Consider the following 53,273-nt stretch of genomic DNA (forward strand, 5'->3'; position numbering starts at 1 on the left):
TCAAGATAAGTTAAACTTACTTAAGGGCTACATTAGTATATAGGAACTTCTTAAATGCTTTCCTAACCCCTTTATTTTCTCCTGAAAGGACTTCGGTCAGCATCTTAATTAACTTCGATCATACCACCACTTATTCGCTTATATCCCCTCAATTTAGACAGATCTTCCATTAATTGCAATAAAGCTAAATCCTTTTTTTTCGATTCAATCATTATATCGATATCATTTCCAATTGATCTAACAATGTCAAAAAAGGGCTTAATAAAATCAAGGTCAATTAAATCTGAATGCGCTCTAAACTCTTTATCAGATTTCGGGGATGAAATATGAATTTTAGGTTTCAAATTTGTATGTTCCCAAGTAGAGAATATAAGGGGTAATAATTTCTCTAACGGCTCTTCACATAAGTTTGCCATATGATGATGATAGTCAAATACGAGTGGAATTCCTTCGTTTTTACAAACCATAAGTGTCTCACTGGTATTATACGTTTTATCGTCATTTTCTAGGGTCATTTGTTTTTTTACATGAGTAGGGAGTTTCTTTATATTTTCATAAAAACGTTGAATTGCAAGCTCTTTATTTCCATACGCTCCTCCAATATGTATATTAATGACGCTTTGTTCTGAAATACCCATCGCTTCTAGAACGTTATAATGATACTCCATATCAATAACAGCATTATCAGTTATATGAGGTTTATCACTTGTAAAAAGCGTGAACTGGTTAGGATGAAAGCTAACTCTTAATTCATGCTTCTTAATAAAATCACCTAGTTCTTTAAATTGTTTTTGAAAAATATTAATATAATCAAATTCTACATCTGGATGAGTTGCCAAAGGTACCATTGATGAAGACATTCTATATAAGGGAATTTGTTGCCCTACATTATAATGAAGGGCCCTATATGTATTTTCAATATTTTGCGATGTAACATAAACTAATTTCTCTAAACGTTCGTCACGGTCAAGGGCTTTATAACGTGTAAAAGTAAGAGTTTTTGCAGGTGAACAATTATATAATGATAATGCATGAGATACATATCCAAATCGAATAATCATCGTTTGTTCACCTCTACATCGGTTTTTGTATTGTACAAAATATTACATTAATGGAGAAAGAAGCTTAGATAAAAGCTTGCGACATTTCCATAGGAATGTTGTATTTTTATAATGTCCAATAGGATATGATTTAGAGCATTCTAAGTCCTTTACGAAAATCTCTTTGATCTTCATTATGAAAGACTCATTTGAAAAAATACAACTCCATTCATCATTTATGCATAGACTTCTACGATCAAAGTTAACGGATCCTACATCACAGCAACAATCATCGATGAGTAATACTTTGGCATGAAAGAATCCTTTTTGATAATGAAAAACTTCTCCACCACCTTCTAAAATTAAAAGGAGATGTGGGAAACTTGCCTCTTTAACTAGTCTGTGATCTTCTTTTTCCGGGATCATTACGCATATGTGGACCCCTCGATTAAGAGCGGCAAGAAGTGCGTTCATCAGTTTTTTTGTTGGAATAAAATAAGGTGTACCAATATAAATATGTTTTTTCGCTTGATCTATTAGATCTTTATATAGGTTTTCGATACGTACAAAGTCCGACGAATAGAAGTGATGCTCGATTTTACCTTTTGTTAATTCATTATCTTCAATAAGTGTAAAGGATTCGCCGCCACTTCTAACCCAGTCGATTAAAAATTGAACGTGTAAATCCTTTACACCTTCACCAGTCATTCGGATATGATAATCTCTCCAATAACCTAATTCTTCATCAAAACCGATGTATTCTTTGCCAATGTTAAAACCACCAAAATAGCCGATTTTTTGATCTATTACTGTAATCTTACGATGGTTACGGTGTTGAAATCGATAAATAGTATATGGAAATCCAGTCCGACGATTAAAAAATACTTCCACGCCATTTTCTTTTAGTTTTTTTATTCTTTTACGCTTAAGTCTAAAACTTCCGATCCAATCAACAAGCAAACGTACTTGTAATCCTTGTTGTGCTTTTCTTTCGAGTAGTGATAAAAATTTTTCGGATGTTTCATCGTTTCGGACAATATAAAAAAGCATAGAAATGCTACTTCTTGCTTCTGTAATATCGTCTAGAAGTTGCTGGTACAATTTATTACCATCCGTTATTAACATTGTTTCACTATATCTTTTTTTAAATGGACAAGTTTGATCATATTTATGAAATGCTTTATAACCAAAATAAAGATCTAAGACAGCAAGGAGTATAAGAAAAAGTAGAGCAATTAAGCAAATGCAAAGAATCATATAATTTAACTCCTTTACCTTTTACGTGTTGATAGTATGACCATATACATTGAAGAATATGAAAAAGAGCCAATTTAATATGAAAAAGTATTTGACTGAATAGTCATTCATAATATAATTAAATTATATATTTTCTGAATATTATTATGGTTATAAATTTTTAAACAGTAAGCGTTTTCTTTATAGCCGGTAAAATTGGGGGAGGAATACATCATGAATCATGCACTTTTGTATTTGAACGCACTTGGGTTTGTGGCAATTACAGTTTATGCAATTTATTTATTCATTTACCTGATTAAAACAAGAATTGCCTACATCAAATTAGGTAAAAAAGAAGAATTTGAAAGGAATTTGAAAGAACGCTTTCAAAAAATTTGGGTCAATGTTTTTGGACAAAAAAAGCTTTTGAAAGATAAGAAAAGTGGATTTATTCATTTGTTATTCTTTTATGGATTCATTTTAGTTCAAGCCGGAGCTTTAGACTTTATTTTAAGAGGTCTTATTCCTGGGGTACATTTACCACTTGGACCTTTATATGGTGCATTTACGTTTTTTGAAGAAATCGTTGCTTTATTAATATTGGTGGCAGTAGTTTGGGCCTTCCATAGACGATATATTGAAAAATTAGTTCGATTAAAAAGAGGTTGGAAAAGCGGTTTAGTTTTAATTTTCATTGGTTTACTAATGTTATCAACATTGTTTGGTAATGGTATGGGAATTATTTGGAGTGGAGAAGAAACGAGCTTCCACGAACCAATCGCATCTTTAATTGCGACAATTTTTAATGGTATTAGTGAACCTTTAGCCATTTCATTCTTTTATGTTGCTTGGTGGATTCACTTAATTACACTTTTAACGTTCTTAGTGTACGTGCCACAATCAAAGCACGCCCATTTACTTGCCGGTCCAGCAAACGTATATTTTAATCGTTTAACGAAGGCAGGAAAATTAGAAAAAATAGATTTTGAAGATGAAACACAAGAGACATTTGGCGTTGGAAAAATCAGCGACTTTCGTCAATCACAGTTAATTGACTTATATGCTTGTGTAGAATGTGGTCGTTGTACAAACGTCTGTCCGGCAACTGCAACTGGAAAAATGCTTTCACCAATGGATTTAATATTAAAACTTCGTGATCATTTAACTGAAACTGGAGCAGTTGTAACATCTCGTGCACCTTGGGTTCCAACTGTTGCATTTTCAAAAACAAAAGGAAATCAATTAGCATTTGCCTCCCAAGGAAATCAAGAAACAGCAGCAACATTGGAATATAGTCCAAGTTTAATTGGTGACGTAATTACTGAAGAAGAGATTTGGGCATGTACAACTTGTCGTAACTGTGAAGATCAATGTCCTGTAATGAATGAGCACGTTGAAAAAGTAATTGATTTACGACGTTATTTAGTTTTAACAGAAGGTAAGATGCAACCAGATGCTCAACGTGCAATGACAAATATTGAACGTCAAGGAAATCCATGGGGATTAAATCGTAAAGACCGTGAAAACTGGAGAGAACTTGATGAAAGCATTCATATCCCAACTGTAAAAGAAGCTAAAAAAGCAGGAGAAGAAATTGAGTACTTATTCTGGGTTGGTTCAATGGGTTCATATGATAATCGAAGCCAAAAAATCGCATTAGCTTTTGCAAAACTTATGAATGAAGCTGGAATTAAGTTTGCTATTTTAGGTAATAAGGAGAAAAATTCTGGTGACACACCTAGACGATTAGGTCAAGAATTCCTATTCCAAGAGTTAGCAAGTAATAATATAGCAGAAATAGAAAAAGCAGAAGTAAGTAAATTAGTAACAATTGATCCACATGCTTATAACACATTTAAAAATGAATATCCTGATTTTGGTTTGAAAATTGAAGTTTATCATCATACAGAATTATTAGCTCAATGGGTTAAAGAAGGTAAGTTGAAGCCAGTTCATGAAGTGAATGAAGTGATCACGTACCATGATTCATGTTATTTAGGGCGATACAATGAAGTTTACGAAGCTCCTAGGGATATTCTTCGTGCTATTCCTGGTGTCAAGCTTATTGAAATGGAACGTAAACGTGAAACAGGTATGTGCTGTGGAGCGGGTGGAGGATTAATGTGGATGGAAGAGCATGTTGGAAACCGCATTAATGTGACACGTACTGAACAAGCACTTGCTGTCAGTCCAAATGTAATTGGAACAGGTTGTCCTTATTGCTTAACAATGCTATCAGATGGAACAAAAGCAAAAGAAGTAGAAGAAAGTGTTAAAACACTGGATATAGCAGAGCTGTTAGAGTTATCGATTTTTGGTGACAAACAAAGCCAAGCTTCGTAAAAGTTCTATAACTATACAATTTTCATGAATTAACAATGAAAGGTGTGCGACTTGTACACCTTTTAATTGGTGAATTGATGTTTATAGGATTTTTTTATAGAGGAGAAATAGATAAAAATTTTAAGGGGGAATAAGGGATGAGTAAAACAGTTATAGTAAGTGCAGTTCGTACACCATTAGGACGTTTTGGAGGAGCTTTAAAAGGCTTTAGTGCTGCCCAGTTAGGTGGTATCGCAATTAAAGAAACGTTGAGCCGTGTTAACCATCCGTTAGAATCAATTGATGATGTAATAATGGGAACTGTTTTACAAGCTGGACAAGGACAATTACCTTCAAGACAGGCGCTTCATAATGCGGGACTACCTTGGGAAACAAGATCAGAAACAATAAATAAAGTGTGTGCATCTGGTATGCGTAGTGTTATGCTTTCAGATTTATTGATTCGATCTGGCGAAAGTAAACGTATAGTTGCAGGTGGAATGGAATCCATGAGTAATACACCTTTTTATCAAACCTCTTTAAGATGGGGAAATAAAATGGGGAATACAGAGATAAAAGATGGGGTTCTATTGGATGGTTTAACTTGTTCATTTACTGGAGTTCATATGGGTACATATGGAAATGAAGTTGCTAAAATCGAAAACTTATCTCGTGAACAACAAGATGAGTGGGCACTTCGTAGTCATCAACTTGCGGTGGAATCGATTAAAACAGGTAAATTTAAAGATGAGATTGTAGCGATTGAGTCAGTTGATAAAAAAGGAGTCGTTACAAAAATTGAAGAAGATGAGTGTCCAAGGGTGGATACTACAATTGAAAAACTAGCAAAACTATCACCAGCATTTGACCGTGACGGAACAATTACAGCTGGTAACGCACCTGGACTTAATGACGGAGCTGCAGCTCTTTTATTAATGAGCGAGGAAGAAGCAAAACTAAATGGTTACTTACCATTAGCTACAATTGTTGCAACAGAATCAATGGCTACAGAAGCAAAGGACTTCCCAAGAACTCCGGGATATGTTATTCAAAAATTATTACAAAAAACAAATAAAAAGATTTCAGATATTGATTTATTTGAAATTAACGAAGCATTTGCAGCAGTAGTATTAGCAAGTTCAAAAATTGCAGATATACCTTTAGAAAAAATTAATGTAAATGGTGGTGCAATCGCTCTAGGACATCCTATTGGAGCAAGTGGTGCAAGAATCATTGTTTCATTAATTCATGCTCTTAAAAACAGAGGTGGCGGCTTAGGAATTGCTGCAATCTGCAGCGGCGGTGGTCAAGGAGACGCAGTTTTAGTAGAGGTACGATAAGAGGGAAAAGCAAGAAATGCAGGTATGGGATGAGCAGGAAAGGTATGGAGGGGAATAGAGCCTTTCACCTAAGTACTGCCTCCCTTTTGCTGTTAATTTTTGCTTTTCTTTTTTTGTTTTTTGCCTATTATCTTGATCTTGTTTTTCCTTCCTTCTAGAATGAAAAATTTTTCTACAAAAAATAACAGGAATTTTCAGATTTTTGTCTAATATTATACGAAGTAGACTATCTTTTAGTCAAAGTAGAAATATTTTTGTTAACGCTTACAAAATTCGACAAAAACAACATGGCAGTGATAAGGGGGCAATTAAGTTAAAGGGAATAGGATATAGAATAATGATCTTTAATGAAACCCTTTATTTAATTGTGATCCTTGTCCTAGCAAAAAATCGGGGGAAATGATCTATGCAATTTCGTTTAAGTGAAGAACATGAAATGATTCGTAAAATGGTAAGAGATTTTGCTAGAAATGAGGTTGCTCCGTCTGCTGCTGAGCGTGATGAGCATGAAAAATTTGATCGTTCCATTTTTGATCAAATGGCTGAGTTGGGATTAACAGGTATTCCATTCCCAGAGGAATATGGCGGAATCGGTAGTGATTACTTAGCTTACGTTATCGCAGTTGAAGAACTTTCTAGAGTTTGTGCTTCAACAGGTGTAACTTTATCAGCACACACTTCATTAGCTAGTTGGCCGATATATAAATTTGGTACAGAAGAACAAAAACAAAAATTCTTAAAACCGTTAGCACAAGGAACAAAAATCGGTGCATATGGATTAACTGAACCAGGATCTGGATCAGATGCTGGTGGTATGAGAACGACTGCAAGAAAAGAAGGAAATGAATATATATTAAATGGTTCGAAAATATTTATTACGAACGGTGGAGAAGCGGAAATTTACGTTGTATTTGCGGTGACTGACCCTACTAATAAACACGGAGTTTCTGCGTTTATCGTTGAAAGTGATACGCCAGGTTTTTCAGTTGGTAAGAAAGAAAGTAAATTAGGTATTCGTTCATCACCAACAACTGAAATTATTTTTGAAGAATGCCGTATCCCAGCTGAAAATCTATTAGGAGAAGAAGGTAAAGGATTTAAAGTTGCGATGCAAACCCTTGATGGTGGTAGAAATGGAATCGCTGCTCAAGCAGTCGGGATTGCACAAGGTGCTTTAGATGCTTCAGTTGATTATGCTAAAGAGCGTGTTCAATTTGGCAAACCAATTATTGCTCAACAAGGTATCTCTTTTAAACTTGCGGAGATGGCAACTAGTATTGAAGCTTCTCGTCTATTAACTTATCAAGCTGCATGGTTGGAATCTAATGGACTTCCATATGGCAAGGAATCTGCAATGTCAAAATTATTTGCTGGAGATACTGCAATGAAAGTTACAACAGAAGCAGTACAAGTATTTGGTGGGTATGGATATACAAAAGATTATCCGGTAGAACGCTTTATGAGGGATGCTAAAATTACACAAATTTATGAAGGAACACAAGAAATTCAAAAACTAGTAATCTCAAGAATGCTGTAAAAATAAAATATTTTATGCTTCTTTTCGCATTAAGATGATTAGGAACGCTTGGTACAAGGGAAAATGGATTTCCTTTACCAAGTTTTCTTTTACAAAAAAGGCAATTATAATTTCGGGGGATGATTAGTATGGTAGAAAAGTATCAAGCTAAGCACAAGATTCGTTTCGTTACTGCATCAAGTTTATTTGATGGCCATGATGTTTCAATCAATATGATTAGAAGATTATTGCAAGAAAATGGTGTTGAAGTTATTCATTTAGGCCATAACCGATCTGTAGAAGAAATTATTAACGCAGCAATTCAAGAGGATGTACAAGGTATTTCAATTTCTTCCTACCAAGGTGGACATATGGAGTACTTTAAATATATGTACGATTTGCTTCAAGAAAGAGGCGCATCTCACATCAAGTTATTTGGTGGCGGTGGCGGCGTAATTCTGCCTAAAGAGCAAGAAGAGCTAGAAGCATACGGTATTACAAAAATCTATTCACCTGAAGATGGCCGTATAATGGGACTTCAAGGAATGATCAATCATATGCTACAAAGCACTGATTTTCTTCCACCTTTGAAGGACTTAGAAAACGTTCAAAAACTATCTGCTACAAATCATAAAGAAATTGCAAGATTTATTACTTTAGCTGAAAATAAAGGCTCTCTTGATTCAAGTCTAGAGTTGGCTGCAACATTAGAAAAAACAGAAACTACTAAAAGTGTAGTCATTGGTATGACAGGTACTGGTGGAGCGGGTAAGAGTTCATTAACGGATGAACTAGTACGCCGTTTTATTCAAGAGTTTCCAGAAAAAACAATTGGTATTGTTTCAATTGATCCAACAAAACGTAAAACAGGTGGAGCGCTATTAGGTGATCGTATTCGTATGAATTCAATTCACCATCCAAATGTGTATATGAGAAGTTTAGCTACTCGAGATAGTCAATCTGAGATCTCAAATGCATTAGAGGATGCTATTTCAATATTAAAATCAGCTGATTTTGATGTTATTTTTGTTGAGACAAGTGGTATAGGTCAAGGCGATGCTGCAATTACTAAATACAGTGATATTCATTTGTATGTTATGACAAGTGAATTTGGAGCACCTTCTCAATTAGAAAAAATTGATATGATTGACTTTGCAGATTTAATCGCAATTAATAAATTTGAACGTCAAGGTTCTGAAGATGCATTACGTCTTGTTCAAAAACAATATCAACGTAGTCGCCATCTTTTCCATGATGATCCAGCTACAATGCCTGTATACGGAACAATCGCTAGCCAATTCAACGATGCAGGAACTAATAATTTATTTTTAGCTTTAACAAAATCAATTGAAAAACACACTGCAAATGAGTGGAGTACGACATATATTAAGCCGGGTAATGTTGAGAAACAACATGTCATTATACCAAGTAATCGTCGTTTTTATTTAAGAGAAATCGCAGAAACTGTAAGAAACTATCACGAAAAAACTGAAGTTGAGGCTCAAAAAGCTTCAAAGCTTTATCAAATTGAAGGAACGCTTTCTGAAATAGAGTCACAAAATATTGAAGATGCAAAACATACATTAGTAGATTTAAAAAATAAATTTGAAGAATCTCTTGCTCCATCTACAAAACAAGCTCTAAATCATTTTAAATTGATTAAAGAAGCTTATTCAAAAGATCAACTAGTACAAAAAATTAGAGATAAAGAAATTAAAGTTGATTTAACTACTACAACTTTGTCAGGTACAAAAATACCAAAAGTATCTGTACCGACATACAGAGATTATGGAGATTTATTAAGATGGGTAGCGAAAGAAAACGTACCTGGATATTTCCCATTTACAGCCGGCGTGTTCCCATTCAAGCGTCAAGATGAAGATCCGAAGAGACAATTTGCTGGAGAGGGACCACCAAGCAGAACAAATAAACGATTCCACTATCTATGTGAGAATGATCCAGCTAAACGTTTAAGTACAGCATTTGATTCAGTAACTCTATACGGAGAAGACCCAGCAATTCGTCCTGATATTTTTGGGAAAATTGGTGAGAGTGGCGTAAATGTATGTACTTTAGATAATATGATTGAGCTTTACAAAGGCTTTGATTTATGTAGTCCACAAACATCTGTTTCTATGACAATTAATGGTCCAGCACCAATAATTTTAGCTATGTTCTTAAATACTGCTATTCATCAACAAGTTGAAAAAAGGGAAAAAGAATTAGGTAGAATTTTAACAGTTGAAGAATTCACTGAAATAAAGCGAGAAACTTTACAAAAAGTTCGTGGTACTGTTCAAGCAGATATTTTAAAAGAGGATCAAGGGCAAAATACATGTATTTTCTCAACAGAATTCGCTTTGAAAATGATGGGAGATATTCAACAGTATTTCATTGATAATAATGTTCGTAATTATTATTCAGTTTCAATTTCTGGATACCATATTGCAGAAGCTGGAGCAAATCCAATTTCACAACTAGCATTCACTTTATCGAATGGATTCACTTATGTTGAATATTATTTAAGTCGAGGTATGAAGATTGACGATTTTGCACATAATTTATCGTTCTTCTTTAGTAATGGACTTGATGCTGAGTACTCAGTAATAGGACGTGTAGCAAGAAGAATTTGGGCAGTTACGATGAAAGAAAAATATGGTGCATCTGAACGTAGCCAAAAACTTAAATACCATGTTCAAACATCAGGTCGTTCATTACATGCTCAAGAAATGGCATTTAATGATATTCGTACAACATTACAAGCGTTATTAGCTTTATATGATAACTGTAACTCACTTCATACAAATGCATATGATGAGGCTGTTACAACTCCTACTGAGGAATCTGTACGTCGTGCAATGGCGATTCAGCTTATTATTCAAAAAGAAAATGGCCTATCGAAAAATGAAAACCCAATTCAAGGATCATTTATCATTGAACAGCTAACAGACTTAGTAGAAGAAGCAGTTTTAAAAGAGTTTGAGAGAATCAGTGACCGTGGTGGCGTATTAGGTGCGATGGAGCTTCAATATCAACGTGGTAAAATTCAAGAAGAGTCACTTTATTATGAAACACTTAAACATAGTGGTGAACTTCCAATCATAGGAGTTAACTCTTACATCAATCCTAACGAACAAATGGAATCAATCAATACTATGGAAATCGCTAGATCAAGTTACGAAGAAAAACAATCACAAATTGATCATGTAGAACAATTCCAAGTGAAACACAAATCAGAAGCGCAAGTCGCTCTAGAACAATTAAAACAAGTTGCACGCCAAAACGGTAATTTATTCGAAGAGCTAATGAATACTGTTCGCGTTGCTAGTTTAGGACAAATCACGCAAGCATTATACGAGGTAGGCGGACAATACCGTAGAAATATGTAAAAAAGAATTGTGAAAGAAAAGAAAAGGACATATGGCTGAAGTTAGGTAGAATGGGCGTCTTTTAGACGCTCATTTTACTATTTTCGTGAAAAATTAATCTAATATTGAAAAATATAGACAAGGTGCTAGCATATTTAACTTAGTTTTGTTTATAATGAAAGATATGTATTTTATAACTAACAAGTAAAATTTATACATAATGTCATTAGATTATGGTGAAAATATTATTTTTAAAGGAGTGCTTACCTTGAGTCTAACGCAATACTCGGAAGAGCAATTAAAAGAATTATCGCTTATTGAATTAGCATATGAACTTTTTTCTGAAACAAAGGAACCTATTTCTTTTTATGATTTAGTAGACCAAATGGCAACAGTTTTAGGTGTAACTAGAGAGGCTCTATTAGAAAAACTTCCTCAATTTTATACAGAATTAAATATTGATGGCCGTTTCGTATGTCTAGGTGAAAACCGTTGGGGATTACGTGCTTGGTATCCATATGATCAAGCGGAAGAAGAAGTATTACCTGTTGCAAAACCTAAGAAGAAACGTAAACAATTAGAAGAAGATGATGAGTTCGAAGACTATGATCTATCTGAAGATGAAGATTTTGAAGAGGAAGAACTTGAATTAGACGAATTAGATGAAGATCTAGTTGAAGACGATGAAACTGATGAGTTTGATGACGAAGAAATCGATGAAGATGATGAAGATCTTGAATTAGATGATGAAGATCTTGAATTAGATGATGAAGAAGATGAAGAATTAGATGAATTTGAAGAGGAAGAAGAACTATAAGTTCTTGACTTTTAAGTACTGAATGAGTAGAATTCTTATTGGGCTCTTTAAAAAGAACGAAATATATTTTGACGCTCCCTATTTTAAATAGGGGGCGTCTTTGTTTTTTTACAAATACACAATGTAATAAAACAATAAAAAAACTGTTTGATTTAGATTCAATTGTTAAAAATTTGCATGAAAAAACCCAATTTTGGATGACAATAAAGCATGCATACAAAATATTATTAAATAATTTTTTATAATGGTTTAGCTTTGTAATTTCTTGTAAGGAAAAATAAAATACGAATGCTAAAAATGAAAGGGGCTCAATTATGACAAAGTATATTTTTGTAACAGGTGGCGTAGTTTCTTCTCTTGGTAAAGGGATTGTAGCTGCATCTTTAGGACGACTTCTAAAAAACAGAGGATTAAATGTAACAATTCAAAAGTTTGATCCATACATTAACTTAGATCCAGGAACAATGAGTCCTTACCAACATGGTGAAGTTTTCGTAACAGATGATGGTGCAGAAACAGACTTAGACTTAGGTCATTATGAAAGATTTGTTGATATTAACGTTACTAAATTCAACAATGTAACTTGCGGTAAAGTGTACTCTACAGTTTTACAAAAAGAACGTCGTGGAGATTACTTAGGAGGAACTGTACAAGTTATCCCACATATTACAAATGAGATTAAAGATAAAGTTTTCCGTGCGGGTCGTGAAACGAATGCTGATGTTGTTATCACTGAGATCGGTGGAACAGTAGGTGATATCGAGTCACTACCTTTTATTGAAGCTATTCGTCAAATTAAAGGTGATGTAGGTCGTGACAATGTAATGTATGTTCACTGTACACTTCTACCTTATATTAAAGCTGCTGGTGAGTTAAAAACAAAACCAACACAACACAGTGTAAAAGAACTTCGTAGTATTGGTATTCAACCAAATGTTATTGTATTACGTTCTGAAACATCTGTACCACAAGAAATGAAAGATAAAATTGCTCAGTTCTGTGATGTAGATGCTAAAGATGTAATTGAGTGTGTAGATGCAGATACTCTTTATGAAATCCCATTAGCATTACAAGCACAAGGTTTAGACAGCATCGCATGTAATCATTTAAAATTACAAACAAATGAAGCGGATATGACAGAGTGGATTTCTTTAGTAGATAAAGTTAAAAACCTAACTAAATCAACAAAAATTGCGCTTGTTGGTAAATATGTAGAATTACAAGATGCTTATATTTCAGTAGCAGAAGCATTAAAGCACGCAGGATATGCTTTTGATAGCGAAATTGAAATTAAATGGATTAACGCAGAGGAAGTTACTTCAGCTAACGTGAATGAACTTTTAAGCGATGTAGATGGAATTCTTGTACCAGGTGGATTCGGAGATCGTGGTGTAGAAGGTAAAATCTTAACAGCACAATTTGCTCGTGAAAATAACGTACCATTCTTAGGAATTTGTTTAGGTATGCAAATTGCGTCAATTGAATTTGCTAGAAATGTTTTAGGTTTGAAAGGTGCTCACTCAGCTGAAATCGATCCTACTACTAACTATCCAATTATCGATTTACTACCAGAACAAAAAGACGTAGAAGATTTAGGTGGAACATTACGTTTAGGCTTATATCCATGTAAATTAGTTGAAGGTTCAAAAGCATACGAAGCATACGGAGAAGAAGTTGTTTACGAACGTCACCGTCATCGTTATGAGTTCAATAATGAATACCGTCAACAAATGGAGCAAGAAGGATTTATCTTCTCAGGTACTAGCCCAGATGGTCGTTTAGTGGAAATTATTGAGTTACCAAATCACCCATGGTTTGTAGCTTCACAATTCCACCCAGAGTTTATTTCTCGTCCAAATAGACCACAACCATTATTCAGAGATTTTGTAGGAGCATCACTACAAAACAAACGTTAAGGAAATAAAAAACACCCAGCAGATTTTATAAAAATCATGCTGGGTGTTTTTGTTTTTTTATTCGAAATCTGATAGGATTTCACTCATTGTAAGTAGTAAACAGTGATAAATAAATAATCCTGTGAGTAGGGTTGGAAGACAAATTCTTTCTCCCTCGTCATTTGGAACGAGTTTTCTCGTTAACTCATAGTTTATAAATACATCAGCAAGTTCCGATAATTGGTCTTCTCCATTAATTGTGGTAGAGACGATTACTATTCCAATGTTTGATTCGGATAGTTTATTAGCAAGAAGAATAGCTTCTTGATCATCTGTCTGTCTTGTAAATAAAAGTACTCGATCTACTGGAGATAATTGCTGAATTTCGCCGTTAATCATTAACGGTTTAATTGAGTTGTTTTGTTCTGCTCCATCAGTTATTTCTGAAACAATACCAGCGAATTCTTTTGTACCATGTACATAAACGCATCCCTCGCCTATAACTGCCTGTGCTAAGAAGCGTGAAGCATCTTCAAATACTTCTTCTTGCTTAAGTATTTTTTGAAAAACTCCATTTAATTGTGTCGAAAAAATTTTTAACATTATCTAATACTCCCTCTTATAAAAGTATGGTCTAACCATTATACTGTAATTTAGATAGATACAAAAAATTTAAAAAAAGTAATTATTTGTAAAATTTTCAAACTAATGCAGGAAAAAAAGGTTTTTAAGTAGAATGTAAAAATTTAGGGGAATTTGTATATTTATAAGTAAGGTTATCTGGTTTAGAAAGGTGGTACTATTTTTGGGAAGTAAATTACTTATAGTAGACGATCAGTACGGAATTCGTTTGCTTTTACACGAAATTTTCAAAAAAGAAGGCTATGAGGTATTTCAAGCAGCTAATGGTTTTCAAGCAATTGATATTGTAGTGAAGGATTGTCCCGACTTAGTTATTCTTGATATGAAAATACCAGGTATGGACGGAGTGGAGATTCTAAAGCGCATCAAAGAAATTAATAAAGACATTAAAGTTATATTGATGACGGCTTATGGTGAACTCGATATTATTGAAGAAGCTAAAAAATTAGGAGCACTACAATATTTTCCAAAACCATTTGATATTGATGAAATTAAAAAGGTTGTCAGAGAGCATACTTCTCAACCACAATCTCAGCAGTAAAATAGCAGATGGGTAGCGGACCATCTGCTTTTATTTTTTCACAGAGAAATGTAAGCGTTTACGGGATTTGCAGGTGAAATAGCTTAAAATATCTATTATCTGTCAAAAATGTTACGAATAAACGAACATTAGATGATATTTGTTGTGTTTTCATTTCATTTTTTGTATTCTTATGATGTGATATAAATACCTTATAATTTACATAATAAAGAACAATTTGTAGCATTATATTCTTGTTAGTAAAATTATGGGTGCAGAATAATTTTCATAAAAGAGTATATAAGGAGGGCTTAAAATGCCTTTAGTATCTATGACTGAAATGCTTAATAAAGCAAAAGAAGGAAAATACGCTGTTGGTCAATACAATATCAATAACTTAGAGTGGACTTATGCTATTCTTACTGCAGCTGAAAAAGAAAAATCACCTGTAATTCTTGGTGTTTCTGAAGGTGCAGCTAAATACATGGGTGGATTTAACACTGTTGTAAAGATGGTAGAAGGTTTATTAATTGATTTAAAAATTACTGTACCTGTAGCAATTCACCTTGATCACGGTTCAAGCTTTGAAGCATGTAAAGCTGCAATTGACGCTGGATTTACTTCAGTAATGATTGATGCTTCTCACGATCCATTTGAACAAAACGTTGAAACAACTAAAAAAGTTGTAGACTACGCTCATTCTCATGGTGTATCTGTTGAAGCTGAATTAGGAACTGTTGGTGGACAAGAAGATCACGTTGTTGGAGACATTATTTATGCTGATCCAGCTGAGTGTAAAGAACTAGTTGAGCGTACTGGCATTGATTGCTTAGCTCCAGCATTAGGTTCTGTTCATGGACCATACAAAGGTGAACCGAAATTAGGTTTTGATGAAATGGAACAAATCGGAAACGAAACTAATGTACCATTAGTATTACACGGTGGAACTGGAATCCCAACTGAACAAATTCAAAAAGCAATCGCTCGTGGAACTGCAAAAATTAACGTAAACACTGAGAACCAAATTGCTTTCAATAAAGCTGTTCGTGAATTTGTTGCAAATGATCAAAAACAATACGATCCACGTAAAATTCTTGGACCAGGCCGCGAAGCAATTATCGAAACAGTAGCTGGCAAAATCCGTGAGTTCGGTACTAGTAACAAAGCATAATATTTTAAGTTTTTTAGCTTAAAATATGATATATTATAATAAATTAAGCCGTCTAAATTATGTTTAGGCGGTTTTCTTGTTTAACAAAGCCTTTTTTAACAATAAATTTTCATGTAGACTTGAAGATATAAGATCATAATGATTAGAATAAGTTTAGGTCTAGCTTAAAAATTAACCAAATACTATTTCACTTTAATAACTAATCAAATAAATTTAAAGGTTTTACTCAATTTTTATTGAATTTCAAGTTATCGTGAATAACAAACCGAAGCAAAAGTCTTTATTAGACTGTAGCTCTCGTATAAACTAAGATTAGAGAAGTAGAATTTTGGAGAAAATAGGTAGAAACTATTCGACAGTTGAGAAGTTTAAACACTTTACTTCTCTACTATTTTCTTCTGCTCATTTAGAAGGGAGTATACTATGGAAAAGCTTGTATTAGAAGGCGGTATACCTTTAAAAGGGACTATTCGTGTTAGCGGTGCCAAAAATAGTGCAGTGGCTTTAATCCCAGCAACTATCTTAGCAAGCTCACCTGTAACACTTGAAGGAGTTCCTTCTATTTCAGATGTCCAAACACTATGTGACCTTTTAGAGGAAATAGGGGGTCAAGTAGAAATATCTGATGAAAAAATAATGATTGATCCATCAAATATGGTTGCAATGCCACTTCCAAGTGGTAAGGTAAAAAAATTACGCGCGTCTTATTATTTAATGGGTGCAATGTTAGGTAGATTTAAACAAGCGGTTATCGGTTTACCAGGTGGATGTTATCTTGGACCAAGACCTATTGATCAACATATAAAAGGTTTTGAAGCATTAGGTGCGAAAGTAACAAATGAGCAAGGTGCAATTTATTTAAGGGCAGAAGAACTAAAAGGCGCACGTATATACTTAGATGTAGTAAGTGTTGGTGCAACGATTAATATCATGTTAGCAGCGGTTTTAGCAAATGGTAGAACTGTTATTGAAAACGCTGCAAAAGAGCCTGAAATTGTTGATGTAGCTACTCTATTAACAAGTATGGGTGCTAAAATTAAAGGTGCTGGTACTGATGTCATTCGAATTGATGGAGTAGAATCATTATCTGGCTGCACACATACAATTATCCCTGATCGTATTGAAGCAGGAACTTATGCAATATTAGCTGCTGCTACTGTACAAGAAGGGGACAAGGTTATTGTTGATAATGTTATTCCTCATCATTTAGAATCTCTTATAGCGAAAATGAGAGAAATGAATATAAATATTGATACGAATGATGATCAAATTATCGTCACAGGATCTAATAAAGAACTAAAATCAGTAGATATCAAAACTTTAGTTTATCCAGGATTTCCGACTGACTTACAGCAGCCGTTTTCTGTGCTATTAACGAAAGCAAATGGGACAGCCGTTATAACAGATACAATTTATGGTGCAAGATTTAAGCATATCGATGAACTTAGAAGAATGAGTGCAACCATTAAAGTTGAAGGTAGTACGGCAATTATTTCCGGCCCTTCAAAATTACAAGGCGGTCGTGTAAAAGCTAGTGATTTACGTGCTGGAGCGGCATTAGTTATCGCAGGACTTATTGCAGAAGGTAAAACAGAATTAACTGGATTAGAGCATGTTGATAGAGGATATGAGGATCTAGTTGAAAAGCTTCTAGGATTAGGAGCGAATGTTTGGCGTGTTCAACTAACTAAGGAAGAAGTTGAACAATTAAAAAATGCGTAAGATTGGGTGTCTATATACTCCAGTTTAACATAATTAAGATAGTTTTCATTTACATCAAAGGGGGAGTTTTAAATGGAAAGAAGTTTATCAATGGAGTTAGTGCGAGTTACTGAGGCAGCAGCATTAGCATCTGCAAAATGGATGGGTTTAGGTAAAAAGGATGAAGCGGATGATGCTGCTACAACAGCAATGCGTGATGTATTTGATACGATTCCTATGAAGGGAACAGTTGTAATTGGAGAAGGGGAAATGGACGAGGCTCCGATGCTTTATATCGGTGAGAAACTTGGTAACGGATATGGTCCAAGAGTGGACGTAGCAGTTGACCCACTTGAAGGTACAAATATCGTCGCATCTGGTGGATGGAATGCTTTAGCAGTAATTGCCATTGCTGACCATGGTAATTTATTACATGCTCCTGATATGTACATGGAGAAACTTGCGGTAGGACCTGAAGCGGTTGGTAAAGTTGATATCAATGCGTCTGTTCTTGAAAACTTAACAGCAGTAGCAAAAGCAAAAGGTAAAAATATTAATGAAGTCGTTGCAACCGTATTAAATAGAGAACGTCATGAGAAATTAATTGAAGAAATTCGTGCTGCAGGTGCTCGTATTAAACTAATTAACGATGGTGATGTAGCTGGTGCAATTAACACAGCTTTTGATCACACTGGTGTTGATATTTTATTTGGAAGCGGTGGAGCACCAGAAGGAGTTATCGCTGCAGTTGCTTTAAAATGCTTAGGTGGAGAACTTCAAGGAAAGTTGTTACCTCAAAATGAAGAAGAGATCGAACGTTGCAAACGTATGGGTATAGAAGATCCAAACCGTGTATTATATATGGACGATTTAGTTAAGGGTGACGACGCAATTTTTGCGGCTACTGGTGTAACTGATGGAGAATTACTAAAAGGTGTACAATACAAAGGGAATGTAGGAACTACGCAATCGTTAGTAATGCGTGCTAAATCAGGAACTGTTCGTTTTGTAGATGGACGTCACAGTCTAAACAAAAAACCAAACCTAGTTATTAAATAATTAAAAGTTTGATATTAATTTAGTAAAATAATGACTCTTTCCTTTATTTACTAAAGGAAAGAGTCATTAAATAGTTTAGTCGAAAAATAGTTGGCATAAAAAACTCTTTCGAATTATAATCTCAATAGATAGTAAACCTATTAATTCTAATTACTTAGAATATTTTTAGGGGAAAAGGTTACACTAAAGAGTAATACTTTATGTAAGTTTCCTTCAAAAAACCTTCTAAATAACCTTCCGAATTAAGAAAACCCTAATATGAATGAACGAATAAAAGTAAAGAGTGGTGTTATATGAGTTTAACAATCTCTGCATTAGAAAACATGAAATTAAAAGATTTATATGAACATGCGAAGGTAATGAAAATTTCGTATTACAGCAAATTAACGAAAAAAGAACTTATTTTTGCAATCCTTAAAGCGCAAGCGGAAAAGGATGGATTAATGTTCATGGAAGGTGTACTAGAAATTATCCCTTCAGAAGGGTATGGATTCTTACGTCCGATTAATTATTCACCAAGTTCAGAAGATATTTATATTTCTGCATCTCAAATTCGTCGTTTTGACATGCGAAATGGTGATAAGGTTTCTGGAAAGGTACGTCCGCCTAAGGAAAATGAAAGATACTTTGGTCTTCTTCAAGTAGAAGCAGTAAATGGAGATGATCCAGAGAATGCTAAAGAACGAGTTCACTTCCCGGGATTAACTGCATTATATCCAAATAGACAAATGAAGCTCGAAACATCTCCTGCTAAGTTTTCTACAAGAATTATTGATATGATTGCCCCAGTAGGATTTGGTCAACGTGGTTTAATCGTTGCTCCTCCAAAAGCCGGTAAGACAGAATTATTAAAAGAAATTGCAAATAGCATCACAACAAATCATCCTGAAGCTGAACTAATTGTATTATTAATTGATGAGCGTCCAGAAGAGGTAACGGACATTGAACGATCTGTAAAAGGTGATGTTGTAAGTTCAACGTTTGATGAAACGCCTGATAGTCATATAAAGGTTGCTGAATTAGTATTAGAGCGTGCTATGAGACTAGTTGAGCACAAGAAAGATGTCATTATTTTAATGGATAGTATTACTAGGTTAGCTCGTGCGTATAATTTAGTTATTCCACCAAGTGGCCGTACATTATCAGGTGGTATTGATCCTGCTGCGTTCCATAGACCAAAACGATTCTTCGGTGCTGCACGTAATATCGAAGAAGGTGGAAGTTTAACGATTTTAGCAACGGCTCTAATCGACACTGGCTCACGTATGGATGATGTTATTTATGAGGAATTCAAAGGTACTGGTAATATGGAGCTTCATTTAGACCGTTCATTAGCTGAACGTCGTATCTTCCCAGCAATTGACATCCGTCGTTCTGGAACGCGTAAAGAAGATCTATTAATACCAAAAGATCATCTGGACAAGCTATGGTTAATGAGAAAAACAATGTCAGATATTCCAGACTTTGTTGAACGTTATTTCAGAATGCTTCGTCAAACGAAAACAAATGAAGATTTCTTCAATACAATGACTGAAGAAAGTAGAAAAACGCCAGTCTCTAATAAATAGTTGGAAGATATAAGCAGTCTGAAAGAGAAATAGTGGGTTGCATTCTCCCGGGTTAGTTGCTATAATTTCATTTGTATGTGAAATGTAAATTATGTGGTATACACATGGTTTCTTATAACTCTGATTTCAAGGATTTCAGGGCGGAAGGAGATGAAAAACATGAAAGCGAATATTCATCCTAATTACAAGAAAGTAGTGTTTATGGATATTAACACTGGTTTCAAATTCTTAAGCGGATCAACAAAATATTCTAACGAAACAATTGAATGGGAAGATGGCGAAACTTACCCTCTAATCAAAGTTGAGGTTTCTTCTGATTCTCACCCATTCTACACTGGACGTCAGAAATTTGCTAACGCTGCAGGACGTGTTGAACGTTTCAACAAAAAATACGGCCTTAAGTAATATTGATGAAAAGCAGGCGGGTTATTGCTACTTTGCCTGCTTTTTTTACGCATTTATAGTCACATAACATACTAGTTTAATTCAATTTAGTGAATTTTTATATAAATAGTCATGATACTTATACGAATGATATTACTGCTGAATTAACCGGCGTTTAAAATAAATAATAAACAAGTCTTTGTACTGATATAGAAAGGTGAGACACATAATGTTCTTTATGATGAAAAAAAATGGTTGGATTGAAATGATTTGCGGAAGTATGTTTTCTGGAAAATCAGAGGAACTAATTCGCCGTGTTCGTCGTACGCAGTTTGCCAAGCAAAGTTGTGTTACATTCAAGCCATCAATTGATAATCGATACAGTGAAGTAGAAGTGGTGTCTCACACAGGTATGAAAGTACCTGCATATGCAGTAACACACTCATCACATATTCTTAAGTACGTTACAGAAGAAGTTGAAGTAGTTGCAATTGACGAGATTCAATTCTTCGATGATGAAATAGTTTTAGTTGTTCAACAACTTGCGAACTCTGGAAAACGGGTCATTTGTGCAGGTTTAGACCAGGACTTTAGAGGCTTACCATTTGGTAAAGTTCCTGAAATATTATCAATTGCAGAACATGTAACGAAATTAAACGCAGTTTGTGCTTCATGCGGATCACCTGCAAGTAGAACGCAAAGATTGATAAATGGTAAACCAGCTTTTTATGAAGATCCTATTATTTTAGTAGGTGCATCTGAATCTTACGAACCAAGATGTCGCCACTGTCACGAAGTACCAACGAAAACAATTCAACCAGCACTTCAAAGTCAGAACGATTAATTTCACAGTAGGTTGAAAATTAGCTATTTAGACCATATACTTAGAAATGTGGAGAAAGCTCGCCCAGCTCTTATCGAAGAGCTAGCTTTTTGAACTGGACAGTAATAATTGTGGATAAAGTGTTATTTGCGCTTTTCCTTAGAATTTAAAATGAAAGAAGCGATTTAGAATCGCTTCTTTCGATATATATTTAAGACGAAAATGTCGAGGTGAAAAATTATGTTTGATCGATTACAAGCTGTAGAGGATCGCTATGATAGATTAAACGATTTACTTAGTGACCCGGAAATTATAAATGATTCGAAAAAGTTACGAGAATACTCAAAAGAACAATCAGACATACAAGAAACAGTTGATGTATACCGTCAATATAAATCAGTTAAAGAACAAATTAAAGATGCAAAAGCTATGCTTGAAGAGAAGCTTGATGCTGATATGCGCGAAATGGTCAAAGAAGAATTAAATGATTTGGAAAACGAATCAAAGGATTTAGAAGAACGTTTAAAAATCCTTTTAATTCCAAAAGACCCTAACGATGATAAAAACGTTATCGTTGAAATTCGTGGTGCTGCGGGAGGAGACGAAGCTGCATTATTTGCTGCTACGTTATACCGTATGTACAGCCGTTATGCCGAGGTCAATGGATGGAAAACAGAAATCATTGAAGGTAACTATACAGAGCTAGGTGGCTTTAAAGAGGTTATCTTTATGATAAATGGTAAAGGTGCGTATTCAAAACTAAAATTTGAAAATGGTGCACACCGTGTTCAACGTGTTCCTGAAACAGAATCAGGAGGACGAATTCATACTTCAACTGCAACTGTAGCAGTGTTACCAGAAGCTGAAGAAGTTGAAATTGAAATTCATGAAAAAGATATTCGTGTAGATACATTTGCTTCAAGTGGTCCTGGTGGACAATCAGTAAATACAACGATGTCTGCGGTACGTTTAACCCATATTCCGACAAATACAGTTGTATCATGTCAGGATGAAAAATCACAAATTAAGAATAAAGAAAAAGCGATGAAGGTTCTTCGTGCTAGGGTTTATGATAAATTCCAAAGAGAAGTACAAGCAGAATACGATCAAAACCGTAAGCAAGCAGTAGGTACAGGTGACCGTTCAGAACGTATCCGTACTTATAATTACCCACAAAACCGTGTAACTGACCACCGTATTGGATTAACTATTCAAAAGCTTGATCAAATCGTTGAAGGTAAAATCGACGAAATTATTAATGCGTTAATTATGGATGATCAAGCAAGACGAATGGAACAAAGTCAATAATGACAACTAAGATATATGAAGCCCTAAAATGGGCTTCTTCTTTTTTACAAGAACACGGTCGTGATGTAAATGTGGGTGAAATTGTATTAAAACATCTTTTAGACTACAATCGAACAGAATTACTGATAAATATGAGAGAAGAGTTAGATGAAAAGCATTGGATACAGTTTCAAGGATTAGTTCAAAAGCACATAGGTGGCCAACCAATTCAATATTTAATAGGGTATGAATACTTTTATGGTCGAAAGTTCTTCGTTAATGAAGAAGTACTAATTCCAAGACCAGAAACAGAAGAGTTAGTGGAAGGTGTGCTTCAACGTATCCAAAAGCATTGGGAGGATTCAGACCATCTTGAGCTAGTAGATGTAGGAACAGGTAGTGGGGCAATTGCAATCTCGCTAGCGCTTGAAAATAAACAATTAACAGTTCATACAGTTGATATTGCAGAAGAATCTATCCAAGTTGCTAAACGAAATGCTCAAGAGTTACAGGCAAATGTCCACTTTATACACAATGATTTACTGAATTACTTTATTGAAGAAAACAGGAAAGTTGATATTGTTGTATCAAATCCACCATATATTCCGTATGAGGATTGGTTGGGTTTAGATGACGTAGTTAAGGATCACGAACCATACCGTGCTTTAGTAGGTGGGGAAGATGGTCTAGATTTTTATCGTCGCTTTGCAAATGACTTGCCTAAAGTATTAAAAGAAAAATCACTCGTTGCATTTGAAGTTGGAGTCAATCAAGGTGAATCAGTTGCAAATATTTTAAGAGAAGCGTATCCGAATTCAAATGTTGAAGTTGTTTTCGATATAAATGGCAAAGACCGTATGGTTTATATGGTAAATGGTTAGTTTGAATAGTGAATCGTATTGATGTTGACTACAAAAAGTCCATGTATTACGATTCTTTTTTTTGTGTTAAAGTTGTAAAAGATGAAGAAAATATCTATCAATAAAAACAAAAACATTACGAAAGAAGATACTTAGAATGAAAAAGTTTAAAGGTTGGATTGTATTTAATGGTCATATTACAGCTACAAAATTTACCGAACTTTTCGAATGGTTACGAGATACAGCAATTGCAAAAGGAATAGATGTTACTTTAGTTAAACATTATGAACTGATCCCAGTAATCGAAAAAGGTCAGTCTATTTTAAAAGGAAAATATGCGAATGAGAAACCCGATTTTGTCATTTTTTGGGACAAGGATGTTCATTTAGCAAGGCATTTAGAAAATATGGGGTTAAAATTATATAATTCAGCAAGAACGATTGAGATCTGTGATGATAAGGCTTTAACTTTTCAGGCATTATCGAACTTCGATATTCCTATGCCAAAAACAATTACGGCGCCACTGTTATTCCCTAATTGTGATCTAACAAACTATGATTTTTATGATGAAGTGATAGCAGAATTAGGTTTTCCTTTAATTATAAAAGAGTCATTCGGTTCTTTTGGTAGACAAGTTTATTTAGTTGAGAATAGAGAAGATTTTTTTAAAAAGGTAGACGAACTAAAACACAAGCCTCACGTATATCAAGAGTTTATAGAATCAAGTAGAGGGACTGATATTCGCATCCAAGTAGTAGGTAATCAAGTAGTAACAGCAGTATTAAGAAAATCAGAATCAGATTTTCGTGCAAATGTTACAAACGGTGGAAAGATGTATAAGTATGAACCAACTGAGGAACAAATCAATTTAGCACTTAAATGCTCAGAAATATTGGGAGCTGATTTTGCGGGAATTGACTTATTGTTTGGAGAAGATGGAAAAACATATATATGCGAAGTTAACTCAAACGCACATTTCAAAAATATTTATCTATGTACAGACGTGGACACAACGAAATATATAATTGATTATATTATCTGGGACTTGGAGAAAAACATATGATTGGTTGGCTAATCTATTCAGAAGTAGATGCAGAAAAAAACAGAACGTATATCGACTGGTTAGTAAGCAGTGCTTCAAAAAATGGAATTGAGTTAAAGTTAATTTATACTGAACATATCGTAATAGGTGTTCGAAACGGTATTAATATACTTTGCTATGAAGGTAAGGAATTATGCAAACCGGCTTTTGTCATTATGAGGGCCATATCGCAAATATTATCTTCCCACTTTGAAGAAATGGGAATCAGAACATTTAATAACCGGGCGATTTCAACGATGGCTAATCATAAGTTTCTAACACATCAGAAGCTTGCAAGTCTAGGTATCCCAATGCTAGACACATTTTATTATAAGAAAAGTACAATTATAAAATCTTTAGGTATAGTCCATTTCCCTTGTGTGCTTAAAAATTGCACAGGAAGAGGTGGAAGTGAAGTCTATTTTATAAACAATCAAGAAGAGCTACTGGAAACCGTGCAGAACTCAAATTTTGATGAATTATTAATTCAAAGCGTTGCAGAACAACTAGGCAAGGATCTAAGAGTTTTCATTATCGGTAAAGAAATTGTTGCAGCTGTTTTAAGATATTCAGAAAAAGACTTTCGAGCGAATTTTTCACTAGGTGGAAGCGCAATGCTTTACGAACTTTCCAAATATGAAAGAGAACTTATTCAAAAAATAGTAGATTCCTTTGATTTTGACTTCGTAGGAATTGACTTCATGTTCGACGCAAACAACCAATTGATTCTAAACGAAATAGAGGATGTAGTAGGGAGTAGAACATTATATACAGTATCAGACATAGATATTGTATCGTTGTATATGGATTATATAAAAAAGCAGATAAAGTGAGAATTGAAAAAATAGAATACTAGTGTTTAAGAAATAACTAATTTGTCTACACTGTTCCTAGAGGGATGGTGGAGAGAATGAAAACTAAAAATAAAACAAATATAACATATAAAATTATTTCTTTATTTATCATATTATTGATTAGTTCATCAGTATTAATGCCACTTCGAGATACAAATGCAAAAGGTAATGAAATGGTCGTGATTCCGAAGAAAGCTGTACGACTAAGAATTCTAGCTAATAGTGATTCTAGTGAAGATCAAGCTCTTAAACGTAAAGTTAGAGATGAAGTTAATGCTCAAATTAATACTTGGGTAAAAGATTTAACAACTTTTGAAGAAGGACAAAAGGTTATTAAAAGTCATATACCAGATCTACAAAAAACAGTTGCTCGTGTTATTAAAGAGGAAGGGTCAAATCAATCATTTACAATTACTTACTCTAAAAAAGTAAAATTCCCTACAAAATTATATGGTAGTTTCTTATATCCTGCTGGTGATTACGAAGCGGTCTTAATTAAAATTGGTGCAGGTCAAGGTGCAAACTGGTGGTGCGTGTTGTTCCCACCATTATGTTTCCTGGATTTTTCAAACGGTGATGCAACGCTAAGTAAAGAGTCACTACAATCGCAACAAAAGGTTGATCATGAAACAAAAATCGAAAATGAACCAAAAAAAGAGTTTAAAGAACAAGAAGCATTACGTTTAAGTGATGATGATTCTCTTGCTACAACAAATAATAAATCATTTTTCGAGGATGATAATGAGTCAAAGAGTAGTGAAGATGCAGTTGTGGCTTCAACTCTACCTGGTGGAGAACCAAAAGAGGAAATTAAGGTAGAGAGCTTCTTTGTACAAATGTTAAAGCAATTATTTTAGTTCTAGCAATCTCCCTATGTGCATAAAGTAGTACAAGCATACTAGGGAGGTTTTTTTATGAAAATACGTTCAGCGATTCAGGAAGATTTTGAAACAATTTTTTCATTCTTAGGACAAGCAGGGTTATCTACAAATGGACTTGAGGAGCAACAAGAATCTTTTTTCATAATGGAAGATGAGTTTGGGAAAGCACAGGCTGTAATAGGATATGAACAAGATGGAGAAGAAGCGTTGTTAAGATCACTTGTAGTTGCACCTACCATTTACTCACAGCATATGGTACTCTTTTTACAAAGTGTTCTTGAAAAATTAAAAGAAGAAATGATTAGTAAAGTATATTTATTAACAAGACAACATGTAGTTCAAGATTTGTTCCTTTTACTAGGTTTTGGGCAAGTTGAACAAGAAAGTGTTTCGAACAGTATTAAAGAAATGAAACATTACCAAACTACTATTACGAATGAAGAAGTATTAGTTTATCAAAAAGAACTATACACAAAGTTATCCACGAATTAGCAAGTTTTGTCCACAATTTGTGGATAAAACTTGCTTTTCATTCTATAGATAATGTCTAAATTTGTAAAATATACACTATTATTCACTCTAAAGAGAGGTGCAATGTATGGAAACAAAAATATGGTATGTGGATAATCCTGTGAATAAAGATGAAATTTATCCACAGATTGTGGATGCAGCAAAAAAATTACAGTTAGGACAAGTCGTCGCTTTTCCTACAGAAACCGTTTATGGATTAGGGGCAAATGCTCTTTCAGACGAAGCAGTTCAACGAATTTTCCAAGCAAAAGGTAGACCAAGTGATAATCCTCTTATTGTACATATTGCTAACAAAGAACAGTTAGGTCATTTAGTTGAAGAAATTCCATTAGATGCAAAAAAACTAATGGATGCTTTTTGGCCAGGGCCACTAACGTTAATTTTAAAAAGTAAAAGAAATGTATCAAAATATGTAACGGCAGGATTATCCACTGTTGGAATAAGAATGCCTGATCACCCGGTTGCTTTAGCGTTGATTGAAGCATGTAATTTGCCAATAGCAGCACCTAGTGCAAATACTTCAGGCAAGCCTAGTCCAACTTCTGCTAAGCATGTATTTGAAGATTTAAATGGACGAATTGTAGGAATAGTTGATGGTGGAAGTACAGGAGTCGGAGTTGAATCAACAGTTATTGACTGTTCACAAGATATTTTTACAATATTAAGGCCAGGTAGTATCACGCCAGAAATGATAAAAAAAATAATTCCAACTGTTGAAGTAGATCCAGCAACAATGAAGGAAAATGAAGCACCAAAATCACCAGGAATGAAATATAAACATTATGCACCAGATGCTCAAATGCACCTTGTAAATGGAAGTATTGAATTTATGCACAAACTTATACACAATTCCAAAAAAGAAGGAAAAAGAGTAGGGATATTAACAACTGAAGAAAATGCAACTCAATATGATGCAGATGTAATTCTTACATGTGGAAAACGTAGTGAATTAGCAACAGTAGCTGCAGCATTATATGATTGTATTCGCAAATTTAATGAAGAACATGTTGATATCATCTATTGCGAAACATTCCCTTATGAAGGCATTGGAATTGCCATAATGAATCGTCTGTGGAAAGCCTGTGGACATTCGGTAATACAGGAAAAATAAAAGAAGAAAAGGGTTCGGGCCTTTCTTATCTGTAAGAGAAAGCTTTAAAAACAGCGTGTTGAAATATAAATGTTATAACTAACTGTCAAAAATTAAAAATATCTTCTTTTTGACAATGAATAGTTGTAAAGTTGTGAATGTCGTCATCAAAAGTTTCATTTTAAGTTTTTAAGACTATTTCTTTTATAAAGAACTTGATTGGAACGAAAGGTTGCCAGGCTCCTATGGGAGATTTTCAACGTCGTATAAAAAACTTATTAATTTCCCTCATATGATTTGTGGGACTTGCATATCTTTTAATAGCAAGTCCTAGGGGGGAAAGCATGAGTAGCTCATTAATCAATGAACTAATTACATTAACTATTATGGGATCTGCGCTAGGTTTAGATGCATTTTCAGTTGGATTAGGAATGGGAGTTATACAACTTAAATTTAAACAGATTATTAATATTGGGATTGTAATCGGACTCTTTCATGTAATTATGCCTTTAATAGGAATGATCATTGGATATGAGTTATCAGAGAATCTAGGACGATTTGCTGTATTACTCGGTGGATTCTTATTAATGGGAATAGGTTTTCACATGATCTATTCAACTTTATTTGGAAAAGAAGAAAATAAATATTCACCGACAGGAGTAGGTTTACTTTTATTTGCATTTAGTGTAAGTGTGGACAGTTTTTCGGTTGGAATTAGCTTAGGAACATTCGGTGCTAAAACCTGGCTAACCATTTTATTATTTGGTATGATCAGTACAATTTTAACTTGGGCTGGATTACTGCTAGGAAGAAGAGTAGAACAGGAACTTGGTATATTTGGAGAACTATTGGGTGGTTCGTTCTTACTAATTTTTGGAATTAAACTATTATTTTTTTCTTAATACATATGGTGAATAAGAACAAAGGATGGAGACGATTGCCCCATCCTTTTATTTTTTAGTAAAATAGATTAAATAAAACGTTCAGATTAATGAGGGTGAGGTTATAAGATGGAAAATATATTATTTGTTTGTACCGGAAATACATGTAGAAGTCCAATGGCAGAAGCACTATTAAGGCATCATGGAAACGAACTCTATCAAGTCAAGTCTGCTGGAGTGTTCGCTATGCCAGGTGACCCTGCTTCTCAAAATGCGATATTAGCACTAAAAAATAAAGGGATAGAAACAAATCATTCCTCCCAGCAAGTAAATGAAGAACTTTTGGAATGGTCTTCGAAAGTCTTAGCAATGACATTGAGCCATAAACAAATGTTAGTTTCTAAATTTCCTCAGTATAAGGATAGAATCTTTACATTTCATGAATATATAAACGGCCAAGATCAGGATATTTCTGACCCTTATGGCGGGTCATTAACAACTTATGAAAAAACGTTGAGTGAATTAGAAGAATTGGTAAAACAGATTGTACAAAAACCTAACGAATAATGAATTTATTTAGTGATTGGCAGTTAATTAGATACCCTAAATCTGAACATAATAGTGTAAGATAGAAATTGAAGTTAATTCAATAAAAAGAAAAAATCAAAGATATCAATACGGGGGTTATCTAATGAAAGTAGCAATAGCATCGGATCATGGTGGATTAAATATTCGTCAGGAAATCATGAATTTAATGGATGAAATGGGCATTGAATACGAAGATTATGGTTGTGAGTGTGGTACTTCTGTAGACTACCCAGATTATGCATTCCCAGTAGCGCAAAAAGTAGCAAGTGGAGAAGTAGACCGTGGAATATTAATTTGTGGAACTGGAATTGGTATGTCAATTGCCGCAAATAAAGTTGAAGGAATTCGATGTGCATTAGTACATGATACTTTCAGTGCAAAAGCAACTCGTGAACATAATGATACGAATATTTTAGCTATGGGAGAACGAGTAATCGGACCTGGTTTAGCTAGAGATATTGCTAAAATCTGGTTAACGACTGAATTTGAAGGCGGTCGACATGAAAACCGAGTAAACAAAATTAAAGACTACGAAAAAAATCATCAATTATAAAACTTAAACGAGAAGCCGCTAATCCAAACCATAATGTGAAGATTATCGGCTTTTTTAATAATGGGTAAGTCTATTAATAGAATTTTTCTACGAAAGGAGTAAAAATAAATGAATGAAGAATTAAGGTTAGTAGCCGGTCAAGTAAAATCATTATTAAATGAGCTAAATGATCATGTGAATTTTACAAGTGAGCATGTTTTAGTCATTGGATGTAGTACTAGTGAGGTTAGTGGACAGAGAATTGGAACTTCAGGAACAATAGAAGTTGCGGAAGTTTTATTTAATGAGATCAAGGCATTTCAAGATGAAACAGGAGTACAACTAGCATTTCAATGTTGTGAACATTTGAACAGAGCTTTAGTTGTACAAAGAAAGACGGCAAAAAGTTTACATTTAGATGAGGTAACCGTGATACCGGTTCGTACTGCAGGAGGGGCACTTGCTTCTTTCGCATTTAGACATTTAGATAATGCTGTAATCGTTGAAAACATTAAAGCGGATGCAGGCATTGATATTGGTGATACTTTAATTGGTATGCATTTAAAGCATGTGGCAGTTCCTTTAAGAACAAGTATTAAACAAGTTGGACAAGCTCATATTACGGCTGCAAAAACTCGTCCAAAGCTGATCGGTGGAGCACGTGCAGTTTACTCAATTGATGAAGACGTAAAATAAAGTACTTAAAAAATTTAATGTTAGTTATTTGAAGATATATCTTTCATTTTTAAAGTAAAACATGGTAAAATAGAAATGAATTCGGTCGTTTTATCGAATAATATAGTAAATTTATACTTGTAATGTTCGTGTTTTATAAAAAGGGGGATATAACTGTGGAAAATTTAAAAAAGCAAGATCCATCATTGTATGAGGCAATACAGTTAGAGTTAGGTAGACAGCGTTCTAAAATTGAGTTAATTGCTTCTGAAAACTTTGTAAGCGAAGCAGTAATGGAAGCCCAAGGTTCAGTATTAACAAATAAATATGCTGAAGGATATCCAAGCAAACGATACTACGGCGGTTGTGAATATGTTGATATCACAGAAAACATTGCAAGAGACCGTGCAAAAGAAATTTTCGGAGCAGAACACGTAAATGTTCAACCTCATTCAGGTGCTCAAGCGAATATGGCAGTTTATTTCACTATTTTAAAACATGGTGATACAGTATTAGGTATGAATTTATCACATGGTGGACATTTAACTCACGGAAGTCCAGTAAACTTCAGTGGGGTACAATATAACTTCGTTGAATATGGAGTAGATTCAGAAACTCAAGTAATCAACTATGAAGATGTATTAGAAAAAGCTAAAGCTCATAAGCCTAAATTAATTGTAGCAGGTGCAAGTGCTTATCCAAGAGCGATTGACTTTAAGAAATTCAGAGAAATTGCAGATGAAGTTGGAGCTTACTTAATGGTTGATATGGCACATATCGCTGGTTTAGTAGCAGCAGGTCTTCATGAAAATCCAGTTCCATATGCTGATTTTGTTACAACAACTACTCATAAAACATTACGTGGACCACGTGGTGGTATGATTTTATGTAAAGAAGAATTCGCAAAAGCGATTGATAAGTCAATCTTCCCAGGAATTCAAGGTGGACCATTAATGCACGTAATTGCAGCTAAAGCTGTAGCATTTGGTGAAGCATTACAAGAAGATTTTAAAAAGTATGCACAATCAATCATCGATAACGCTGCTCGTTTAGCAGAAAGCTTAAAATCTCACGGACTAAACTTAGTATCTGGTGGAACTGATAATCACTTAATTTTAATTGATGTTCGTTCATTAGAATTAACTGGTAAAGTTGCTGAGCATGTATTAGATGAAGTTGGTATTACATGTAACAAAAATACAATTCCATTTGATCCAGCAAGCCCATTTGTAACAAGTGGTATCCGTATCGGTACTGCTGCTGTAACTTCAAGAGGATTTACTTTAGAAGATATGGATGAAATTGCATCAATCATTGCTGAGACATTAAAAAACCACGAGAATCAAGAAGTGCTGGAAGCATCTCGTAAACGAGTAGATGCTTTATCAAGCAAATATGAATTATATCCTACATTTTAATAAATAAAGTATAAAGTAAGCTATCTTTAGAACTGTGTTTTCAACATCGAAAATACAGTGATACTAAAGATAGCTTTATTTTTTGGAGAGTTTGTGATGAGGTTCACAGAAAGTTCACTAAAACATGTGAAATGATTCACAATAATAATTGGAAATGGAGTACAATAACTTATGTAAACAGCAATTAAAAATATTATTCAAACGGAGGCAAAAATTATGTTTATTAATTTTTTAAGAACTAATAAAATTGCATCTGGTTTCTTAACTATTATTCGTCTTTATTTAGGGTATGAGTGGATCCATGCAGGGTGGGGTAAGTTATCAGCTGGCGGATTCGATGCTTCAGGTTATTTAGGATTTGCGGTAAAAAGTGCCACTGGTGATCATCCAGCAGTTCAAGGATGGTGGGCAGACTTCCTTACAAACTTTGCAATACCAAACATCGGTTTATTTAACTTTTTAGTACCTGTTGGAGAATTTGCAATCGGACTTGGACTAATTCTTGGATGTTTTACAAAAACCTCAATGTTCTTTGGTTTAATGATGAACTTTGCATTTATGTTTAGTGGTACAACTAGCACAAATCCACAAATGGTATTATTAGGTATCTTTATTATAATAGCTGGATCAAATGCAGGACGTATCGGAATTGATCATTATATTAGCAAGTTTATTAATAGAAAAGCTTTTTTCAAATCAAAAGTAAATGATCATAATTTAGGGAAAGTATCTTAACCTTACACATCAAAGAGGGAACCAAGTGGTTCTCTCTTTGCGCATTATTTTAAAAACTTCTTTGACTTATTATAAGGGGGGAAGAGGAGTTTTTTTACCCGAAATGGGTCAAAATAACAACTAGATTAGTAAAAAAAGGAAATATTGAAGTTATATATATAATTAATTCAAAGTGATTGTATGATGTAGCTTGAATTATTTAACCGCTTTCGGTATTCTTTTTAAGAATAAGAAATTACTAAGTAATTGCAAGGAGCGATAATAGTGAGTAAAGTATACGTTTTTGATCATCCGTTAATTCAACATAAAGTTTCTTTAATTCGTAAAAAAGACACTGGAACAAAAGAGTTTCGAGCACTAGTTGATGAGGTTGCCGGCTTAATGGCATTTGAAATCACTCGTGATCTACCATTACAAGAAGTGGAAATCCAAACACCAGTAGCAACTGCAAAAGCAAAAGTTATTGCTGGTAAAAAATTAGGTATTGTACCAATTTTACGTGCAGGCTTAGGGATGGTTGATGGCTTCCTTCAATTAGTTCCTGCAGCGAAAGTTGGACATGTTGGATTATACCGTGATCCTGAGACATTAAAACCAGTAGAATATTATGTTAAACTTCCTACGGATGTAGAAGAGCGTGACTTCATTGTAATTGATCCAATGCTTGCGACAGGTGGATCAGCAGTTGAAGCAATCAACTCTTTAAAAACAAGAGGTGCTAAAAATATTAAGTTTATGTGCTTAATAGCTGCTCCAGAAGGTGTCGAAATTTTACAAAAAGCACACCCAGATGTGGACATTTACATAGCTGCCCTTGATGAAAAATTAAATGATCATGGTTATATTGTTCCTGGTCTTGGCGACGCTGGAGATCGTTTATTCGGTACAAAATAATTACATTTTAAAAGCTTTCCTAGCCATAGGAGAGCTTTTTTACATTAAGAAAGTATAAATTGGCAGCGGGGAGTTTTTTTGATGTAGTTGGCATCTTTAGGAATTAAGGATAAGAGAAACTACTCCTCGCCTTTGCCTAAAAGGTTCGTCAGTAGTTTTCTTACATTAAAAGGGGTATAATAATTAAAAATTTGTACGTGAAATAAGGATTGGTAAGTTAAAGGGGATTAGGGAATGTCACTTGAAAAACATAGGTTAATAATAGATGCTGCAAGACTATATTATGATTCTGATTTTAGTCAACAAGAGATTGCGACACAATTAGGAATTTCTCGTCCAACTGTATCAAGATTACTCCAACAAGCAAAGGAATTGGGATATGTACGCATTGAAATTATTGATCCCCTAGAAGGTAATCAAGATTTAGCACGTGAGTTAAAGAAGAAATATAATTTACAAACTGTTGAGGTTTGCTATTCACCAATTGATGACTACAATGAAGTTTTGCAAACAATCACGAAAAAAGCAGCGGAAGTGTTAGTAGACTTAGTCCATGATGGTGATGTTGTAGGAGTAACATGGGGAACAACGATGTATCATATAGCAACGAAGTTAAGTAATAAACAAGTAAAAGGTGTAGAAGTAATTCAGCTAAACGGTGGTGTAAGTTACTCTAAAACGAATACTTATGCATCTGAAACGGTAAATTTGTTTGCTGAAGCGTTTAACACTGTTCCAAGATATTTACCATTACCAGTAATATTTGATAATCCACAGGTTAAACAAATGGTCGAGGAGGATCGTCATATTCGTCGATTAATTGACTTGGGAAAACAATCTAATGTCGCAATTTTTACTGTAGGAACTGTTAAAAAAGATGCCCTGTTATTTAAAGTTGGCTACTTAAACGAGAAGGAAGAGGCGGATTTACAAACATTTGCTGTAGGAGATATTTGCTCACGATTTTTTGATAAAGAAGGAAAAATTTATTCTGAAATACTTAATCGACGAACGATTGGAATTGAATTAGATGAACTAAGAAGTAAAGAAAAGTCTATATTAGTAGCAGGTGGAGAAAGAAAAATTAATGCTATTCACGGTGCTTTAATGGGTAAATATGCAAACATATTAATAACAGATCAATTTACTGCAAAAAGATTGCTAGATCAATGATAAGAAAGGGGTAAAGTTTTCAAAGACTTTGCCCCTTTCCTCTGTGTAAAGTTAATCTGACTTAGGAGACAGCTTTTTTATTATAGGAAAATTTATCCTTGAACATAAGTTCAATTAATGTTTTACAAAATTTCACGTCGGTGTTATAGTAAAAACATATTCAAATTAACATAGTAAATATAGATTTTCTAAATAAAAAACAAAACCATTAAGGGAGCGATTATATATGAATTACGCAAGTTTAGTAGATCACACATTATTACGAGCTGACGCAAAAAGAGAGGAAATTGCAAAATTAGCTGAAGAAGCTAAAGCATTTAGCTTTGCATCAGTTTGCATCAATCCTACTTGGGTTTCATTTGCAAGTGAATTATTAAAGGATTCTTCAGTGAAAGTTTGTACGGTAATTGGTTTTCCTCTAGGAGCTAACACTCCTGAAGTAAAAGCATTTGAGACTACAAACGCAATTGAAAATGGTGCAGAAGAAGTTGATATGGTGATCAATATTTCTGCATTAAAAGAAAAAAATGATGAATTAGTTGAAAGAGATATACGTGCAGTTGTTGAAGCTGCTAAAGGTAAGGCTTTAGTAAAAGTAATTATTGAGACTTGTCTTTTAACTGATGAAGAAAAAGTTAGAGCATGTGAATTAGCAGTTAAAGCTGGTGCAGACTTTGTTAAAACATCAACAGGATTTTCAACTGGTGGAGCAACTGTAGAAGACGTTACATTAATGCGTAAAACTGTTGGAGAAAACGTAGGTGTTAAAGCTTCAGGTGGAGTTCGTAACTTAAAAGACGTTGAAAATGTAGTAGCTGCTGGAGCAAACCGTATTGGAACAAGTTCAGGTGTTAAAATCGTTCAAGGTGAAGAAGCAAACACAGCTTACTAATGTCGAAATTATTTTAAAATAAAAAAAAGTGAGTGAGTTATTGCTCTTTAGCTCTTACGTTGGTAATATGGTAAAGCGAAGACAAAACTCACACACTTTAATAAAGAATTACCTAACAATTCGTTAAAGGGTGATAAATATGAATACACAATCATTAATCAATGAAGCTTTAAAGGCCCGTGAAAACGCATACGCTCCTTACTCAAAATTTAAAGTAGGTGCAGCAATATTATTGAATAACCAAACAGTCTACACAGGTTGTAACGTAGAAAATGCTTCTTATGGACTAACAAATTGTGCAGAAAGAACAGCTATATTTAGTGCAGTCGCTGCGGGAAACGGTTCAGCAAAGATCGAATCAATCGCAATAGTAGGGGATACTGAAGGTCCAATTTCACCTTGTGGTGCATGTAGACAAGTAATTGCAGAATTTAGTGATGAAAATACAAAAGTCTATTTAACTAACTTAAAAGGTGACATCGCTGAAACAACTGTTAAAGAATTACTTCCTGGATCATTTAGTTCAAAAGATTTACAAGGTTAATCCTTGTCTGACATCTAACTTCTATATGATGTCGGACATCCAACAAATAAAAGTTGTGTTCGTTTTGAAAGCGCTTATATTAAATAAAAAATTTATTGGATTTTCGGGGGAGAAACATGAAATATATTATTGCTCTTATTGGACTTTTAGTTGTTTTCGGTCTTGCTTTCATCGCTAGTAGTGATCGTAAAAATATTAAATATCGTCCAGTATTCATTATGGTTGTTATCCAAATCATATTAGCATTCTTATTATTAAATACAGAAGTTGGTTTAGTATTAATTAAAGGAATTTCAAATGGATTTGGAAAGTTATTAGAATACGCTGCTGAAGGTGTTAATTTCGTATTTGGCGGAATGGCAAATGAAGGTGCATTTCCATTCTTTACAGGTGTGTTATTACCAATCGTATTCATTTCTGCTTTAATTGGTATTTTACAATATACAAAGATTTTACCGTTTGTAATTAAATATATTGGCTTAATCTTAAGTAAAATCAATGGTATGGGTAAATTAGAGTCTTATAATGCAGTGGCATCCGCAATTTTAGGACAATCTGAAGTATTTATTTCAGTAAAAAAACAATTAGGACATTTACCAAAAAATCGTTTATATACTCTTTGTGCATCAGCAATGTCAACAGTATCTATGTCAATCGTAGGTGCATATATGACAATGGTTGAACCAAAATATGTCGTAACAGCAATCGTCTTAAACTTATTTGGCGGATTTATTATTTCATCAATTATCAATCCATACACTGTTTCAGCAGAAGAGGATATCTTAACAGTACAAGAAGAAGAAAAACAAACATTCTTCGAGATGCTTGGTGAGTATATTTTAGATGGTTTCAAAGTAGCAATCATCGTTGCAGCAATGTTAATCGGATTTGTTGCATTAATTGGTGGAATCAATAATGTTTTTGATATGATTTTTGGAATCTCATTCCAAGGGATTTTAGGTTATGTATTTGCTCCATTCGCTTTCATTATGGGTGTACCATTTAAAGAAGCGGTTGATGCAGGTAGTATTATGGCAACAAAACTTGTTTCAAATGAGTTCGTTGCAATGATGGATTTAGCAAAACAAGGTAAAGAATTCTCAGATCGTACATTAGGAATTGTATCTGTGTTCCTTGTGTCATTTGCTAACTTCTCATCAATTGGTATTATTGCAGGTGCAGTTAAAGGTTTACATGAGAAGCAAGGTAATGTTGTCGCTCGTTTCGGATTAAAATTATTATTTGGCGCAACATTAGTAAGTGTTTTAACGGCAATTATTGTAGGGATTGTTTTAAAATAGTTTAATCCAAGCGTTTGACTTAGATCAGGCGCTTGTATTTTTTTTTTCTAAATCTTAAAGTAGGAGGGTTGAGTTAAAAAGTGAATTTTTAACAATTTTCTTTTTAACGAATCACTATGGGATCTGTAGGTTTACTTTTATCTGGTGCAACTCTGTTTTTAAATAGTCTTGTTTTATTAAATAAAGCGAATGCTAAAAGTGCAGCTTTATTAAACTTATTTGTGGGTACATTACAAATCATTTTTCCTATCTATTTATTAATGCATTTAGGAGCTGGAAAGTGGGAATTATTTAATACAGCAAGCATTTTCTTTTTCGGCATTACTTATTTATATAATGGATTTACAAACCTGAAAGGCTTTAATGGAACTGGCTTAGGTTGGTTCTCACTTTGGGTATCCATCATGTCTGTACTTTGGGCTTTTGTGAACTTTGCTATTATTCATGATGTTGTAAACGGACTATTATGGGTTATGTGGGCATATTTATGGTATTTATTCTTTGCCGGTCTTGTATTAGGTAAAAAAATAGAACGATACACAGGAATCGTTGCAATGATACAATCTTGGACTACAATTACTCTTCCTGCATTTTTTATGCTTTTAGGGATTTGGCAGGAGAGAGTCATTTCAAATGCATGGATTGTAGTTTTAGGAGCATCAATATTGTATTTTGTCATACACGAAGTTAAAGCGTATTTTACTAATAAAAAATTTCAGTTGTTTAACCAACCTGAATTAAAAAATTAATCATCATAAAAAGACTAACTTTTTAGGTAAGCTTAATGCAAAATCTAAAGTTAGTCTTTTTTTTATTTAAAAAAATTTGTCGGTTCTAGAGAAAATTACCTTTTTATACATGAATGAACGATTAGTGAGAAAGCTAAAAAGAAAATATTATATATAAAGGAGAACCTACATTGAATGAAAAAATACTATCTTAAAATAATTATTTGTTTAGTTTTTTTACTATTTCCATTTAAAAATGTTTATGTAAATGCACATGAACAACAAAAACAAGTAGCTTTAATTTCGATTAAAGATGGAATGATTACACAGGCCATAAAATATATAGGTGAACGTTTCCCGAATGTAACCGTAAGGCAACAATACACAGAGACGTACTATGGTTTTTCAGTATCGGGTTCTCTTGAAGAGTTATCACAGTTAGCTAAAATGCCTTTAGTAAAGGATATGCATTTTGTTACAACATATAGAGCGCATTTAGAAGATAGTATCCCTTTTATTGGAGCAGACGAAGCTCAATTATATAAGGACCAAAGAGGAAGAAAGATTACTGGGGAAGGTGTTAAGGTAGGTGTAATTGATACTGGTGTAGATTACAGACATCCTGATTTGAAATCGAATTATGGTGGCGGTTACGATACGATCGATTTAGATAAAGACCCAATGGAAACTAAGCTTGAAGAAAAAAGTACATTTCATGGTACCCATGTAGCTGGTGTAATAGCGGCTAATGGAAAAAGAAAAGGCGTTGCCCCTAAGGCGAAAATCTACGCATACCGGGCTCTAGGTCCTGGTGGTGTGGGTACATCTGAAACTGTTATGGCTGCAATTGAGCGGGCAGTGAAGGATAAAGTAGATATAATAAACTTATCACTAGGTAATGATGTGAACGGACCTGACTGGCCGACGAGTATTGCATTAGATAAGGCAGTAGAAAAAGGTGTTCTTGCAATTACGGCAGCAGGAAACTCTGGACCTGGACTATGGACTGTTGGTTCTCCTGCAACTGCAACAAAAGCTTTAACAGTTGGTGCAAGCTATCCACCTGTACTTTTCCCATCTATACACGTCAAAAATAAAGAGACAATTATTAGCCCTATGATCGGATCTGCTAAATGGAGTAAAGGTTTAAATGGGAGATTTGTATTTAAGAAATATGGAGAAAAGCGTGATTTAAGGAGAGTAAAAGACAAGATTGTCTTGCTTGAAAGAGGAAAAATCACATTCACTGATAAAGTTAAAAATGCACAGGAGGCTGGCGCTAAGGCTGTTATTGTCTTTAATAATATTGATGGAAATTTCATCGGACAAATTAAAGGGAAATTTACTGTTCCAGCTGCGACTATTTCAAGAAAAGAAGGATTAATGATTAAGAAAATCATTGAAAAAAGTAAAGTGGACGCTAAAATTGGACATGAAAAGAAGGTGGACATTCTTGCAGATTTCAGCTCTAGAGGACCAGTAACAGGTACTTGGCAAATGAAGCCAGACCTATTAGCTCCAGGTGTACAAATAAAAAGTACAATTCCAGGTGGGTATTTAGCACTTCAAGGAACAAGTATGGCGAGTCCACACGTCGCTGGGGCGGCTGCCTTATTAAAACAATTGCACCCAGATTGGAGTATTGATGATTTAAAAAGTGTTTTAGTCAATACAGCAACACCATTATATAAGAATAATAAAAAGATGTATCATGCGTACGAACAAGGGGCTGGAAGATTAGATATTGAAAAAGCATTAGAGACTGAGACAACATTGTTTCCGACGTCTTTAGCTTTAGGAGTAACTAGAAAAACAGATTTACAAGTAAAGAAAGATTTTGTCGTAAGAATATCAAATAAATCAAAAATACCAAAACAAGTTACAGCTATAAATAATCAGCCAGCCAATGGAATACAATGGGTATTACCTAAGCCTTTTACAATTCCAGCGAACAGTAGTAAAAAGATTAGTCTTAGCGCAACTGTTGATACGAAAGTATTAAAGGATGGATTTTATGATGGGGCAATTACATTCAGTACAAATGATGATGAAAGTCTAAGAATGCCATTTTTATTATTGCAAGGTGAACCGAACTTTCCATCAGTAATGGGATTTCACTTTGGGAGAGTAAAAGGTAAGAATCGCTATAAATATGAACTTTATTTACCAAGTAAGGTTGAGGAATACAAAATTGCTGTTTTTGAATCAGAAACATTCCGCTTATTAGGTGTAATTGATGAACAGGAAAATAGTAAGAGGGGAATTATCAAGAAGGAATTAGTTTTAAAAGACTTTCCTAAGAGTGGTATTTATAAGTTTGTGATTTTTTATAAACGTAAACAATATGAAAGTGCAACGGAATCTTACGTCAATGTCGCAAAAATTTATGTAGAAGACTAAAAATTGGTAAGTGAATTTTAATAGTTTTTTAATTTAGGTAATTGACACATTTTTGTAACATATTGTATGCTTAACATGAATGTTTAAAAGGGTTTTCAATGTATGTAAATACTATGTTATTAAAATTTTTTGAACGTTTTGTGAACAATTTGTGAACGTTTTCAATGTTTAGAGATTTTAGCACGTATTTGTTGTAGAATTAACCAAGATAAGATTTTTGGCAATTTTTTGAGAATGAAAATTGACATGGAGGGATTTTTGTATGAAAAACAACAATCAACATCCTCTTAAAGCAATGGCACTCATGTCTTCCATTCTAGCTCAGCTTGTCGGTTCGATTCTCATAGGCATCTTTTTAGGAAGATGGATTGATTCATTTTTTAATTGGCCAGTACCGGTATTTATGATCATCTTTTTACTGTTAGGATTATTTACTGGGATTTATGGCACGCTTAAATTAGTTAAGCAATTCACACCAGGGGACTAGTTACATGCAAAAAGATAATTTTAGACGATTCACACGAGATATGTTGTATATAATTGCTTTAGCAGTTTTGGGTTGGGCATTTACCGACTATAAAACAATATTCACAGGCTATATTCTCGGAACTGTAACTAGCTTTTATTGTATATGGATTCTTCACAGAAAGATAAATACCTTCTTTGACCGAGTTTTAAAGCAACAAAAAGTTCGATCTTTAGGTACTGTAATTTGTCTTTCAGCGGTGGCTCTAGCTATGGTCATCGCGCTTCGGTATGAAAATTTTGTGAGCATACCGGCACTAACTGCGGGACTAATGACAGGACATCTTGTCATTATGATACATTTTGCATTACAACAAACGTCTTTTGCAAGGAAGAGAGGTGAATAAATTGGAACACGGCACTTATGGTTTTAAATTTATTGGTTTAGATTTTACGTTAACAAATGTTCTAATGACTACCATTGCTGCAGTAATCGTCTTTATCATCGCAGTTACATGCGCAAGAAGCCTACAAATACGCCCAACAGGAAAACAAAACTTTTTGGAGTGGGTTATAGACTTCGTTAAAGGCATTATCAACAGTACAATGGATTGGGAAACTGGTGGTCGCTTCCTTACATTAGGTGTGACATTACTTATGTACATATTTGTTTCAAATATGTTAGGTCTACCATTCGATATCTCAGTCGATGGAAAATCAGTTTGGAAATCACCTACATCAGACCCAGTCATTACTTTATCATTAGCAATCTTTATTGTTGGTTTATCACATTATTATGGTATTAAGATGCGAGGTTTTGGAGCGTATGGTAAAACATTCTTCCAACCAATGCCATTCTTATTCCCATTAAAAATTATTGAAGAATTAGCAAACACATTAACGCTAGGTCTTCGACTTTACGGTAACATTTACGCGGGGGAAATCTTACTAGGTTTACTTGCAACAATGGGTACACATGCTTATGCAACAAGTTCAGGAGAAGGCGTTCTTTGGACAATTGCAGCATCATTACCAATGATCGTATGGCAGGGATTCTCTGTATTCGTTGGTTCAATCCAAGCGTTTATCTTCGTAATGTTAACAATGGTTTACTTGTCACATAAAGTGGCGGACGAGCATTAATCTGCTCATTAAAATTGGTAGTTAGATAAAAATTATAATAAAAAATATATTTCTTATGATTAAGAAGGAGGAAATTTAAAATGGCTTTAATCGCAGCGGCAATCGCAATAGGTTTAGGTGCACTAGGTGCAGGTATTGGTAACGGTTTAATTGTATCACGTACAGTAGAAGGTGTTGCTCGTCAACCAGAATTACGTTCAACTCTTCAAACTTTAATGTTCATCGGGGTTGCATTAGTTGAGGCACTTCCAATCATCGCGGTAGTTATCGCATTCATGGCATTTGGTAAAGCTTAAGATTTATACAAGCAGTTTAAAAATGGCGAAGTTTGTGTTCACATTTACTTCGCCATTCCTTTATAACAGTTTTGTTGTAAAGATTTCATTTTGAAAATAAAGCATAGGTCGGTAAGAGTCCTAGGCTATGTTATAAAAGAAAAATTATTAAATGATACCCTCGAAGGGAGTGAAGGCTTGTGTTAAACGGATCATTATTCGTAATAGGTGAAGCACACGGAAATGGTATACCTTGGGGCGATGTAGTGTTTCAATTAGTAATTTTCTTAATCCTACTTGCTTTATTACGTAAGTATGCATTAGGACCTGTAATGGGAATTATGAAACAACGTGAAGATCACATCGCAAATCAATTAGATTCAGCTGAGAAAAACAATGCTGATGCAATGAAACTAGTTGAAGAGCAAAAACAAGAGTTAGTTGCAGCTCGTAAAGAAGCTCAAGAACTTCTTGAGAAAGCTAGAAAGCAAGCTGACGTACAACGTGAAGAAATCGTTGCAGCTGCTAAAGCAGAAGCTGAAAACTTGAAAGAAAGCGCTATGCGTGAAATTACTCGTGAAAAAGAGCTTGCAGTACAATCAGTTCAACAACAAGTGGCTTCATTATCTGTATTAATTGCTTCTAAAGTTCTTGAAAAAGAAGTGAAAACTGAAGACCAATCTGCTATTTTTGATCAATATCTTAAAGAAGTAGGCGAAGCTAAATGAGTAACGAATTAGTTGCAAAACGCTACGCAAACGCTCTTTTTGAATTAGCAACTGAACAAAACTTAGTTGGAACTGTTGAACATGACTTACAAGTAGTGAAAAAGGAGTATGTTGGAAACTTAGAATTAAATAAGTTTTTAAAACATCCTGGAATCACAAAAGAAAGCAAAAAGTCTGTATTAAATGACACATTTGCTTCAATTTCTCAAACGGTATTAAATCTAGTTTGTTTATTAGTTGATCGTGGCCGAGTAAACATCATTCCTAGCTTAGTAACTGAATACATTCAAATTGCGAATGAATCTCGCAATATTGCAGATGCAACAGTTTACTCTGTAGAGAAAATGTCTTCTGAAGAACTAGATAAGATTGGAGCATTATTTGCTTCAAAATTAGGTAAAAATTCTTTAAGAATTACGAACGAAATAGATTCTACTTTAATCGGTGGTTATAAAGTACGTATTGGAAATCGTATTTATGACGGAACTTTAAAAAATAAACTTGTTCGAATTGAACGTGAATTAATCGCAAAATAGTTTGTAGAGGGGTGAAATGCATGAGCATCAAAGCTGAAGAAATCAGTGCGCTGATTAAAAAGCAAATCGAAAATTACCAAACTGAAATAGAAGTTAGTGATGTTGGTACAGTTATCCAAGTTGGTGACGGTATCGCTCGTGCTCATGGTCTTGACCAATGTATGTCAGGGGAGCTAGTTGAGTTCTCTAACGGCGTTATGGGACTAGCACAAAACTTAGAAGAAAACAACGTAGGTATCGTAATCTTAGGTCCTTACACAGGCATTAAAGAAGGCGACGAGGTTCGTCGTACTGGACGCATCATGCAAGTTCCAGTTGGTGAAGAATTAATCGGTCGTGTAGTAAATCCATTAGGTCAACCAGTTGATGGTTTAGGTCCAATCGCGACTTCAAAAACTCGTCCAATCGAAAATCCAGCACCAGGCGTTATGGCACGTAAATCAGTACATGAGCCATTACAAACTGGTATCAAAGCGATTGACGCTCTTGTACCAATCGGACGTGGTCAACGTGAGTTAATCATCGGTGACCGTCAAACTGGTAAAACAGCTGTAGCAATCGATACAATCCTTAACCAAGCTGACCAAAACATGATCTGTATCTATGTTGCAATCGGTCAAAAAGAATCAACAGTTCGTGGACTTGTTGAAACATTACGTAAGCACGGTGCTTTAGATTACACAATCGTTGTAACAGCTCCTGCTTCATCTCCAGCTCCAATGTTATACTTAGCTCCTTTCGCTGGTGTAACGATGGGTGAAGAGTTTATGTACAATGGTAAACACGTATTAGTAGTATACGATGATTTATCAAAACAAGCGGTAGCTTACCGTGAGCTTTCATTACTATTAAAACGTCCTCCAGGTCGTGAAGCATATCCAGGGGATGTATTCTACTTACACTCTCGCTTATTAGAGCGTGCAGCTAAGTTAAATGATGAGTTAGGTGGCGGTTCATTAACTGCATTACCATTCATCGAAACACAAGCTGGTGATATCTCAGCTTATATTCCAACAAACGTAATTTCAATTACTGACGGACAAATCTTCTTACAGTCTGACTTATTCTTCTCTGGTGTTCGTCCAGCGATCAATGCAGGTCTTTCTGTATCACGTGTTGGTGGTTCAGCGCAAATTAAAGCGATGAAATCAGTAGCAGGTACTTTACGTCTTGACTTAGCGTCATACCGTGAGTTAGAAGCGTTTGCTGCGTTCGGTTCAGACTTAGATAAAGCAACTCAAGCGAAACTTAACCGTGGTGCTCGTACAGTTGAAATCCTTAAACAAGGTTTACACAAACCATTAAAAGTAGAAAAACAAGTAACATCTTTATATGCCTTAACACGTGGTCACTTAGACAGCGTACCGGTTGAAGACATTACACGTTTTGAAGAAGAAATGTTAGCTTGGATGGATGTAAACGCAAGAGGTCTTTTAGATGCTATTCGTGATACTGGAAAATTACCAAACGAAGCTGACCTTGACGCTGCAATCACAAGCTTTAAAAAGAACTTTATTGCTTCTAAATAATAAGGCAATTTAAATATCTGGATTTGAAGGAACGGGCGCTTAGCTCGTCCTTCATTTAACTGTTTACCAAAAGGTGGTGAAAACCTGTGGCATCATTACGCGATATAAAAACAAAGATTAATTCAACAAAAAAGACAAGCCAAATCACAAAAGCGATGGAGATGGTATCTGCTGCTAAATTAAACCGTGCTGAGCAAAACTCTAAGCAATTCGTTCCTTATATGGAAAAAATGCAAGAGGTAGTTGGTAGCGTGGCAAAAGGTGTAAACAGTAGTCATCCGATGCTAGTAACACGTCCAGTTAAAAAGACTGGTTACATTGTCATCACTTCAGATCGTGGTTTAGCTGGTGCATTTAACAGTAACGTATTACGTACGGTAACAAATACAATTAAAGAACGTCATAAATCAAATGATGAATTTGCAATTATTGTACTAGGTCGAGTTGGACGTGACCACTTTAAGCGTTTAGGTTATCCAATCGTTGAAGAGGTTCTTGGAATTCCAGATCAACCTTCATTTGATGATATTCAAAAATTTGCTAATCGTACAGTTCAAATGTACACAGATGGCATTTTTGATGAGCTTTACTTATCTTATAACCATTTCGTAAGTAAGATTTCTCAAGAAGTTACTGAGAAAAAGCTTCTACCTTTAACAGATATTGACACAGGTAAAGCAACAACTAACTACGAATTTGAACCATCTGATGATGAAATCCTAGAAGTATTACTGCCTCAATATGCAGAAAGCTTAATCTATGGTGCATTATTAGATTCTAAAGCTAGTGAACACGCTTCACGTATGACAGCGATGAAAAATGCAACTGATAATGCGAAAGAAGTTATCAGCAAGCTTACTCTTCACTATAACCGTGCGCGTCAAGCAGCTATTACACAAGAAATTACTGAGATTGTCGGCGGTGCAGCTGCATTAGGTTAATCTGTCTTCAAACAGTAATATAAATTGATCGGCTTTAAAGGAAACAATGCTAGGAGGAAAAGCGATGAGCAATGGTATTATTACTCAGGTATTAGGTCCAGTAGTAGACGTAAAGTTCGAAAACGGCCAATTACCACAAATATATAATGCGTTACGTGTTCGTAAAGAAGCAGGAAGCGCTAATGAAGTAAACATTGATTTAACATTAGAAGTTGCTCTTCACTTAGGTGACGATACTGTTCGTACAGTTGCAATGGCTTCAACTGATGGATTAGTACGTGGTATGGAAGCAGTTGACACAGGAAAACCTATTTCGGTTCCAGTTGGTGACGCTACATTAGGACGCGTATTCAATGTATTAGGTGACAACATTGACTTAGATGAGGAGGTTGGAGAAGACGTACGTCGTGACCCAATTCACCGTCAAGCACCTAAATTTGAAGAATTAACTACAAAAGTAGAAATCCTTGAAACTGGTATCAAAGTAGTAGACTTATTAGCTCCTTACATTAAAGGTGGTAAAATCGGTCTATTCGGTGGTGCGGGTGTAGGTAAAACTGTATTAATTCAAGAATTAATCAACAACATCGCACAAGAGCACGGCGGTATCTCAGTATTCGCTGGTGTAGGTGAGCGTACTCGTGAAGGTAACGACTTATACCACGAAATGAAAGATTCTGGCGTAATCAACAAAACAGCGATGGTATTTGGACAAATGAATGAACCACCTGGAGCACGTCAACGTGTTGCTCTAACTGGTTTAACAATGGCTGAATATTTCCGTGATGAGCAAGGACAAGACGTGTTATTCTTCATCGATAACATTTTCCGTTTCACTCAAGCAGGTTCTGAGGTTTCTGCCCTATTAGGTCGTATGCCTTCAGCGGTAGGTTACCAACCAACTCTTGCTACTGAAATGGGTCAATTACAAGAGCGTATCACTTCAACAAACAAAGGTTCTGTAACTTCGATTCAAGCGATTTACGTACCTGCCGATGACTATACGGATCCAGCACCAGCTACAGCGTTCGCTCACTTAGATGCAACAACAAACTTAGAGCGTCGTTTATCTGAGATGGGTATTTACCCTGCGGTAGATCCATTAGCATCTACATCTCGTGCACTTAACCCTGAGGTTGTTGGAGCAGAGCACTATGAAGTAGCTCGTCAAGTTCAATCAACTTTACAACGTTATAGAGAACTTCAAGATATCATCGCAATCTTAGGTATGGATGAGTTATCAGAAGAAGATAAATTAGTCGTAGCTCGTGCTCGTCGTATTCAATTCTTCTTATCTCAAAACTTCCACGTTGCGGAGCAATTCACAGGACAAAAAGGTTCTTACGTACCAGTTAAAGAAACTGTTCGTGGATTCAAAGAGATCTTAGAAGGTAAATATGATACTCTTCCAGAAGATGCATTCCGTTTAGTTGGACGCATCGAAGAAGTAGTAGAAAAAGCAAAAACATTAGTATAATAATTGTTTGATTAGCTCACGAAGCTAGACAGGAGGAGTTCACTATGAAGACAATGAAAGTCAGTATCGTCACTCCTAATGGACCGGCTTATGAAGGCGAAACAGAATTCGTTAGCACGAAAGCAACTAGCGGTGAGCTAGGTATTTTACCAGGACACATTTCAACTGTGGCACCGTTAGCAACAGCACCTGTTAAAATTAAAACACCAGCTGGAACAGATTACGTTGCAGTTAGTGGCGGATTCATTGAAATTCGACCTGAAGCCGTTACAATATTGGCTCAATCTGCTGAAGTATCAACTGAAATTGACGTTGAGCGTGCAGTAGAAGCAAGAAAACGTGCAGAAAAACGTCTGCAAGATAGACGCCCTGACACAGATATCAAACGTGCAGAACTTGCTTTACACAAAGCAATGAACCGTTTAAACGTAGCACAATATAAGTAATTAAAAAAAGAGCCCTCGTGGCTCTTTTTTTTGTTGGATTAAGTGGGACGTTTTTGGGGTGAGAGTGCTTTAGTTAGTTCTTTTTTATGAAATCACGGTAAATAATAAACAAGTTAGAGACTTACTCTATGTGCCCACTAAAACTCTTTTAATACTTCCTCAATCTAATCGGGTGTCATAGCAATCCACTTTTTAGTTTAATTCCAATCCCGCTGTTCCTAATATTCCATTTCTTGAGATTTTTAAAAGATATTCTGCCATATGTTTTTTTGTGTATGGCATGTCATTTTCAACCCAAAATGAAATTACGCTGAGTGTTGCTCCTGAAACATAACTTACTAGTAGGTCTTCTGGGACAAGGTATTTATTCTTTTTTGGTTGTATAAATGCAAAGCCTGTTTCGAACGTTGTTGATAATACTTCGTAAAGTTTTCTTCTAAAAATATTTGGTCCTTGTCGTTTTAGTAGGACTTTGTAAAAGTAACTGTTTTTTTCGATATGATCGAATAGATGGAAGTAGGATTGTAAAGTCATTTCATCGAGTGAGTGTGGATTTTGGTCATACATACTAAAATCTACATTCTTCATAGCTTTGTCCAAATCAACTAGTTTTTCTCTAACGATTTGACGGACCATTTGATACTTGTCTTCGTAGTGGCTATAGAAGGTTGCTCTGTTGACATTTGCTTTTTTTGTAATATCTTGTACACTGATCGCTTCGAATTCTTTATCCGATAATAATGTAATTAATGCATCTTGTAAAAGTTGTCTAGTTCGAATGACACGGGGGTCAAGATTATTTTTTATGCTCATTTAAAAACTCCTTTTATTAAATAACGTTAAGAAATTAAACAGTTAATAATGGTAGTGTTGCTTAAGCAACAAATTTTTAATTTTTAACGGTTGAGTACGTTTATAAATCAATTATAATTAAAAACTATGAGAAGTAAAACGACATTGTGTTGTTTTATTTTTTTTGCCTATATAGAGAGACGATTAAAAATTTAGGAGGAATTTATTTATGGGGAACATGAAGAAAATGGTACTTGTTAACATAATTACTTTAATCATACTAGTTGCTGGTGGATTTGCCGGTTATTACTACTATGATCAATCTACAAATTATATAAAAACTGATAATGCAAAAATAGATGGGCAACAAATTGTCATTTCATCTCCTGCTGCTGGTAAGCTTGAGTCATGGTCGGGTACATTCGGGAGAACATTTTCACCAAATGAATCAATTGGGAAAATTTTAACTACGCCTCAAACTGCTGGTGATACTGCTCATGAAGTATCAGTTTCAGTGCCAACAAATGCAACAATTGTTCAAACAAATGCAATTAAAGATCAATTAGTTGGAACAGGTTCAACTCTTGGTTATGCATATAGCTTAGATAATCTTTGGGTTACTGCAAATATTAAGGAAACTGAAGTAGAAGATGTGAAAAAAGGTCAAGAGGTTGATGTGTATGTGGACGCATATCCAGATACTACTTTAACAGGTACTGTGGAATTCGTTGGATTAACAACTGCGAATACATTTAGTTTATTACCTTCTGGAAACGCTAATGCAAACTATACGAAAGTTGAGCAGGTTGTACCTGTAAGAATTGCTTTAGATCATAACAAGTCATTTGAAATTGTTCCAGGAATGAATGCTTCTGTTCGTATCCATAAGTAAGGAGGAATTTCGATGTCTACAGGAATGATCATAGCATATGGAGGGTTTTGCTTAATTGTTTTCTTTGTTATTAATCGAATTGTATTAAGAAATAAAGAAGATGACTTAAAAATAGATAAAAGAGTAGAAATGGTCCATTCGGAAGAACCAAATAAAATAGAAAAAACTGAAGAAATTCAAAAGAAATCAGTTCCAGCAAAATCAAGTGAAAAACAAAGCTTTAGCATGGGAAAAGTTTTAACAGTACTATTATTAGGGATGTTTGTGTCTATTTTAAATCAGACCTTAATCAACGTTGCTTTACCGAAGTTAATGGCTGATTTTAATGTAACTACTTCGACTGCACAATGGTTGTCTACCGGTTTTATGTTAGTAAATGGTATTTTAATTCCAGTTAGTGCTTACTTAGTTGATACATTTACTTATCGAAAATTATTTATCTTTTCGATGTTTGCCTTTACAATTGGCTCGATTATTTGTGCTTTATCAGGAAATTTCCCAGCTATGATGGCAGGTCGTGTAGTTCAAGCAGTCGGGGCAGGAATTTTAATGCCACTTGGTATGAATATCTTCATGACGATCTTCCCCCCTGAAAAACGTGGGGCAGCAATGGGATTGATGGGGATTGCTATGATTCTCGCACCAGCTATTGGGCCAACAATAACTGGGTATGTAGTAGAAGATTATTCATGGCATTTCTTATTTTATGGAATGGCTGTGTTAGGTGTCATTTCAATCGTTTTGTCTAACGCTTGGTTTCATATTTCGCGAAAACGTTCATTCCCAACTTTAGATATATGGGGAGTACTAAGTTCGTCAATTGGATTTGGTAGTTTACTATATGGATTTAGTGAAGCAGGTAATAAAGGCTGGGATAGTACTGAAGTCGTTCTTTCTTTATTAATAGCTTTTATAAGCTTGAGTTTTTTTGTATGGAGAGAATTAACTGCAAAACAACCTTTAATCAATTTAAAAGTATTTAAATCATTTTCGTTTTCTTACACATTATTAATTAACTTAATCGTTACAACAGCATTATATGGAGGGATGATTTTACTACCTCTATATTTACAAAACATCCGTGGGTTTACACCGATAAAAGCGGGATTATTATTACTTCCTGGTTCATTGATCATGGGTGCTCTTGGTCCACTTACAGGAAAATTATTCGATAAATATGGGATTCGTCCTTTAGCTATTTTTGGTTTACTCATCATGACATATACAACCTATGAGTTTACTAAATTATCGATTGATACTCCGTACTTAAAAATTATGTTTTTCTATACTTTACGTTCATTCGGCATGTCATTTATTATGATGCCAATTATGACAGCTGGTCTAAATAAGTTGCCTCTTAAGATGATCTCGCATGGTACTGCAACTCAAAATACTTTGAGACAAGTTGCTGGTTCAGTTGGTACAGCAATTCTTGTTACAATCATGACGACACAAACGACAAATCACATGGCAAACTTTTCAAATGAAGTAACGTCAACGAATCCTTTCATCATGGATTGGATTCATCAAACTGGCTCACAGTTAGCTGCAGTAGCTGGATTAACGCCAACACAAGGTGGATCTTTAGCGGTAACATCACTTTATAGCCAGGCATCTAAATTAGCTTCAATTAATGGAATCAATGATGCATTTATTTTCGCAACAGCATTATCTGGAATTGCATTAATACTTTCATTTTTTATGGGGAGTACAAAAAGTAGAAAGCTTGCGCAACCTAAAACTAAAAATAAGCAGTCTTCAGAAACGATTGCATCATAAAAAATGGCCAGTTCATGTTTTGAACTGGTATTTTTTTTCGACAATTATCACTATTTTTTAATTTGTGGGAATTGTGAATAACTTTCTGTGGATTTGTGGATAACTCTTATACTGATATATAATTTTAGTTACTGGTAACAACGATTAAAGTATTAGAAACTGATAAGTCGACATACATATAAGATAAATTATAAATAATGGAATTTATTTTCCAGCTATATTATTCAATTTTATGATTAATGGCAATAAATATCGACACGTTTTTGTCACATTTGTTATAATGGATACGATTACAAAACTGAATAGTAAAAATTAAATGAAAAATACATTATATTTATAATAAGTATATAATGTAGAGCTCTGTAGTTAGAGGAGGGACAAGTTTCGTGAATGCCTATTTAAATAATTATGTGATTGTAGTTGTGTTTCTAGTTATAGGAATCGCACTTCCGGTTGTCGCACTCTCGGTAATAGGTAAATTTTTGAGACCGAGTGTACCAACTGAAGCAAAAGCAACGACATATGAAAGTGGTATTGAACCATTTCATGATGCAAAGGTTCGTTTCCATGCTGGGTATTACATTTTTGCACTATTATTCGTTATTTTCGATGTTGAAACTGTTTTCTTATATCCTTGGGCGGTTGCATATGATCAATTAGGGCTTTTTGCTTTTGTTGAGATGATTATTTTTATTTTAATGCTACTACTTGGACTTATTTATGCTTGGAAGAAGAAGGTGTTGAAATGGTTATGAAGTTAGATGGAATTTCTGTTGCTGAAATGGAAGAACTCCAAAAGAATATTTTTTTCACGACGTTGGAAGAAGTGAAGGCATGGGCAAGAAGTAACTCGTTATGGCCATTAACATTCGGGTTAGCTTGTTGTGCAATCGAAATGATGGGTGTAGGTTCATCTCATTATGACTTAGACCGATTTGGCTCATTTTTCCGTACTTCTCCTCGTCAATCTGACTGTATGATTGTTTCTGGAACTGTTACGAAAAAGATGGCGCCTATTGTTAAACGTTTGTACGATCAAATGCCAGAACCTAAATGGGTAATTGCGATGGGTTCTTGTGCCACTGCTGGTGGACCATATGTTAACTCTTATGCAGTTGTTAAAGGAGTGGACCAGATTGTTCCTGTAGACGTGTATATCCCTGGGTGTCCTCCGAATCCAGCAGCATTAATTTATGGTATTAATAAATTGAAAGAGAAGATTCGTTACGAAGCTAAAACTGGAAAGCAGGTGACGAATAAATGAGTGAAGATAAGTCAAAAGAACAGTTAAAGAAAGAAGCAGCCGAGAGGGCTAAAGAAGCGGCTCGACGTAAGATGGAACAGTTGAAGGCAGAGAAGGAATCTGCAAAAAATATTGAAGTTCAAAAAGAAGAAGCTCCTGTAGTGAAGGAACCAATTGTTGAAAATGAAGGTAAACAAGAGGAAACAGCTTCAGAAGATGAAAAAGCGAAAGCACTTGCACTAGCGAAAGCAAAAGCAGTAGCAGCAGCAAAAGCAAAGGC

General features: G+C 34.7%; 51 protein-coding genes and 1 pseudogene. 48 read left to right on the top strand and 4 right to left on the bottom strand.

Annotation, left to right across the window (positions count from 1 at the left end; all coding sequences use genetic code 11):
• Positions 1-104 precede the first annotated feature (104 nt).
• Both uvsE and cls read right to left on the bottom strand, forming a co-directional pair.
• Positions 105-1,061: a UV DNA damage repair endonuclease UvsE gene (gene uvsE / locus CN925_RS08560; RefSeq protein ID WP_098845837.1), complete on the bottom strand. Its 957-nt coding sequence runs from the start codon at positions 1,059-1,061 to the stop codon at positions 105-107.
• A gap of 42 nt (positions 1,062-1,103) precedes the next feature.
• Entirely contained in the window at positions 1,104-2,297 is a 1,194-nt protein-coding gene (cls, locus tag CN925_RS08565; protein ID WP_098845838.1) for a cardiolipin synthase, read from the bottom strand.
• 213 nt (positions 2,298-2,510) lie between these two features.
• On the opposite strand from cls, the gene CN925_RS08570 reads away from it, so the two are divergent.
• The 6 genes from CN925_RS08570 (at position 2,511) to CN925_RS08600 (ending at position 13,555) form a co-directional block, all read left to right on the top strand.
• Positions 2,511-4,619, top strand: coding sequence for a (Fe-S)-binding protein (locus tag CN925_RS08570; RefSeq protein WP_098845839.1), 2,109 nt, complete (start codon positions 2,511-2,513; stop codon positions 4,617-4,619).
• A 137-nt stretch (positions 4,620-4,756) separates the two neighbouring features.
• Positions 4,757-5,938: an acetyl-CoA C-acetyltransferase gene (locus CN925_RS08575; RefSeq protein ID WP_098845840.1), complete on the top strand. Its 1,182-nt coding sequence runs from the start codon at positions 4,757-4,759 to the stop codon at positions 5,936-5,938.
• A 406-nt stretch (positions 5,939-6,344) separates the two neighbouring features.
• Positions 6,345-7,475, top strand: coding sequence for an acyl-CoA dehydrogenase (locus CN925_RS08585; RefSeq protein WP_098845842.1), 1,131 nt, complete (start codon positions 6,345-6,347; stop codon positions 7,473-7,475).
• A gap of 128 nt (positions 7,476-7,603) precedes the next feature.
• Positions 7,604-10,843, top strand: coding sequence for a fused isobutyryl-CoA mutase/GTPase IcmF (gene icmF, locus CN925_RS08590; protein WP_098845843.1), 3,240 nt, complete (start codon positions 7,604-7,606; stop codon positions 10,841-10,843).
• 247 nt (positions 10,844-11,090) lie between these two features.
• The gene (gene rpoE, locus CN925_RS08595) at positions 11,091-11,639 is read left to right on the top strand and encodes a DNA-directed RNA polymerase subunit delta (protein WP_098845844.1); all 549 of its coding nucleotides are present in this window, start codon (positions 11,091-11,093) and stop codon (positions 11,637-11,639) included.
• Positions 11,640-11,953: 314 nt separating this feature from the next.
• Positions 11,954-13,555: a CTP synthase gene (locus CN925_RS08600; RefSeq protein ID WP_098845845.1), complete on the top strand. Its 1,602-nt coding sequence runs from the start codon at positions 11,954-11,956 to the stop codon at positions 13,553-13,555.
• A gap of 57 nt (positions 13,556-13,612) precedes the next feature.
• Here the strand turns inward: CN925_RS08600 and CN925_RS08605 are convergent, their stop codons facing one another.
• Positions 13,613-14,137, bottom strand: a complete 525-nt coding sequence (locus CN925_RS08605; protein WP_098845846.1) for a DUF2529 family protein — start codon at positions 14,135-14,137, stop codon at positions 13,613-13,615.
• Positions 14,138-14,339: 202 nt separating this feature from the next.
• Here CN925_RS08605 and CN925_RS08610 point away from each other — a divergent pair, with 202 nt between their 5' ends.
• The 37 genes from CN925_RS08610 to CN925_RS08790 all read left to right on the top strand — a co-directional run bounded on the left by CN925_RS08610 (position 14,340) and on the right by CN925_RS08790 (position 48,287).
• On the top strand, positions 14,340-14,717 hold the full coding sequence (locus CN925_RS08610) for a response regulator (protein WP_025671030.1): 378 nt from the start codon (positions 14,340-14,342) through the stop codon (positions 14,715-14,717).
• Between the two features lie 295 nt (positions 14,718-15,012).
• Complete coding sequence (locus tag CN925_RS08615; RefSeq protein ID WP_098845847.1) at positions 15,013-15,867, top strand: class II fructose-bisphosphate aldolase; 855 nt, start codon at positions 15,013-15,015, stop codon at positions 15,865-15,867.
• Between the two features lie 423 nt (positions 15,868-16,290).
• Complete coding sequence (locus CN925_RS08620; protein WP_098845848.1) at positions 16,291-17,589, top strand: UDP-N-acetylglucosamine 1-carboxyvinyltransferase; 1,299 nt, start codon at positions 16,291-16,293, stop codon at positions 17,587-17,589.
• Between the two features lie 72 nt (positions 17,590-17,661).
• Entirely contained in the window at positions 17,662-18,627 is a 966-nt protein-coding gene (gene glpX, locus CN925_RS08625; protein WP_098845849.1) for a class II fructose-bisphosphatase, read from the top strand.
• Positions 18,628-18,920: 293 nt separating this feature from the next.
• Complete coding sequence (gene rho, locus CN925_RS08630) at positions 18,921-20,195, top strand: transcription termination factor Rho (RefSeq protein ID WP_025671034.1); 1,275 nt, start codon at positions 18,921-18,923, stop codon at positions 20,193-20,195.
• Between the two features lie 159 nt (positions 20,196-20,354).
• On the top strand, positions 20,355-20,600 hold the full coding sequence (locus tag CN925_RS08635) for a type B 50S ribosomal protein L31 (RefSeq protein WP_025671035.1): 246 nt from the start codon (positions 20,355-20,357) through the stop codon (positions 20,598-20,600).
• A gap of 208 nt (positions 20,601-20,808) precedes the next feature.
• The gene (locus tag CN925_RS08640) at positions 20,809-21,423 is read left to right on the top strand and encodes a thymidine kinase (protein WP_098845850.1); all 615 of its coding nucleotides are present in this window, start codon (positions 20,809-20,811) and stop codon (positions 21,421-21,423) included.
• A gap of 219 nt (positions 21,424-21,642) precedes the next feature.
• Entirely contained in the window at positions 21,643-22,710 is a 1,068-nt protein-coding gene (gene prfA, locus CN925_RS08645; protein WP_098845851.1) for a peptide chain release factor 1, read from the top strand.
• Positions 22,710-23,570 (top strand): peptide chain release factor N(5)-glutamine methyltransferase, encoded by an 861-nt coding sequence (gene prmC, locus CN925_RS08650; RefSeq protein ID WP_098845852.1) that lies wholly within the window; start codon positions 22,710-22,712, stop codon positions 23,568-23,570. Before prfA ends, prmC begins: the two co-directional genes overlap by 1 nt.
• Before the next feature lie 136 nt (positions 23,571-23,706).
• Positions 23,707-24,612 (top strand): ATP-grasp domain-containing protein, encoded by a 906-nt coding sequence (locus CN925_RS08655; protein WP_098845853.1) that lies wholly within the window; start codon positions 23,707-23,709, stop codon positions 24,610-24,612.
• Positions 24,609-25,463, top strand: a complete 855-nt coding sequence (locus tag CN925_RS08660) for an ATP-grasp domain-containing protein (protein ID WP_098845854.1) — start codon at positions 24,609-24,611, stop codon at positions 25,461-25,463. The genes CN925_RS08655 and CN925_RS08660 overlap by 4 nt, the downstream gene beginning before the upstream one ends.
• 77 nt (positions 25,464-25,540) lie before the next feature.
• The gene (gene spoIIR / locus CN925_RS08665) at positions 25,541-26,341 is read left to right on the top strand and encodes a stage II sporulation protein R (protein ID WP_098845855.1); all 801 of its coding nucleotides are present in this window, start codon (positions 25,541-25,543) and stop codon (positions 26,339-26,341) included.
• 57 nt (positions 26,342-26,398) lie between these two features.
• Complete coding sequence (locus CN925_RS08670) at positions 26,399-26,857, top strand: GNAT family N-acetyltransferase (protein WP_098845856.1); 459 nt, start codon at positions 26,399-26,401, stop codon at positions 26,855-26,857.
• A 106-nt stretch (positions 26,858-26,963) separates the two neighbouring features.
• Positions 26,964-28,007: an L-threonylcarbamoyladenylate synthase gene (locus tag CN925_RS08675; protein ID WP_098845857.1), complete on the top strand. Its 1,044-nt coding sequence runs from the start codon at positions 26,964-26,966 to the stop codon at positions 28,005-28,007.
• Positions 28,008-28,330: 323 nt separating this feature from the next.
• Positions 28,331-28,888 (top strand): manganese efflux pump MntP, encoded by a 558-nt coding sequence (locus CN925_RS08680; RefSeq protein WP_098845858.1) that lies wholly within the window; start codon positions 28,331-28,333, stop codon positions 28,886-28,888.
• A 108-nt stretch (positions 28,889-28,996) separates the two neighbouring features.
• Positions 28,997-29,434, top strand: a complete 438-nt coding sequence (locus CN925_RS08685; protein WP_098845859.1) for a low molecular weight protein arginine phosphatase — start codon at positions 28,997-28,999, stop codon at positions 29,432-29,434.
• A gap of 124 nt (positions 29,435-29,558) precedes the next feature.
• A complete protein-coding gene (gene rpiB, locus CN925_RS08690; RefSeq protein WP_098845860.1) occupies positions 29,559-30,008 on the top strand; it encodes a ribose 5-phosphate isomerase B in 450 nt (149 codons plus the stop codon).
• 108 nt (positions 30,009-30,116) lie between these two features.
• A complete protein-coding gene (locus CN925_RS08695; RefSeq protein WP_098845861.1) occupies positions 30,117-30,683 on the top strand; it encodes a TIGR01440 family protein in 567 nt (188 codons plus the stop codon).
• Between the two features lie 155 nt (positions 30,684-30,838).
• A complete protein-coding gene (glyA, locus tag CN925_RS08700) occupies positions 30,839-32,080 on the top strand; it encodes a serine hydroxymethyltransferase (protein WP_142339206.1) in 1,242 nt (413 codons plus the stop codon).
• A 216-nt stretch (positions 32,081-32,296) separates the two neighbouring features.
• On the top strand, positions 32,297-32,815 hold the full coding sequence (locus CN925_RS08705; RefSeq protein ID WP_098845863.1) for a DoxX family protein: 519 nt from the start codon (positions 32,297-32,299) through the stop codon (positions 32,813-32,815).
• A gap of 264 nt (positions 32,816-33,079) precedes the next feature.
• Entirely contained in the window at positions 33,080-33,709 is a 630-nt protein-coding gene (gene upp, locus CN925_RS08710) for a uracil phosphoribosyltransferase (protein WP_098845864.1), read from the top strand.
• 234 nt (positions 33,710-33,943) lie between these two features.
• Positions 33,944-34,882, top strand: coding sequence for a DNA-binding transcriptional repressor DeoR (locus tag CN925_RS08715; protein WP_098845865.1), 939 nt, complete (start codon positions 33,944-33,946; stop codon positions 34,880-34,882).
• Positions 34,883-35,108: 226 nt separating this feature from the next.
• Positions 35,109-35,774: a deoxyribose-phosphate aldolase gene (gene deoC / locus CN925_RS08720; RefSeq protein WP_098845866.1), complete on the top strand. Its 666-nt coding sequence runs from the start codon at positions 35,109-35,111 to the stop codon at positions 35,772-35,774.
• 139 nt (positions 35,775-35,913) lie between these two features.
• Entirely contained in the window at positions 35,914-36,318 is a 405-nt protein-coding gene (locus CN925_RS08725) for a cytidine deaminase (RefSeq protein ID WP_069033737.1), read from the top strand.
• A gap of 116 nt (positions 36,319-36,434) precedes the next feature.
• The gene (locus CN925_RS08730; protein ID WP_098845867.1) at positions 36,435-37,619 is read left to right on the top strand and encodes a NupC/NupG family nucleoside CNT transporter; all 1,185 of its coding nucleotides are present in this window, start codon (positions 36,435-36,437) and stop codon (positions 37,617-37,619) included.
• A 116-nt stretch (positions 37,620-37,735) separates the two neighbouring features.
• Complete coding sequence (locus tag CN925_RS08735) at positions 37,736-38,368, top strand: AmiS/UreI family transporter (protein ID WP_098845868.1); 633 nt, start codon at positions 37,736-37,738, stop codon at positions 38,366-38,368.
• 174 nt (positions 38,369-38,542) lie between these two features.
• The gene (locus CN925_RS21705) at positions 38,543-40,747 is read left to right on the top strand and encodes a S8 family serine peptidase (protein WP_098845869.1); all 2,205 of its coding nucleotides are present in this window, start codon (positions 38,543-38,545) and stop codon (positions 40,745-40,747) included.
• A gap of 262 nt (positions 40,748-41,009) precedes the next feature.
• Entirely contained in the window at positions 41,010-41,234 is a 225-nt protein-coding gene (locus CN925_RS08745; protein WP_025568596.1) for an AtpZ/AtpI family protein, read from the top strand.
• A 4-nt stretch (positions 41,235-41,238) separates the two neighbouring features.
• Positions 41,239-41,619, top strand: coding sequence for an ATP synthase subunit I (locus CN925_RS08750; RefSeq protein WP_025568597.1), 381 nt, complete (start codon positions 41,239-41,241; stop codon positions 41,617-41,619).
• A 1-nt stretch (position 41,620) separates the two neighbouring features.
• Entirely contained in the window at positions 41,621-42,355 is a 735-nt protein-coding gene (gene atpB, locus CN925_RS08755) for a F0F1 ATP synthase subunit A (protein WP_098845870.1), read from the top strand.
• A gap of 80 nt (positions 42,356-42,435) precedes the next feature.
• Positions 42,436-42,651, top strand: a complete 216-nt coding sequence (gene atpE / locus CN925_RS08760; RefSeq protein ID WP_025568599.1) for a F0F1 ATP synthase subunit C — start codon at positions 42,436-42,438, stop codon at positions 42,649-42,651.
• A gap of 203 nt (positions 42,652-42,854) precedes the next feature.
• The gene (atpF, locus tag CN925_RS08765; RefSeq protein WP_098845885.1) at positions 42,855-43,358 is read left to right on the top strand and encodes a F0F1 ATP synthase subunit B; all 504 of its coding nucleotides are present in this window, start codon (positions 42,855-42,857) and stop codon (positions 43,356-43,358) included.
• The gene (locus CN925_RS08770) at positions 43,355-43,894 is read left to right on the top strand and encodes a F0F1 ATP synthase subunit delta (protein ID WP_098845871.1); all 540 of its coding nucleotides are present in this window, start codon (positions 43,355-43,357) and stop codon (positions 43,892-43,894) included. The genes atpF and CN925_RS08770 overlap by 4 nt, the downstream gene beginning before the upstream one ends.
• A 20-nt stretch (positions 43,895-43,914) precedes the next feature.
• Complete coding sequence (gene atpA / locus CN925_RS08775; RefSeq protein WP_098845872.1) at positions 43,915-45,423, top strand: F0F1 ATP synthase subunit alpha; 1,509 nt, start codon at positions 43,915-43,917, stop codon at positions 45,421-45,423.
• A gap of 86 nt (positions 45,424-45,509) precedes the next feature.
• Complete coding sequence (gene atpG / locus CN925_RS08780) at positions 45,510-46,364, top strand: ATP synthase F1 subunit gamma (protein ID WP_098845873.1); 855 nt, start codon at positions 45,510-45,512, stop codon at positions 46,362-46,364.
• A 64-nt stretch (positions 46,365-46,428) separates the two neighbouring features.
• On the top strand, positions 46,429-47,841 hold the full coding sequence (atpD, locus tag CN925_RS08785) for a F0F1 ATP synthase subunit beta (protein ID WP_098845874.1): 1,413 nt from the start codon (positions 46,429-46,431) through the stop codon (positions 47,839-47,841).
• 44 nt (positions 47,842-47,885) lie between these two features.
• On the top strand, positions 47,886-48,287 hold the full coding sequence (locus CN925_RS08790) for a F0F1 ATP synthase subunit epsilon (RefSeq protein ID WP_098845875.1): 402 nt from the start codon (positions 47,886-47,888) through the stop codon (positions 48,285-48,287).
• 192 nt (positions 48,288-48,479) lie between these two features.
• Here the strand turns inward: CN925_RS08790 and CN925_RS08795 are convergent, their stop codons facing one another.
• Complete coding sequence (locus tag CN925_RS08795; protein ID WP_098845876.1) at positions 48,480-49,100, bottom strand: TetR/AcrR family transcriptional regulator; 621 nt, start codon at positions 49,098-49,100, stop codon at positions 48,480-48,482.
• A gap of 226 nt (positions 49,101-49,326) precedes the next feature.
• Between CN925_RS08795 and CN925_RS08800 the strand changes: the two genes are divergently transcribed.
• From CN925_RS08800 to CN925_RS08820, 5 genes and pseudogenes are all read left to right on the top strand, one after another.
• A complete protein-coding gene (locus CN925_RS08800) occupies positions 49,327-49,971 on the top strand; it encodes an HlyD family secretion protein (protein ID WP_483295182.1) in 645 nt (214 codons plus the stop codon).
• A gap of 12 nt (positions 49,972-49,983) precedes the next feature.
• Positions 49,984-51,750, top strand: a complete 1,767-nt coding sequence (locus CN925_RS08805) for a DHA2 family efflux MFS transporter permease subunit (protein WP_098845878.1) — start codon at positions 49,984-49,986, stop codon at positions 51,748-51,750.
• Positions 51,751-52,136: 386 nt separating this feature from the next.
• Positions 52,137-52,505: an NADH-quinone oxidoreductase subunit A gene (locus CN925_RS08810; protein ID WP_098845879.1), complete on the top strand. Its 369-nt coding sequence runs from the start codon at positions 52,137-52,139 to the stop codon at positions 52,503-52,505.
• Positions 52,496-53,014, top strand: coding sequence for a NuoB/complex I 20 kDa subunit family protein (locus CN925_RS08815; RefSeq protein WP_056469321.1), 519 nt, complete (start codon positions 52,496-52,498; stop codon positions 53,012-53,014). The genes CN925_RS08810 and CN925_RS08815 overlap by 10 nt, the downstream gene beginning before the upstream one ends.
• Positions 53,011-53,273, top strand: a pseudogene (locus CN925_RS08820) (NADH-quinone oxidoreductase subunit C); the annotation flags it as partial. The gene CN925_RS08815 and the pseudogene CN925_RS08820, both read left to right, overlap by 4 nt.

Source organism: Bacillus sp. AFS055030, assembly GCF_002574545.1.
Classification (GTDB): Bacteria; Bacillota; Bacilli; order Bacillales; family Bacillaceae_G; genus Gottfriedia.

Bases quoted from the DNA above. Each gene is read 5' to 3' on its own strand.
- uvsE (WP_098845837.1), bottom strand. From the start codon at position 1,061: ATGATTATTCGATTTGGATATGTATCTCATGCATTATCATTATATAAT.
- cls (WP_098845838.1), bottom strand. From the start codon at position 2,297: ATGATTCTTTGCATTTGCTTAATTGCTCTACTTTTTCTTATACTCCTT.
- CN925_RS08570 (WP_098845839.1), top strand. From the start codon at position 2,511: ATGAATCATGCACTTTTGTATTTGAACGCACTTGGGTTTGTGGCAATT.
- CN925_RS08575 (WP_098845840.1), top strand. From the start codon at position 4,757: ATGAGTAAAACAGTTATAGTAAGTGCAGTTCGTACACCATTAGGACGT.
- CN925_RS08585 (WP_098845842.1), top strand. From the start codon at position 6,345: ATGCAATTTCGTTTAAGTGAAGAACATGAAATGATTCGTAAAATGGTA.
- icmF (WP_098845843.1), top strand. From the start codon at position 7,604: ATGGTAGAAAAGTATCAAGCTAAGCACAAGATTCGTTTCGTTACTGCA.
- CN925_RS08600 (WP_098845845.1), top strand. From the start codon at position 11,954: ATGACAAAGTATATTTTTGTAACAGGTGGCGTAGTTTCTTCTCTTGGT.
- CN925_RS08605 (WP_098845846.1), bottom strand. From the start codon at position 14,137: ATGTTAAAAATTTTTTCGACACAATTAAATGGAGTTTTTCAAAAAATA.
- CN925_RS08615 (WP_098845847.1), top strand. From the start codon at position 15,013: ATGCCTTTAGTATCTATGACTGAAATGCTTAATAAAGCAAAAGAAGGA.
- CN925_RS08620 (WP_098845848.1), top strand. From the start codon at position 16,291: ATGGAAAAGCTTGTATTAGAAGGCGGTATACCTTTAAAAGGGACTATT.
- glpX (WP_098845849.1), top strand. From the start codon at position 17,662: ATGGAAAGAAGTTTATCAATGGAGTTAGTGCGAGTTACTGAGGCAGCA.
- rho (WP_025671034.1), top strand. From the start codon at position 18,921: ATGAGTTTAACAATCTCTGCATTAGAAAACATGAAATTAAAAGATTTA.
- CN925_RS08635 (WP_025671035.1), top strand. From the start codon at position 20,355: ATGAAAGCGAATATTCATCCTAATTACAAGAAAGTAGTGTTTATGGAT.
- CN925_RS08640 (WP_098845850.1), top strand. From the start codon at position 20,809: ATGTTCTTTATGATGAAAAAAAATGGTTGGATTGAAATGATTTGCGGA.
- prfA (WP_098845851.1), top strand. From the start codon at position 21,643: ATGTTTGATCGATTACAAGCTGTAGAGGATCGCTATGATAGATTAAAC.
- prmC (WP_098845852.1), top strand. From the start codon at position 22,710: ATGACAACTAAGATATATGAAGCCCTAAAATGGGCTTCTTCTTTTTTA.
- CN925_RS08655 (WP_098845853.1), top strand. From the start codon at position 23,707: ATGAAAAAGTTTAAAGGTTGGATTGTATTTAATGGTCATATTACAGCT.
- CN925_RS08660 (WP_098845854.1), top strand. From the start codon at position 24,609: ATGATTGGTTGGCTAATCTATTCAGAAGTAGATGCAGAAAAAAACAGA.
- spoIIR (WP_098845855.1), top strand. From the start codon at position 25,541: ATGAAAACTAAAAATAAAACAAATATAACATATAAAATTATTTCTTTA.
- CN925_RS08670 (WP_098845856.1), top strand. From the start codon at position 26,399: ATGAAAATACGTTCAGCGATTCAGGAAGATTTTGAAACAATTTTTTCA.
- CN925_RS08675 (WP_098845857.1), top strand. From the start codon at position 26,964: ATGGAAACAAAAATATGGTATGTGGATAATCCTGTGAATAAAGATGAA.
- CN925_RS08680 (WP_098845858.1), top strand. From the start codon at position 28,331: ATGAGTAGCTCATTAATCAATGAACTAATTACATTAACTATTATGGGA.
- CN925_RS08685 (WP_098845859.1), top strand. From the start codon at position 28,997: ATGGAAAATATATTATTTGTTTGTACCGGAAATACATGTAGAAGTCCA.
- rpiB (WP_098845860.1), top strand. From the start codon at position 29,559: ATGAAAGTAGCAATAGCATCGGATCATGGTGGATTAAATATTCGTCAG.
- CN925_RS08695 (WP_098845861.1), top strand. From the start codon at position 30,117: ATGAATGAAGAATTAAGGTTAGTAGCCGGTCAAGTAAAATCATTATTA.
- CN925_RS08705 (WP_098845863.1), top strand. From the start codon at position 32,297: ATGTTTATTAATTTTTTAAGAACTAATAAAATTGCATCTGGTTTCTTA.
- CN925_RS08715 (WP_098845865.1), top strand. From the start codon at position 33,944: ATGTCACTTGAAAAACATAGGTTAATAATAGATGCTGCAAGACTATAT.
- deoC (WP_098845866.1), top strand. From the start codon at position 35,109: ATGAATTACGCAAGTTTAGTAGATCACACATTATTACGAGCTGACGCA.
- CN925_RS08725 (WP_069033737.1), top strand. From the start codon at position 35,914: ATGAATACACAATCATTAATCAATGAAGCTTTAAAGGCCCGTGAAAAC.
- CN925_RS08730 (WP_098845867.1), top strand. From the start codon at position 36,435: ATGAAATATATTATTGCTCTTATTGGACTTTTAGTTGTTTTCGGTCTT.
- CN925_RS08735 (WP_098845868.1), top strand. From the start codon at position 37,736: ATGGGATCTGTAGGTTTACTTTTATCTGGTGCAACTCTGTTTTTAAAT.
- CN925_RS21705 (WP_098845869.1), top strand. From the start codon at position 38,543: ATGAAAAAATACTATCTTAAAATAATTATTTGTTTAGTTTTTTTACTA.
- CN925_RS08745 (WP_025568596.1), top strand. From the start codon at position 41,010: ATGAAAAACAACAATCAACATCCTCTTAAAGCAATGGCACTCATGTCT.
- CN925_RS08750 (WP_025568597.1), top strand. From the start codon at position 41,239: ATGCAAAAAGATAATTTTAGACGATTCACACGAGATATGTTGTATATA.
- atpE (WP_025568599.1), top strand. From the start codon at position 42,436: ATGGCTTTAATCGCAGCGGCAATCGCAATAGGTTTAGGTGCACTAGGT.
- CN925_RS08770 (WP_098845871.1), top strand. From the start codon at position 43,355: ATGAGTAACGAATTAGTTGCAAAACGCTACGCAAACGCTCTTTTTGAA.
- atpA (WP_098845872.1), top strand. From the start codon at position 43,915: ATGAGCATCAAAGCTGAAGAAATCAGTGCGCTGATTAAAAAGCAAATC.
- atpD (WP_098845874.1), top strand. From the start codon at position 46,429: ATGAGCAATGGTATTATTACTCAGGTATTAGGTCCAGTAGTAGACGTA.
- CN925_RS08790 (WP_098845875.1), top strand. From the start codon at position 47,886: ATGAAGACAATGAAAGTCAGTATCGTCACTCCTAATGGACCGGCTTAT.
- CN925_RS08795 (WP_098845876.1), bottom strand. From the start codon at position 49,100: ATGAGCATAAAAAATAATCTTGACCCCCGTGTCATTCGAACTAGACAA.
- CN925_RS08800 (WP_483295182.1), top strand. From the start codon at position 49,327: ATGGTACTTGTTAACATAATTACTTTAATCATACTAGTTGCTGGTGGA.
- CN925_RS08805 (WP_098845878.1), top strand. From the start codon at position 49,984: ATGTCTACAGGAATGATCATAGCATATGGAGGGTTTTGCTTAATTGTT.
- CN925_RS08815 (WP_056469321.1), top strand. From the start codon at position 52,496: ATGGTTATGAAGTTAGATGGAATTTCTGTTGCTGAAATGGAAGAACTC.